General features: G+C 60.0%; 46 protein-coding genes and 4 pseudogenes. 25 read left to right on the forward strand and 25 right to left on the reverse strand.

Features of this window, described 5'->3' with window-relative positions; genetic code table 11:
- The 7 genes from NA637_RS09275 to NA637_RS09305 form a co-directional block, all read left to right on the forward strand.
- On the forward strand, positions 1-1,577 hold a 1,577-nt coding region (locus NA637_RS09275), incomplete at its 5' end, for a class I adenylate-forming enzyme family protein (protein ID WP_256071995.1).
- A gap of 69 nt (positions 1,578-1,646) precedes the next feature.
- Positions 1,647-2,846, forward strand: a complete 1,200-nt coding sequence (locus tag NA637_RS09280; protein WP_256071996.1) for an ABC transporter substrate-binding protein — start codon at positions 1,647-1,649, stop codon at positions 2,844-2,846.
- A 134-nt stretch (positions 2,847-2,980) separates the two neighbouring features.
- Positions 2,981-3,850 carry a branched-chain amino acid ABC transporter permease gene (locus NA637_RS09285; protein WP_256071997.1) on the forward strand — a complete coding sequence of 290 codons (870 nt, stop codon included), beginning with the start codon at positions 2,981-2,983 and terminating at the stop codon, positions 3,848-3,850.
- Positions 3,851-3,852: 2 nt separating this feature from the next.
- Positions 3,853-4,842, forward strand: a complete 990-nt coding sequence (locus NA637_RS09290; RefSeq protein WP_256071998.1) for a branched-chain amino acid ABC transporter permease — start codon at positions 3,853-3,855, stop codon at positions 4,840-4,842.
- Positions 4,781-5,602 (forward strand): ABC transporter ATP-binding protein, encoded by an 822-nt coding sequence (locus tag NA637_RS09295; RefSeq protein WP_256071999.1) that lies wholly within the window; start codon positions 4,781-4,783, stop codon positions 5,600-5,602. The genes NA637_RS09290 and NA637_RS09295 overlap by 62 nt, the downstream gene beginning before the upstream one ends.
- Positions 5,589-6,293, forward strand: a complete 705-nt coding sequence (locus NA637_RS09300) for an ABC transporter ATP-binding protein (RefSeq protein ID WP_256072000.1) — start codon at positions 5,589-5,591, stop codon at positions 6,291-6,293. Before NA637_RS09295 ends, NA637_RS09300 begins: the two co-directional genes overlap by 14 nt.
- Positions 6,294-6,429: 136 nt before the next feature.
- The gene (locus tag NA637_RS09305) at positions 6,430-7,368 is read left to right on the forward strand and encodes an NAD(P)H-dependent flavin oxidoreductase (protein ID WP_256072001.1); all 939 of its coding nucleotides are present in this window, start codon (positions 6,430-6,432) and stop codon (positions 7,366-7,368) included.
- A 56-nt stretch (positions 7,369-7,424) separates the two neighbouring features.
- Here NA637_RS09305 and NA637_RS09310 read toward each other — a convergent pair whose 3' ends face one another.
- The 8 genes from NA637_RS09310 to tig form a co-directional block, all read right to left on the reverse strand.
- On the reverse strand, positions 7,425-8,585 hold the full coding sequence (locus NA637_RS09310; RefSeq protein ID WP_256072002.1) for a C4-dicarboxylate TRAP transporter substrate-binding protein: 1,161 nt from the start codon (positions 8,583-8,585) through the stop codon (positions 7,425-7,427).
- A 502-nt stretch (positions 8,586-9,087) separates the two neighbouring features.
- A complete protein-coding gene (locus tag NA637_RS25675) occupies positions 9,088-9,345 on the reverse strand; it encodes a DUF6444 domain-containing protein (protein WP_423836714.1) in 258 nt (85 codons plus the stop codon).
- A gap of 126 nt (positions 9,346-9,471) precedes the next feature.
- The gene (locus tag NA637_RS09320; RefSeq protein ID WP_256072003.1) at positions 9,472-11,325 is read right to left on the reverse strand and encodes a SurA N-terminal domain-containing protein; all 1,854 of its coding nucleotides are present in this window, start codon (positions 11,323-11,325) and stop codon (positions 9,472-9,474) included.
- A gap of 206 nt (positions 11,326-11,531) precedes the next feature.
- Complete coding sequence (locus tag NA637_RS09325) at positions 11,532-11,804, reverse strand: HU family DNA-binding protein (RefSeq protein WP_256072004.1); 273 nt, start codon at positions 11,802-11,804, stop codon at positions 11,532-11,534.
- A gap of 132 nt (positions 11,805-11,936) precedes the next feature.
- Entirely contained in the window at positions 11,937-14,333 is a 2,397-nt protein-coding gene (gene lon / locus NA637_RS09330) for an endopeptidase La (protein ID WP_256072005.1), read from the reverse strand.
- Between the two features lie 134 nt (positions 14,334-14,467).
- Entirely contained in the window at positions 14,468-15,748 is a 1,281-nt protein-coding gene (clpX, locus tag NA637_RS09335; RefSeq protein ID WP_256072041.1) for an ATP-dependent Clp protease ATP-binding subunit ClpX, read from the reverse strand.
- Between the two features lie 117 nt (positions 15,749-15,865).
- On the reverse strand, positions 15,866-16,504 hold the full coding sequence (gene clpP / locus NA637_RS09340; RefSeq protein ID WP_256072007.1) for an ATP-dependent Clp endopeptidase proteolytic subunit ClpP: 639 nt from the start codon (positions 16,502-16,504) through the stop codon (positions 15,866-15,868).
- An 87-nt stretch (positions 16,505-16,591) separates the two neighbouring features.
- The gene (gene tig, locus NA637_RS09345) at positions 16,592-17,902 is read right to left on the reverse strand and encodes a trigger factor (RefSeq protein ID WP_256072008.1); all 1,311 of its coding nucleotides are present in this window, start codon (positions 17,900-17,902) and stop codon (positions 16,592-16,594) included.
- Positions 17,903-18,292: 390 nt separating this feature from the next.
- Between tig and NA637_RS09350 the strand changes: the two genes are divergently transcribed.
- The 3 genes and pseudogenes from NA637_RS09350 to NA637_RS25495 form a co-directional block, all read left to right on the forward strand.
- Positions 18,293-18,697, forward strand: a complete 405-nt coding sequence (locus NA637_RS09350) for a hypothetical protein (RefSeq protein WP_256072010.1) — start codon at positions 18,293-18,295, stop codon at positions 18,695-18,697.
- 18 nt (positions 18,698-18,715) lie between these two features.
- Positions 18,716-18,949 carry a hypothetical protein gene (locus NA637_RS09355; RefSeq protein WP_423836713.1) on the forward strand — a complete coding sequence of 78 codons (234 nt, stop codon included), beginning with the start codon at positions 18,716-18,718 and terminating at the stop codon, positions 18,947-18,949.
- Positions 18,950-19,035: 86 nt separating this feature from the next.
- A pseudogene (locus NA637_RS25495) lies at positions 19,036-19,354 on the forward strand (TRAP transporter large permease subunit); the annotation flags it as partial.
- A 104-nt stretch (positions 19,355-19,458) separates the two neighbouring features.
- Here NA637_RS25495 and NA637_RS09365 read toward each other — a convergent pair.
- From NA637_RS09365 to NA637_RS09390, 6 genes are all read right to left on the reverse strand, one after another.
- Entirely contained in the window at positions 19,459-20,634 is a 1,176-nt protein-coding gene (locus NA637_RS09365) for an NAD(P)-dependent oxidoreductase (protein WP_256072042.1), read from the reverse strand.
- A gap of 301 nt (positions 20,635-20,935) precedes the next feature.
- Complete coding sequence (gene tpx, locus NA637_RS09370) at positions 20,936-21,436, reverse strand: thiol peroxidase (protein WP_256072011.1); 501 nt, start codon at positions 21,434-21,436, stop codon at positions 20,936-20,938.
- Between the two features lie 48 nt (positions 21,437-21,484).
- The gene (locus NA637_RS09375) at positions 21,485-22,837 is read right to left on the reverse strand and encodes an alanine/glycine:cation symporter family protein (RefSeq protein WP_256072012.1); all 1,353 of its coding nucleotides are present in this window, start codon (positions 22,835-22,837) and stop codon (positions 21,485-21,487) included.
- Between the two features lie 402 nt (positions 22,838-23,239).
- On the reverse strand, positions 23,240-26,875 hold the full coding sequence (locus tag NA637_RS09380; protein WP_256072043.1) for a translocation/assembly module TamB domain-containing protein: 3,636 nt from the start codon (positions 26,873-26,875) through the stop codon (positions 23,240-23,242).
- Positions 26,876-26,928: 53 nt separating this feature from the next.
- On the reverse strand, positions 26,929-28,650 hold the full coding sequence (locus NA637_RS09385; RefSeq protein WP_423836715.1) for an autotransporter assembly complex protein TamA: 1,722 nt from the start codon (positions 28,648-28,650) through the stop codon (positions 26,929-26,931).
- A gap of 149 nt (positions 28,651-28,799) precedes the next feature.
- The gene (locus tag NA637_RS09390) at positions 28,800-29,438 is read right to left on the reverse strand and encodes a GNAT family N-acetyltransferase (protein ID WP_256072013.1); all 639 of its coding nucleotides are present in this window, start codon (positions 29,436-29,438) and stop codon (positions 28,800-28,802) included.
- Positions 29,439-29,583: 145 nt separating this feature from the next.
- Here NA637_RS09390 and xthA point away from each other — a divergent pair, with 145 nt between their 5' ends.
- The 11 genes from xthA (at position 29,584) to NA637_RS09445 (ending at position 43,751) form a co-directional block, all read left to right on the forward strand.
- Positions 29,584-30,396, forward strand: coding sequence for an exodeoxyribonuclease III (xthA, locus tag NA637_RS09395; protein WP_256072014.1), 813 nt, complete (start codon positions 29,584-29,586; stop codon positions 30,394-30,396).
- A gap of 148 nt (positions 30,397-30,544) precedes the next feature.
- On the forward strand, positions 30,545-31,915 hold the full coding sequence (locus tag NA637_RS09400; protein WP_256072015.1) for a substrate-binding domain-containing protein: 1,371 nt from the start codon (positions 30,545-30,547) through the stop codon (positions 31,913-31,915).
- Between the two features lie 153 nt (positions 31,916-32,068).
- Positions 32,069-34,504, forward strand: coding sequence for a helicase-related protein (locus tag NA637_RS09405; protein WP_256072016.1), 2,436 nt, complete (start codon positions 32,069-32,071; stop codon positions 34,502-34,504).
- Positions 34,505-34,703: 199 nt separating this feature from the next.
- Positions 34,704-35,735 carry an ion channel gene (locus tag NA637_RS09410; protein ID WP_256072017.1) on the forward strand — a complete coding sequence of 344 codons (1,032 nt, stop codon included), beginning with the start codon at positions 34,704-34,706 and terminating at the stop codon, positions 35,733-35,735.
- A 223-nt stretch (positions 35,736-35,958) separates the two neighbouring features.
- Entirely contained in the window at positions 35,959-36,384 is a 426-nt protein-coding gene (locus NA637_RS09415; protein ID WP_256072018.1) for a DUF1810 domain-containing protein, read from the forward strand.
- A gap of 96 nt (positions 36,385-36,480) precedes the next feature.
- Positions 36,481-38,136 carry an FMN-binding glutamate synthase family protein gene (locus NA637_RS09420; protein ID WP_256072019.1) on the forward strand — a complete coding sequence of 552 codons (1,656 nt, stop codon included), beginning with the start codon at positions 36,481-36,483 and terminating at the stop codon, positions 38,134-38,136.
- A gap of 259 nt (positions 38,137-38,395) precedes the next feature.
- Positions 38,396-39,907: a glycerol kinase GlpK gene (glpK, locus tag NA637_RS09425; protein ID WP_256072020.1), complete on the forward strand. Its 1,512-nt coding sequence runs from the start codon at positions 38,396-38,398 to the stop codon at positions 39,905-39,907.
- Between the two features lie 143 nt (positions 39,908-40,050).
- A complete protein-coding gene (locus tag NA637_RS09430; RefSeq protein WP_256072021.1) occupies positions 40,051-40,809 on the forward strand; it encodes a DeoR/GlpR family transcriptional regulator in 759 nt (252 codons plus the stop codon).
- A gap of 628 nt (positions 40,810-41,437) precedes the next feature.
- Positions 41,438-42,988, forward strand: a complete 1,551-nt coding sequence (gene glpD / locus NA637_RS09435; RefSeq protein WP_256072022.1) for a glycerol-3-phosphate dehydrogenase — start codon at positions 41,438-41,440, stop codon at positions 42,986-42,988.
- A gap of 69 nt (positions 42,989-43,057) precedes the next feature.
- A complete protein-coding gene (locus NA637_RS09440; protein WP_256072024.1) occupies positions 43,058-43,405 on the forward strand; it encodes a hypothetical protein in 348 nt (115 codons plus the stop codon).
- A 64-nt stretch (positions 43,406-43,469) separates the two neighbouring features.
- Positions 43,470-43,751 (forward strand): peptidylprolyl isomerase, encoded by a 282-nt coding sequence (locus NA637_RS09445; RefSeq protein ID WP_256072025.1) that lies wholly within the window; start codon positions 43,470-43,472, stop codon positions 43,749-43,751.
- Positions 43,752-43,860: 109 nt separating this feature from the next.
- Here NA637_RS09445 and NA637_RS09450 read toward each other — a convergent pair.
- Positions 43,861-44,166 (reverse strand): annotated as a pseudogene (locus NA637_RS09450) (methyl-accepting chemotaxis protein); the annotation flags it as partial.
- Between the two features lie 203 nt (positions 44,167-44,369).
- Here NA637_RS09450 and NA637_RS09455 point away from each other — a divergent pair.
- Positions 44,370-44,741 (forward strand): STAS/SEC14 domain-containing protein, encoded by a 372-nt coding sequence (locus NA637_RS09455; RefSeq protein WP_256072028.1) that lies wholly within the window; start codon positions 44,370-44,372, stop codon positions 44,739-44,741.
- A gap of 21 nt (positions 44,742-44,762) precedes the next feature.
- Here NA637_RS09455 and NA637_RS09460 read toward each other — a convergent pair whose 3' ends face one another.
- Positions 44,763-45,659 carry a CAP domain-containing protein gene (locus NA637_RS09460; RefSeq protein WP_256072029.1) on the reverse strand — a complete coding sequence of 299 codons (897 nt, stop codon included), beginning with the start codon at positions 45,657-45,659 and terminating at the stop codon, positions 44,763-44,765.
- Positions 45,660-45,806: 147 nt separating this feature from the next.
- Here NA637_RS09460 and NA637_RS25500 point away from each other — a divergent pair.
- From NA637_RS25500 to NA637_RS09470, 3 genes and pseudogenes are all read left to right on the forward strand, one after another.
- A pseudogene (locus tag NA637_RS25500) lies at positions 45,807-45,967 on the forward strand (sulfite exporter TauE/SafE family protein); the annotation flags it as partial.
- Positions 45,968-46,404: 437 nt separating this feature from the next.
- Positions 46,405-46,557, forward strand: a complete 153-nt coding sequence (locus NA637_RS09465; protein ID WP_256072030.1) for a hypothetical protein — start codon at positions 46,405-46,407, stop codon at positions 46,555-46,557.
- 158 nt (positions 46,558-46,715) lie between these two features.
- On the forward strand, positions 46,716-47,195 hold the full coding sequence (locus NA637_RS09470; RefSeq protein ID WP_256072032.1) for a DUF3597 domain-containing protein: 480 nt from the start codon (positions 46,716-46,718) through the stop codon (positions 47,193-47,195).
- A gap of 306 nt (positions 47,196-47,501) precedes the next feature.
- Here the strand turns inward: NA637_RS09470 and NA637_RS09475 are convergent, their stop codons facing one another.
- The 9 genes and pseudogenes from NA637_RS09475 to tsaB all read right to left on the reverse strand — a co-directional run bounded on the left by NA637_RS09475 (position 47,502) and on the right by tsaB (position 53,277).
- Complete coding sequence (locus tag NA637_RS09475; protein ID WP_256072033.1) at positions 47,502-48,314, reverse strand: inositol monophosphatase family protein; 813 nt, start codon at positions 48,312-48,314, stop codon at positions 47,502-47,504.
- Positions 48,315-48,465: 151 nt separating this feature from the next.
- Positions 48,466-48,717 carry a DUF2789 domain-containing protein gene (locus NA637_RS09480; protein WP_256072034.1) on the reverse strand — a complete coding sequence of 84 codons (252 nt, stop codon included), beginning with the start codon at positions 48,715-48,717 and terminating at the stop codon, positions 48,466-48,468.
- A 187-nt stretch (positions 48,718-48,904) separates the two neighbouring features.
- Positions 48,905-49,165 (reverse strand): hypothetical protein, encoded by a 261-nt coding sequence (locus NA637_RS09485; RefSeq protein WP_256072035.1) that lies wholly within the window; start codon positions 49,163-49,165, stop codon positions 48,905-48,907.
- Positions 49,166-49,442: 277 nt separating this feature from the next.
- A complete protein-coding gene (locus tag NA637_RS09490; RefSeq protein WP_256072036.1) occupies positions 49,443-49,862 on the reverse strand; it encodes an HPF/RaiA family ribosome-associated protein in 420 nt (139 codons plus the stop codon).
- Positions 49,863-49,977: 115 nt separating this feature from the next.
- Positions 49,978-50,799, reverse strand: coding sequence for a class I SAM-dependent methyltransferase (locus NA637_RS09495; RefSeq protein ID WP_256072037.1), 822 nt, complete (start codon positions 50,797-50,799; stop codon positions 49,978-49,980).
- A gap of 56 nt (positions 50,800-50,855) precedes the next feature.
- Positions 50,856-51,548: an extensin family protein gene (locus tag NA637_RS09500; RefSeq protein ID WP_256072038.1), complete on the reverse strand. Its 693-nt coding sequence runs from the start codon at positions 51,546-51,548 to the stop codon at positions 50,856-50,858.
- A gap of 241 nt (positions 51,549-51,789) precedes the next feature.
- Positions 51,790-52,014, reverse strand: a pseudogene (locus tag NA637_RS09505) (DUF72 domain-containing protein); the annotation flags it as partial.
- 161 nt (positions 52,015-52,175) lie between these two features.
- Entirely contained in the window at positions 52,176-52,538 is a 363-nt protein-coding gene (locus NA637_RS09510; RefSeq protein ID WP_256072039.1) for a hypothetical protein, read from the reverse strand.
- Between the two features lie 61 nt (positions 52,539-52,599).
- Positions 52,600-53,277 (reverse strand): tRNA (adenosine(37)-N6)-threonylcarbamoyltransferase complex dimerization subunit type 1 TsaB, encoded by a 678-nt coding sequence (tsaB, locus tag NA637_RS09515; RefSeq protein ID WP_256072040.1) that lies wholly within the window; start codon positions 53,275-53,277, stop codon positions 52,600-52,602.
- Positions 53,278-53,350 lie beyond the last annotated feature (73 nt).

Here is a 53,350-nt window from a genome sequence, read left to right on the forward strand (position 1 = left end):
ATGAGGGCCTGGTCATGTCACTTCTGGTCATGCATTACGGTCTCGAATTTTTCGCTCGCCGGTCCCCCGGAAAGCCGGCTGTCCAGTTCCAATCCCAGACACTAAGCTTCAACCAGCTCAACGCCCGGGCGAACCGGGTCGCTCACTTCCTTGCCTCTCTCGGCATCAGGAAGGGTGACCGGGTCGCAGCCTTTCTCGACAATTGCCTCGAATATCCGGAAATCATCTATGGCTGCGCCAAAGGCGGTTACGTGCTGGTGCCGATCAATTTCCGGCTCACGGGTCCGGAAGCCAGAGCACTGATCAGTCACTCCGGTTCGAAAATCGCATTTATTAGCCAGCGGATCCACGACGAGCTGGGCGACTACTCGAGCGAACTAGAGCAGTCCGTCGAACATGGACTGGTCCGCATCAGAGCTGGGGAGAAAGACGACGACAGCTACGATGCCCGAACCCGGGACCAGGACGAACAAAACCCACAGGTCACCGTCGCAGAGGCAGACCCGTTCTGTATTGGCTACACCTCTGGCACCACCGGAGTGCCCAAGGGTGCCAGAATCTCTCATCGTTCCCGAGCCCTGCTGGCGCTGGCCGCCGCAGTCGAATACGGGCTGACCGAAGACGATGTCAATCTCACCCCGGGTGCGATCTATCACGCCGCCCCTATCATCTTCATGCTGCTATCGATCAACATCGGCGGAACCAGTGTGATCATGGAAAACTTCGATCCTGAGGAAATGCTCCGTCTGATCGAAAGCTGTGGCGTCACCAACGCGTTCGTGGCCCCGACCATGTTGCAGTTTATTCACCAGCTGCCGGAGGACGTCCGCCGTCGATATCGACTGGACTCCATGAGAGCCCTGATTTCAGCGGGTGCGCCCCTGTCGACCCATGCCAAGGAAGCCACCAGTGAACTCTTTGGCGATGGAGTCCTCCACGAGTTCTACGGCTCCACGGAGGCGGGCTGGAACACCAACCTGCGCCCAGCGGATCTTCAGGCGAAACCCCGATCCTGCGGCAAGCCAGTGATGGGATGGGAAGTCAAACTGGTTGACGACCAGGGTAAGGACATCACAGCCCCGGACCAGGTCGGGGAGATCTATGTCCGTGGGGACTACATGTTCGATGGCTATCTGGATAATCCAGAGGCGACAAAGGCAGCCTTCCTGGGAGACTGGTTCTCAGCGGGAGACCTCGGGATGTTTGACGAGGACGGTTACCTGTACATCGTCGGTCGCAAGAAGGACATGATCATTACTGGCGGCGCCAACGTCTACCCCGAGGAAGTCGAAGACTGTCTCCACGGCTGCCCCGGCATCGCCGACGTGGCGATTATCGGTCTGGCGGACGAGACCTGGGGTGAAATTGTCACCGCTATTGTCCAGCCAGACAGCGCCACCGGCATCACGGCAGAAGAGGTCAAAATCTTCTGCGAGGGCCGTATCGCCGGCTACAAAAAACCCCGGGACGTCCGCTTTGTGGACGTCATTCCACGGAACCCTTCCGGCAAGATCCTCAAGAACAACCTGCGGGAACAGTTCGCGAGCCCCACCGGCGCCAGGGGCGCGTTCTCATGACGCCATCACAGCTAAAACAATAAGGAAAACACAATGAAACCCAACAGGAAAACAATTCATAGATTTGCGATGAGCGGCGTTATTCTCGCCGCTGCCCTCGGTATCGGTACTGCCAGCGCCCAAGTTGCCCAGGGCGTAACGGATAACGAAATCCGGGTTGGCCATCTGGGCCCACAAACCGGTCCGGTAGCTTCTTATGACAAGATTCGCATGGGTATCGAGTCCTATTTCAAGTACGTCAATGAGCAGGGAGGCGTACACGACCGCCAGCTCACGCTAATCGCCTATGACGACCAGTACCAGCCTGGGCGTACTGTGCAACTGACCAAGCGCCTGGTGGATGAGGATAAGGTCTTTGCCATGCTGGGCAACGTCTGCACGCCCTGTAACGTTGCCGCCCGCCCGCGAAACGAAAGGTCGGGCATTCCCATGGTCATGACCAGTTCCGGCTCGAGCCAGTTTGTCGATCCGCCCATTCCCAACTACATGGGCTCCAGTGTCGTCAACTACGAGTTCGAGGCCCGGGTGCTGACCGACTACGCGGTCAAGGAACTGGGTGCCAAACGCATCGCCATTGCGTACCAGAATGACGACTACGGCAGTCCGCTGGGGGAAGCTGCCGTCAAGGCCCTCAAGCAGTTCGATGACGTGGAGTTGGTCCAGCAAGTGAATTTTCAGTCGTCGGACTCGGACCTGAGCACCCAGGCCCAGCGACTCCGCCAGTCCAACCCTGACGCCATCATTACGTTTTCGGTACCGGCCCCGGCGGCACAACTCAAGAAGGCCCTCCACAATATCGGAGTTACCGAGCCTCCTTTCCTGGTGTCCTCGGTCGGCGGTGACTCCGAGACTTTGTTCGACCTTGCCGGAGAAGACGTATGGAACGGCACCATTTCCACTGCGGTTATCCCCAAGCCTGACCAGGGCACGGACGAGAGCATCGAGCTTTATGTGGAACGGTTCAGCAAAGACTTCCCCAAAGTACCGCTTTCCGACTGGGGCCAGACTGGCTGGGCCGCCGCCGAGGTGTTTGTCGAGGCACTGCGGAGAACCGAGACCCTGACCTGGGAAGACTTCCTGAATACCTTCTATACCTTCGATAACTGGGAAGGGTCCATGTACGCCGGCGTGACTTTCTCAGAGAGCAATCACTATGGTCTGACCTCGATGTTCATAACCCAAGCGAAGGACGGGGCCATCGTGCCTATCTCCGAGCCAATCACCTTTGATCCGGCATCCGGTGCGATCACCTACGCCTCCGATGACTGAACATATCTGCTGACCGATTCCCGGTCCGGACCAGCTCCATTGCTTCAGTGGGCTGAGCTGGCCCGGACCGGTAGCAGGCCAGCTCAGAACGGGAACACGTACAGCAGAAAAACGTATGTCATAGGAGTTCAATTGTGGAGCAAATCGTTATCAGCGGCCTGATATTCGGCTGCGTCTACGGCCTGGCCGCGCTGGGGCTGGTATTGATCTTCAGGACTACGGGCCTGGTCAACTTCGCCCACGGCGAGATGGCCATGGTGACCACCTTCGTTGCCTTTACGTTTCTGAACCACTTTGAACTTCCTTTCTTCGTCTCCTTTTTCCTTGCCATTGGCTTTGCCGCACTGTTTGGTGTAGTGGTCTATTTCCTGCTGATCCGATACATAAGCAATGCTCCGCATCTCAATCAGCTGGTGCTGACTCTGGGTATGTTTCTGGCGATCCACGGAGCGGCTGGCCTTATCTGGGGTCATACCCCGACCAGTTTTCCGCGAGCGCTCGAAGGCGGTCCCATTCAGCTCGGGTCGGTCTTTATCTCACCCAATGAGCTGTTCGTGCTGTTTGTCACCTTCATTCTGGCATTCGTTTTGTTCGTGCTATTTCGATTCACCCGGGTCGGTCTTGCCATGCGCGCCTCCTCCCAGGACCTCACTGCGGCACGTTTGATGGGAATCAACGTCAACTTCGTGTTCATGGTTACCTGGGCAGCCGGCAGCGTACTGGGGGGTATCGCCGGCTTGCTCACAGCCCCGTTCACGTTCCTGGGCGTCACCATGATGTTCAACGTGTTGATCATGGCCTTTGCGGCTGCGGTACTGGCGGGTTTCGTAAGCCTTCCGGGTGCGGTGATCGGTGGCCTGCTCATCGGTATTTTCGGCAACCTAGTCAGTTACTACTGGGCCCCTGAAATGGCACTCGTATGTACGTTTGTACTGATTGTCGCGGTGCTCTATATCCGCCCCCAGGGCATTTTCAGCGCACCCGAAGCCATCAAGAAGGTATAACCATGAAAAGCCCCTTTCTCAACAGGCGGTTAGCCATTCTTGGGTTCGCTCTGTTGCTCGTGGCCTACCCCTTCCTCGTCGGCCAGTCCTCCTACTTTATGGGGTTGGTGGCCATGACCGCGATCTACGCCATTGCCGCCATGTCCCTGAATCTGCTGACGGGTTACGGCGGGCAGATTTCGGTCGGTCAGGGCGGCTTTCTCATGCTGGGCACTTACACTACCGCAGTGCTGTCAGCAAAACTGGGAGTGCCGATCTGGGTGGCCATCCCCTCTGCCGGTGTGATGGCCGCTCTTGTCAGCCTCATCATTGGCTTGCCCGCCGTGCGCCTGAAGGGCCACTTCCTGGCGGTGGCCACCCTGGGGTTCGGCCTGTCGATACCGGAAATCGCCCTGAACTGGGAGTCCGTAACGGCGGGCTATTCGGGGCTGCCGCTGATGCGCCCGAAAGCGGTGTCCGGTGATCTGGCGTTCTTCTATGTCATCCTCGGTGTAACCATGGTGATCACCTGGTTACTGCTGAACATCGCACACAGCCGGCTGGGCCGCGCGTTTCTCGCCATCCGAGACAGTGAAGTCGCTGCTGCCGCTACCGGCATCAACGTCGCCGGCTACAAAACCCTTATGTTCATGATCAGCTCGTTCTTCACCGGGATCGCCGGCGGCCTGTATGCTTACTGGATTGAATACGTCAGTCCGGATGACTTCACCATCATGACTTCTTTTTTCCTGCTGGCCATGATCGTGGTGGGCGGGCTGGGCTCGATCTGGGGAGCCATTGTCGGCGCCATATTGTTCACCGTTATTCCCCACTTCGCCGACGCTTACATAGGTATCACCAACCTAGTCATCGGGGTGGCCGTCATCCTGATCATTCTGTTCCTTCCCGCCGGGCTGATTTCACTCGGGCAGCTGTTCCGGAAAAGACGGGATGACTTTCAAGAGGAGCCCGAACAGTGCAGTGCCAGCGAGGTTTCCGATGCTAAGATTTAACAATCTGACCGTTCGATTCGCCGGACTGACCGCTGTTTCAGGCCTCTCACTAGAGATCCCCAAGGGCGGGATCTACTCCATTATCGGCCCGAACGGCGCGGGCAAAACGACGGTGTTCAACTGCATCAGCCGGTTCTATACCCCTTCCGATGGCACCATCGAGTTTGAGGGAGCAGACCTGTCCCGCCTCAAGCCTCACCAGGTGATCGGACTTGGTATTTCCCGGAGCTTCCAGAACGTCGAGTTGTTCTCCGGAATGTCAGTCATGGACAACCTCCTGACCGGCCTGCACTCCACTCTTGGCCACAACATCATCAGTGTGTCCCTGAAGCTCCCCTCCATCAGGCGGACCGAGGCCGAAGCCCGCACAAGGGCCGGAGAGATTCTGGACATGTTCGGCATTGCCCGGTTCGTCAATGAAAAGGTGGCGAACCTGCCTTATGGCTACCAGAAGATGGTGGATATAGGCCGGGCAATCATGGCCAACCCCAAGCTGATCCTTCTGGACGAACCTGTGGCCGGCATGAACACGGCCGAAACCGATAAGCTATGCCAGCTGATACTGCGCCTCAAGAATGAAATGGGCATTACCGTGCTCCTCATTGAGCATGACATGTCGTTGGTCATGAAAGTGTCGGATCATATAACGGTGATGAACTTCGGCGAGAAAATCGCCGAAGGGGCGCCTGCCGATATCCAGCAGGACCCCGCCGTCATCGAAGCCTATCTCGGGGAGATCGAATCCGATGCTGAAGCTTGAGAATGTCCACCTGAACTACGGCCACGTCCATGCACTTCGGGGCATCTCCCTGGAAGTTCCTCAGGGCAAGGTGGTATCCCTGCTGGGGTCTAACGGAGCGGGGAAGTCCAGCAGCCTGAAAGTCATTTCCGGCCTGATGCCCCCCGGAAAGGGCGTTATGAAACTGAACGGCCAGGCGATACAGGGAAAGTCCTGCAGCGCCATGGTCAAAGCCGGCGTTATCCACTGCCCGGAGGGGCGCCGGGTGTTCCCGGATTTTACGGTGGAAGAGAATCTGCGGATCGGGGCCTATCGGCGCCCCAAGGGGAAGGATGTTGACAAGGATATGGACCGTGTCTTCGATTACTTTCCAAGGTTGAAAGAGCGGATGCAGCAGAAGGCCAACACCCTGAGCGGGGGGGAACAGCAGATGCTGGCCATTGGCCGCTCACTGATGGGCAAGCCCAGGCTTCTACTGTTGGATGAACCCTCCCTGGGAATCGCCCCCAAGCTGGTGAAGGAGATCTTCGAAATCCTGAAGGCCATCAACGAAAGCGGCACCTCAATCCTTCTGGTGGAGCAGAATGCTCATATGGCCATCAAGATCTCTGATTATTCCTATGTTCTGGAAAATGGCAGAATCGGGCTGGAAGGCAGCGCCGCGGATATCAAGGACAGCCCCCAACTGAAAGAACTGTACCTGGGTGGGTAAAAAAGCCTGCGAATCGTCAGATCCGACGAGTGGGCCATGGCGATGGAAACAATAGGATAGCCAGTCCCCATCTATCATTCTGTCAAATAGGGTTCAGAGCCAGACGGCCCTGCCCGGCCAACAAAGAGGTCCTCGCATGCCACTACCCGAATCATTCACGGACCGGCTCAAAATTCCGGCCATTGCCGCTCCCATGTTCCTCACATCCGGCCCGGACCTGGTGGTGGAAAGCTGCCTGAACGGGGTCATCGGCACCTTTCCGGCCCTCAACCAGCGCACTACCGACGGCTTTGTGGAATGGCTGGAGCAGATCGAATCGAGGCTGGCCGGCAGGAACGCCGCACCCTACGGCGTCAACCTGATTGTGCACCGCTCTAACCCTCGCCTGGATGCGGATCTGGAACAGGTGGTCAGGCACCAGGTGCCGCTGGTGATCACATCACTGGGGGCAGTGCCGGAAGTGGTGGAGGCCGTGCATTCCTATGGCGGCCTGGTGTTCCATGACGTCATCAACCGGCGCCATGCCGAGAAGGCTGCGGAGGCCGGGGTCGACGGGATCATCGCCGTCTCGGCCGGGGCCGGTGGCCACGCAGGCACGATCAGCCCCTTTGCCCTGGTTCAGGAAATCCGCCAGGTGTTCGACGGCACCATTATCCTGGCGGGCTCCATCAGCACCGGCGGACAGGTGGCAGCGGCGCGGTTGATGGGGGCAGACATGGCCTACCTGGGCACCCGTTTTATCGCCACCCGGGAATCCCTGGTCGAGGAGGACTATAAGGCCATGATCAGGAACAGCCGAGCCGCGGACATTATCTATACACCAAAAGTATCGGGCGTTAACGCCAACTTCCTGCGTCCGAGCCTGGAAGCTGCTGGCGTCAACCTGGAGGGAGACTCAGGCCATGGTGGCCTGGACATGGCCAACGAAGCCAAAGCCTGGAAAACCGTCTGGTCGGCGGGCCACGGAGTGGGCGCAGTCAATGATGAGCCTTCTGCTGAGGAACTGTGCAAGCGTCTGGTCAAAGAGTACCAGTCGGCAATGCAACAGGCCTGTGATGATGCATTCGGCAGGTAGGATCCAGGGAAAGGAAGCAGGAAAGAACAAGGCCGGCCCGGAGGCCGGCTAATCTTTCACAGGCCGTGGCTGTTCACGTCAACCTTGGAGAAAACCTCCTGCCAGTAGAGTTCCGCAAGCGCCTCGCCACTGTCGATGCTGTCCACCAGCGAGACCCATTTCTCCAGAATAGGGCGGAAATTCTCTATCATCTGGTCCGCGTTACCAAGATCGTATTTGTCGGCATAGGTCTTAGCCATGTTATCGATGTCCTGGCGAATGAACGCCCGGGTTTTTTCCTTCAAGGGTTCACTTGCCTCATGGATAGTGATGCGGTCCAGCTCATCCGCCGTCTTCATGTTCTTCTTCGCGGCTTCGGCATAGCCCCAGCTCAATTCCGCTGACAGCACTGTCGAGGCATGAAGTACGGCCTTGCGCTCATCCTCGGACAAGCTTGCCCAAGTGTCCCGGTTAACGGTGTTGGCAGTACCGGCAAACACTCCGCCCGGAGCTCCCGTGGTAATGTCTGACACCACCTCCATCAGCTTGACGATGGTGAGTTCTGGCGCTGAGTGGATAGTGCAGTCCACTACCCCCTGATTAAGGGCCTCGTAGGTCTCATGCTGGGGAACCGAAACCGGTGATGCGCCCATCTCCTGCGCCCAGCGGGACCATTGCGCACCACCGATGCGCAGGCGTTTGCCTTCCAGCTCTTCCAGATTCCGTACCGGCTTGTTGCATAGCAGCATGTAGGGCGGAGTACCGCCACCGCCGATGAATACCTGATTCTGGGCCTTCAGCTCATTGGTGCACTCCGGGCAATGATTGAACAGGTACTCTGACATGGCCCCGGCATAGGCCAGACCAGAGGTTTCCGCCGGCGCGCCACTCAGCTCCAGCAGCATCGACAATTCAGCGGCCAGGTTGATGCTGGGGAACTCCGCCGGAAAGTAAGGCGTTAACACCAAACCACTATCCGCCAGCCCATCTCGAACACCCGAAGGAGTCTCCGAAAAGCTCAGCAAGGATTGGGCATACACCTTCGCCGTGAGCTCACCGTCAGAATACTTCGCCAAGGCCTCGGCATAGGCCGTACCCGCTTCAGCGCCGATAGACTGGGCGGAGTAACCGGTAGCGTAACTGATGCTCCGGGCCTCCGCTATGCCAGACAACAGAGTACCGGCCATAGCCAGTGGCAGAACAAGACGGGTGAAACGGTTTGCCTGAAGATAACTCATACCATCTCCTGATACTGCATCTCTGCGGATGCGTTTGTTGTTGTGTGGGAATCCGGGTGAGACTCCGGCCTGATCATAGTCTGGGAGTCGCAACACCTCCGGGCCTCGTCCTTTTCGACGAAAATAGCTGTATGCGAAACAGTCAGAATCGTCATTTTGGACGATAGTTGACCTCCGGATCCTGTCCTAGCTTGGGTAGTGGCTCGCTATTGCCGACGAACCAACCTTATAAAGAACAACAAAAATCCATCACAACAACGTTTCCAGACCCAACACCAAGAACAACAACCGCAGGACGGCAACCGCTGCCTGCAAAGGAGACCATGCGAATGGAGAATTCCCGAACCTGCCTGTTCACAACAGCCCTGGCCGCGCCCCTATTGCGCAGGCGCATCCATAACCGCCTACGGCACTCAGATCAACTACGCCACGGGCTAACTCCCTTGGCTCCGTAGCAGGTGAGCGTTATGCAGAAGCCCCTGGAGGAATACTCCGATGGCGGTTACACGGCCAAGGTATACTTGCCCTCATGCCCGGGCTGCCCGCCCGGCTTGCGCTTACTTGAAGCACATGAACGACGCGGACGACTGGGATCCTGGGACGGTGGCTTGCTACTGTTGCGGCTACTGGTGGCCAGTCGATCGGCCATGAGCTTGACCAGCAGCATCAGCACATCGATGGCCGCACGCAGTGACGCAGAGACCGTACGGTCTTCCTTTAGCTGTTGCCGGACCCGCTCCAGGGCCTCATCGCCGTTGATATCGCTGAGATGTCACCGCATAGGTGTGCCGGATCAGACACACCATGCCAGACAAAATCGGCGGGTTGGCGACAGGCTATCCGCAGCCAACTGAATAGTTAAAGATTTTTTTGCGCCGAAATTTTCTCAAAAGGTCTCGATCTCGGCGTCCGCATGGAGCATCTGACGGTAGGCAGCGAAATCTTGCTGGCCACTCCGTGAAGCCAGGAAACGACGATAGTTCTGCTTGTCTTCTTGCGAGAGCTCCGCTTTGGGCTCGCTTACACCGCTCAGACGAACCACGACGAAATCTCCGTCGGGCAGGCGAACACTGCTGTAACTCGGCATGTCGCTTCCCTCCGGTTTCGGCATCCGAAACACTTGTTGAAGTACTGCCGGCTCAACCCCTTCCTGGCTGCGCGAGGCGGCCTCGACAGGCTGCCACTGCTGCTGGACCTGCCCGCCATCACGTAGCGTAGCGATAAGCTGCTCACCGGTTTCAATCGCTTGTTCTGCCGCCTTACTGCGCTGCAGTTGAGCGATGATGTCGTCCTTCACTGTATCGAAAGGCAGTACTTCAGGTTTCAGGTGTTCCTTCACTCGCACAGCAACGACGGTATCCGGATCCAGTTCAATCACACCGCTATTAGCACCGTCGATCAGAACCTCATCACTGAACGCAGCCTGGATGACCTGCCGATTTGATGCGACGCCAGCCCCACCTTCACGGCCGAACGCCTCGGTCGTTTGTACCAAAAGGCCCAATTCCTGTGCCGGCTGTACAAGATCGGAAGATTCGAATGCGGTGTCCTCGAGTTGCTTGCTGGCCTCGACGAAGCGCTGCTCAACCTGTTGAGCTTTGAGTTCCCGCACCAGTTCAGGTTTTAGGCTGTCCAGCGTCGGGATCTCTGGTGACTGAACATCCAGAAGCTTGATCAAGTGCCAGCCGAAATCGGAGCGAACCGGCGCAGAGACCTGGCCCTTGTCCAAAGCGTACAGCGCCTCCTCGAAAGCAGGGTCGTAAACGCCTGGACCAGCAAAGCCGAGATCCCCCCCTTCGCTCGCGGATCCCGGATCTTCGGAAACCTCCTTGGCCAACGCTGAGAAGTCCTCGCCTGAGGCCAGACGCTTAGCGACCTCGTCGATCTTCTCCCTGGCGCTTGCATCGCCAGCCTCATCGGTCTCGATCAGGATATGCGCCGCACGGCGTTGTTCTGCCAGGTTAGCGATACGCTGCTGATACAGATCCTGCACCTCCTCCTCCGACACCTCGACCTGGTCAAAGAAGGACTCCTTGTTCAGCTCGACATACTCGACAATAACCTGCTCCGGCGAGCGAAAGCGGTCCGTGTTTTGTTCGTAATATGCACGCGCCTCGTCACTGCTCACTTCAACTGCGTCGGTGTCAGCCGGTACGGTGATGGTTGCGAAATCACGCGTCTGCTGCTCAAGCCGAGCGAAAGCTTCGATCTGGTCATCCGTGACGAAACCGGAACCGGCAATGCCGGCGCGAAGTTGGCCAATCAACATTTCCTGCTTCAACAGCTCGCGGAACTGCAGTCGGGTATAACCCATTTGCTGAATGACCTGATCGAAACGCGCAGCGTTAAACGCGCCGTCCACGGCAAATTCAGGAGTTTGCAGAATCAGCTGATCGAGCGCCGTTTCGGAGAAGGCGAAATCTGCATCGCGGGCACCTTGCAGCAAAAGCGCACGGTCAATGAGCGCGCGTAGTGATGACTCGCGTACCAGCTTGTCGTCCAGCATCGATGGGTCGAAGTTGCCACCTAGCTGCTGAGCCAGTTGGCGACGTTGCATGTTCATGGCCTGGTTGAGCTCGTCCAGCGAGATCTCCTCACCGTTGACCTCAGCGGCATTTCGGCTATTGCTGGCAGCATTGAAAATGGCGTCAAAGCCAGTCAAAGCCAGCAACATCACGATGATGCCTATGATGGTTTTGGCAATCCAGCCTTGTGAATTGTCCCTGATATTCTGAAGCATGCGTCCCCCAGGAGTCAGCTGCGCAGTCGTCGCTGCAGCACGGGAATCCGAATAAAAAGAAAGGCGCATCCAGGGATGCGCCTTCTCGGAGCTTTTGGAGCAGTTGGGCCTGATCCCCCAAGCCCGAACGCAACAAGCAGTGCCTGTTCGATGACCGCCCCAAGCCAGGGCCAGTGCTAACTGGCAACTGGCCGGATCGAAAACGCTTAGTTGACAGCGTCTTTCAGAGCCTTACCTGCCTTGAATCCAGGAATCCTGGCTGCAGCGATGTCGATCGGCTTGCCAGTCTGGGGATTGCGGCCGGTGCGAGCAGCGCGCTCTTTGACAGCGAAAGTACCGAAACCAACCAGCACCACGGAATCACCAGCCTTCAGAGCGCCTGTAACGGATTCAATTACTGCATCCAGCGCGCGGCCAGCAACAGCTTTCGGGATATCAGCAGATGCGGCGATAGCATCGATCAGTTCCGACTTGTTCACTCTAAGTCCCCTTATTTCTGTTGAGTCGTATCTATAATTTTTAGGCGTAAGCAAAGCGGTGCCGAATAGCAACTACACAAAAGGCCGGCTTATATCGAGGCCACCGAAAATGTGTCAACCAAGCCTCTCGGACTAATGCGTGCTGATTCGCTCCTTGGAATCAGACTCGCGCTTGTCATCCGTTGCAACGATATCTGGAGCCGCATCGGGCAAGGGCTCCGGCGCGTATTGCAGCGCAATTTGGAGGACTTCGTCAATCCACTTGACCGGTTTAATCTGCAGGTCCTGCTTAATATTCTCAGGAATCTCTTTCAGATCACGCTGGTTTTCTTCAGGAATGATCACCGTCTTTATACCGCCGCGGTGTGCCGCGAGCAGTTTCTCTTTCAAACCGCCAATCGCAAGCACCTGCCCGCGCAGGGTGATCTCGCCGGTCATGGCAACTTCGGCCCTGACAGGAATCTGGGTCATTGCTGAAACCAGCGCCGTGCACATGCCTATGCCTGCACTGGGCCCATCCTTCGGCGTAGCGCCTTCCGGGACATGGATATGAATATCCTGTTTTTCGTGGAAATCGACAGGGATGCCGAGACTCTTCGCGCGACTACGCACCACGGTTAACGCTGCCGTGATGGACTCACCCATCACATCGCCCAGCGACCCAGTTTTGGTCAGCCGCCCCTTCCCGGGAACTACGGCTGCTTCGATGGTGAGCAACTCGCCACCAACCTGAGTCCATGCCAAGCCGGTGACCTGGCCGACCTGATCTTGCAGTTCGGCAAGCCCGTAGCGGAATTTGCGAACCCCCAAGAAGTGCTCCAGCGATTCAGCGGTAACACTGACTGCAAAGCGCTTCTGCGCGGCATGCTCCTTCACCACCTTGCGGCATACCTTGGCTATCTGACGCTCCAGTCCGCGAACGCCGGCCTCGCGAGTGTAGTAACGAATGATGTCGCGAATAGCTTCATCATCGAACAGCAGCTCAGTCTTTTTAAGGCCATTGGCCTGAACCTGCTTCGGGACCAGATAGCGGGTGGCAATATTGATCTTCTCGTCTTCCGTATAGCCGGGTAGACGAATAATCTCCATGCGATCGAGCAGTGGCGCCGGGATGTTCATGGAGTTGGCCGTGCAAAGGAACATCACGTCTGACAGGTCGTAGTCGACCTCGAGATAGTGATCGTTGAAGTTGTGGTTCTGCTCCGGGTCCAGCACCTCGAGCAGAGCAGACGCGGGGTCTCCGCGCATGTCGTTACCCATCTTGTCGATCTCGTCGAGCAGGAACAGCGGATTGCGCACACCGACCTTGCTCATCTTCTGGATCAACCGACCCGGCATGGAGCCGATATAGGTACGACGATGTCCACGGATCTCGGCTTCGTCCCGCACGCCACCCAGCGCCATGCGCACGAACTTGCGATTCGTCGAGCGCGCAATGGACTCGGCCAGCGAGGTCTTACCCACGCCTGGTGGACCGACCAGGCACAAAACCGGACCTTTCAGTTTTTTCACACGTTTCTGCACTGCGAGGTATTCGAGAATCCGATCCTTGACTTCTTCGAGGCCGTAGTGATCGGTATCAAGCACTTCCTCAGCCTTGGCGAGATCAAGGCGAACCTTGCTGGCCGCTTTCCACGGTACGTTGACCAGCCAATCGATGTAGGTCCTGACCACGGTGGCTTCAGCCGACATCGGTGACATCTGCTTGAGTTTGTTCAGCTCGGTGGTCGCCTTGGCATAGGCGTCCTTGCTCAGGCCGGCATTCTCGATGCGCTTCTTGAGATCATCGATTTCATTGTGGCCTTCGTCGATATCGCCCAGCTCTTTTTGAATGGCCTTCATCTGCTCATTCAAATAGTACTCACGCTGGCTGCGCTCCATCTGCTTCTTGACTCGGCCACGAATGCGTTTTTCCACCTGTAGCAGATCGATCTCAGCATCTAGTAAGGCCAGCACATGTTCGACTCGCGCCGGCAAATCGGTGATTTCGAGGATTGCCTGCTTCTGTTCGATCTTGAGCGCCATGTGCGCAGCCATGGTATCGACCAGACGCGCCGGCTCGTCGATGCTGGCAAGCGAGGAAAGCACCTCAGAGGGCACCTTTTTGCCCAACTGAACATATTGCTCGAACTGGCTCAAAAGGCTGCGGGTGAATACTTCCGCTTCACGCTCTTCGATCTCCGATTCGTCGATCAGTGAGACCTCCGCCCGGCAATGGTCTTCAACCTCGAAAAACCGGTCTATGACGCCACGCTGTTCGCCTTCGACAAGCACTTTTACTGTGCCATCCGGCAACTTCAGCAACTGCAGCACCGTTGCGACCGTACCCACACGATAGAGCCCCTCTTCGCTCGGGTCGTCATCGGCTGGGTTCTTCTGGGCCAGGAGCAATATCTGCTTATCGCCAGCCATTGCTGCTTCAAGGGCCTCAATGGATTTTTCCCGCCCAACGAACAGCGGAATCACCATGTGCGGGTAGACCACTACGTCGCGCAGCGGCAAAAGGGGCAATTCGATGGTTGTCTTCATAAATTCAGCTCTACGACGGCCATACGGCGGTAAACGGGAAATTCGTACCCTTGGCAATCAAGATGAGGGCGCGCAACGCAAAAAACAAGGAGACTGAAGAAGAGCAAAGGGGGCCCGGAGGCCCCCTTGTTCTGTCACGCGTCCGGCGCGGCCTTGGCGGGCGGCTCGCTGTTCTCGTAAATGAGCAGCGGCTTAGAAGTCCCTTCAATGACGCTCTCGTCGATGACTACCTTGCTGACATCCTTCTGAGAAGGAATCTCATACATGGTATCCAGCAATACGCCTTCGAGGATTGAACGCAGCCCTCGAGCACCTGTTTTACGCTCCAGCGCACGAGCCGCAACTGCTTTCAGTGCGTCGGCACGGAACTCCAGATCGACACCTTCAAGCTCGAAAAGCTTGCCGTACTGCTTGGTCAGCGCGTTCTTCGGCTCGGTGAGGATCTGAATCAGCGCCGCCTCGTCGAGTTCGTCGAGCGTAGCGATTACCGGCAGGCGACCGACGAACTCGGGGATCAAACCAAACTTCACCAGATCGTCCGGCTCAACCGAACGCAGCGACTCGCCAATTTTTTTGCCCGGCTCCGTACTGCGAACCTCTGCATTGAAGCCGATCCCGCCTTTGGTCGCTCGACCCTGAATAACCTTCTCGAGTCCGGCAAACGCACCGCCGCAAATAAACAGAATGTTTCGCGTGTCCACCTGCAGGAATTCCTGCTGCGGATGCTTACGTCCACCTTGCGGTGGTACGGAGGCAACCGTGCCTTCGATCAGCTTCAGCAACGCCTGCTGTACACCTTCGCCAGAGACGTCACGGGTGATCGAGGGATTGTCGGACTTGCGCGAGATCTTGTCGATCTCGTCGATATAGACGATGCCCATCTGGGCCTTCTCTACATCGTAATCACACTTTTGCAGCAGCTTCTGGATGATATTCTCAACGTCTTCGCCCACGTAGCCGGCTTCGGTCAGCGTAGTAGCGTCGGCGATAGTAAAGGGAACATTCAACAAACGGGCCAGTGTTTCCGCAAGCAACGTCTTACCAGAACCGGTCGGTCCGATGAGCAGTATGTTGCTCTTGCCCAGCTCGACTTCTTCCTTCTTGTCGCGCTGGTTGAGTCGCTTGTAATGGTTATACACAGCCACAGCCAGGATCTTCTTGGCTCGCTCCTGACCAATCACGTACTGGTCGAGGATGCCGCTGATCTCTTTGGGTGCAGGCAGCTTTTGCGATGTGCTCTCAGCCTGTGCCTCTTGCACCTCCTCACGGATGATGTCATTGCACAGGTCGACGCACTCGTCGCAGATAAAAACCGAGGGCCCAGCAATCAATTTGCGTACTTCATGCTGGCTTTTGCCGCAGAAAGAGCAATAGAGCAGCTTGCCGGAATCCTCGCCGTTGCGGGTGTCAGTCATTCGATCGATCCAATCGGGGAAGGCTTGTAATACAAGATAAAGGCAAATGCAGGCATTTTCAAGGGCGCGCAAAGCGCACATGACGGATGCCCGCTACTACGCCCTCCTAGACCAGCGTTAGACCGGCAACTGCCGCTTCTCATGAACTGCATCGACAACGCCATATTCCAGCGCTCGTGTAGCACTCATGAAGTAGTCACGATTGGTGTCGCGCTCGATCGTTTCCAAATCCTGGCCGGTATGGTGGGCCAGCAACTGGTTCAGCCTCTCGCGAATGTAAAGAATTTCGCGGGCATGAATATCGATATCCGACGCCTGACCCTGAAAACCACCCAATGGCTGGTGAATCATCACTCGGGCGTTTGGCAGGCAGAAACGCTTGCCTTTGGCCCCGCCAGCGAGAAGGAACGCACCCATGCTGCATGCTTGACCGATACAGGTAGTAGCGACATCAGCCTTGACAAACTGCATGGTGTCGTAGATAGCCATACCAGCAGTCACCGACCCACCAGGGGAGTTGATGTACAGGTGAATGTCCTTCTCAGGGTTTTCTGCCTCAAGGAAAAGCATCTGCGCGACAATCAGGTTGGCCATATAGTCTTCAACCTGGCCAACCATGAAAATCACCCGCTCCTTAAGGAGACGGGAATAGATGTCGTACGCCCGCTCGCCACGAGCGGACTGCTCGATGACCATCGGCACGAGGCCGCCTGCGGCCTGAATGTCTGGTGCTTGCATAAACGGATTGCCGGACATGTCCAACGATACTCCCTATGTTACGCCGCAAAGACATAAGCCAGCTCGAGGCTGGCTTATGAATGTGCATTAAACGATTGAAGGAAATCAGGCAGCTTGCGGGGCTTCCGCAGGCTTCACTGCTTCTTCGTAGGAGACCGATTTGTCGGTCACTTTAGCCTGCTGCAGGACAGTATCTACAACTTGCTCTTCGAGCACAACAGACCGGACTTCGTTCAACTGCTCGTCGTTCTTGTAGTACCAGGACACGACCTGTACCGGCTCCTGATAGGCGGAGGCCATTTCCTCGATCAGCTCGCGAACGCGCGCATCATTAGGCTTGAGCTCGTACTGCTTGACCACTTCGGCAACGATCAGACCCAGCACAACACGACGCTTGGCCTGTTCCTCGAACAACTCAGCAGGCAGCTGATCAGGCTTGACATTACCGCCGAACTGTTGAACAGCCTGAACGCGCAGACGGTTCACTTCGTTATCGATCAGGGCCTTTGGCACTTCGATCGGGTTGGCGCTAACCAGACCGTCCATAACCTGGTTCTTGACTTTGGTCTTGATGGCCTGGCGCAGCTCGCGCTCCATGTTCTTCTTAACTTCGGCACGGAAGCCTTCAAGACCACCGTCCTGCACGCCGAACTGGGCGAAGAACTCATCATTCAGCTCCGGCAGTTGCGGCGCTTCTACGCTGTTCACGGCAACAGTGAACTCAGCCGTTTTGCCTGCCAGGTCGAGGTCCTGATAGTCCTCAGGAAATGTCGGGTTGATTACCCGCTCTTCACCGGCCTTGGCGCCAACGAGTGCGGATTCGAAGCCGGGAATCATGCGTCCGGAACCCAAGACCAGCTGCGTACCCTGAGCGGACCCGCCAGCGAAGGCCTGGCCTTCGATTTTGCCAACAAAATCGATGTTCAGCTGATCGCCGTCTTCGGCAGCACGGTCAACCTTTTCGAAACGTGTATTCTGCTTGCGCAGGATCTCAAGCATGTTGTCGACATCGGAATCCGCCACTTCGGCCTGCAGGCGCTCGACTTCGATGGTATCCAGACCAGCCACCTTGAACTCTGGGAACACTTCGAATGTGGCTACGTACTCGAGATCCTTACCCTTTTCGAACACCTTGGGCTCGACCGCTGGCGCGCCGGCGGGGTTCAGCTTTTCGGCAACGACAGCTTCATAGAAGGTCGCTTGAATCAGGTCGCCTAATGCTTCCTGGCGGGCAGCCGCTTCGTAACGCTGGCGAATGACGCTCATCGGCACCTTGCCGGGACGGAAGCCTGGAATCTTTGCACGACTGGCGGTCTGTTGCAGACGCTTGTTGACTTCGGTCTCGATGCGCTCGACCGGCACGCCAATGGTCATGCGGCGCTCAAGAGCGGAGGTGCTTTCAACAGAAACTTGCATGGATTTTCCTCGTTGCACAGACATAAGCCGGCGTTCCGGCCCCGGAATGGGCAAGCATTCTAGTGGCTCGTACCAGAGAAGTCACCCTGCCTATCAGGCCGCAACCAAACACGGTCGCGAGTGGCTCAGTTGCCAAGGCATGTTTTTATTTGGCGCGTTCGCGATAGCTCTGCTTGGCGCTGGCAGATTCAGCGTTGAGAGGATTGCGGGGCGCTACAATCAATGCGCGTGTATCGATAGACGGCCTTTCCGCGGCAAGCATTGGACATTTATCGCCGAGAAGCATAACCCCCTGCAAACATTGATGCGCTTCGCTCTTATCAAAACTCACATGGTCCCCGATCGCTTCGTCGGCGCAGCTAAACATATGATCGCAGCTATTATCAGCCCATGACTGGTTCCGTGCCGATCCGTCAACCCTGCCCGCCTGCCGCCTGCACCTGCGGGCGCGAGCAGTTGCTGGAAGACCCAAGCAACGCCGACCTGCGCGTCCTGCGGCTGACCCGCCAGGAGGAGAATCGCCTGCTGGCGCGCCTGGAGAACATCGAAAACCTGGCTGACCTTGAGCACATGCAGCAACGAATCTACGAACAACTGGGGATTCGCCTGCATATCGCGCCGGGTATCAACGAAGTGCGCAGCATGCGCGGCATTCGCATCGATATGACCGAGCTGCCCGGCCTGTGTCGCAAGACCCGGCAATCTATTCCGGCTGCGATCCGTCGCGGCTTGAAAAAGCGCCCGGAAATCGCCTTCAGCCTGCTCAATGCCCACGACCTTCTGCGCGATGCCTGACCAGCGATCGCAACTCTGATGAAAGACGAGCTATCTGCAATGGCACTCGCCGGCAAGTGGGAAATCGAGCTGTCGCGCAACGCCGAAGCCAAGCGCCTGGAAAACATCCACGCTCGAGGCGTAGAAGTCACCGAACTGAGCGAGGCCGAGCAGCAAGCGTTCGTCGATGCGACTCGCAGTGTGCAAGAGAAGTGGACAGCTAAAATCGGCGCCGATCTTGTCGAAGCAGCCCGCACGGCCGTAGCAAAGTAGAAACCGTTCTACCCGGCGGCGCGATGCCGTCGGGGTTCGAGGAAACCCATGAACAATCGACAGGACGCGCGCCTTGAGCGCACACCGGCTACCCCAAGCCATTCTCAGCCACGCTGGTAGCCGCATCCGCCTCGACAGCGATACTGATCCCGCCTTCCATTGCGCTGATCCTGTATTCCATCGTGGTTCCCGGCGTCGACCTGAGGGCCTTGTTTGCAGCCGGACTTTTCCCGGGAATACTTGCAGGCCTTGTGTTGCTGCTGCCGGCCTGGCTGTTGGCGCGCCGCTACGGTTGGGAGAATCCAGAAGGTGCTGAACGTCCACCGCTGGGTGACAGTTTCCGCCAGGCATTGCCAGCGCTCTTTGCCCCCCGTACTGATTCTGGGCGGCCTTCGCAGCGGCCTGTTACCGAGATCGGCCGTTCTCAACGCTTGGAACAGGTGCTGCTCCGAAAGCTTGAACTAACAGGAAAAAGAGCCGACTGGCTTTCGCTCAGTACGAGTCAGCTGTCAGTTGCCCATCACCGCCAAAGCGGCGCGCCCATGGTCCACCGGCGGTTTTTGCGGAACGCGTGCCGCAGATGCGGCGCGCTGCTGCATGACGATGTCCAGAGCACGGCTGGGCAGGATGTCGATGTCATCGAAGGTGATGAGCTGACCCGGCTCGACCGCCCTCCTCAATGCAGTCTTGCGCAACAGGCCGATCGGAACATGATCCGGATGCTGATCGAGTTTCAGAGCCTCGCCGCGAAACTGGAATCCGCCGATGCCTCGCTCGATCAGCTCACCCGGGCGCATGGCTCGCTTGGCAATTGCGCCCACACCCAGCGTCGGTGTGATGGAGTTGTTCAGCAGCACATCACCACCACCGAGCACTCGGCGCACGGTTTTCCCGACTTCCAGCGAACAGAGATGGAACGGGCGCACCAGCGTGTAATAAGGCCCGGGGCCGAGCTTGAAATATTCGATGGCAGCGCGCTGGTCGTCATCATGGCGACAGACCAGGAAAACACCGCCCGCCGGATAGCCGGAAGGAATCAGGTAATCCACAAAGGGTTGCCCCAGCCGCTCGGCCATCATGCCTAGCAGGTTGCCCGACTCCGTCAGACTGGTCGAAGCCAGGCCTTCAAGCCCCTGCTTGGTGATCGTTGCGCCCAGGCCGTTGCCGACAATCGCCTGTTCGATCTGCACTTTGGTGCCGTCGGTGAACGAGGTGGTCTGGTCTACGCTTATGCCTTGGCGCTTTGCCCAGTACCGCATGTCTTCAACCGAGGGGTCGTGGTTCAGGTAGCCTTTCATGTTGCCGTAGACCAACGGTTTGAAGCCCATCATCAAGGCTTCTTCATGAAGTGCCGCCAATGACCCCGGCTGGTCGCCCTCGGCTTCGGTAATGAAGCCCTTGCCAGCCAAGTACGAACCCGTGGTGACCTGAAGCTCAGCGTTGATTGTCACAACCGGCAAGCCAGCCTCGAACGCGCGCTCGATGACCTCGGTGCCATGAAAGACATCACCGCTGCACTCGACGATCAGGTCAGCATCAGCGATCAGATGGTCGATCGAATTTGTCAGGCGTTCAGACAGCGGAAAATCAGTGAAGGAATTCAGTGGACGGCGAGTCAGAACTCGCGAGATTTCCAGATCACGATAGTGCTGCTTGATCAGCCGGATGAAGCAGTGCGCGATCATCCCTGTGCCGGATACACCGATCTTCTTCTTGATGTGCGAGCTAGGCATAAGCGAATCCATTCAATGGGCAACGAATGCTCTGACCGCAGCGACAGAAAAAGATTTTACGATGCAGCAAATCAGCCCCTGTCGCCGTTGCCTGGCACGGCTGCGTTTGGAAAACCACGTACTGAAGCTAAGCGTCAGCAGGCTATTCAGCCAATTGATTAATGGCAGAGAAGAGGCACGGCTCGGGGGTATTTTTGTCGTCAGATTTCAGAAGCAAAGGAAGCGGCGTTGCACCGCTTCCTATTGGCAGCGTTTATTTAAGCGCCGCAATCGCAGCGTCGTAGTCCGGCTCCGAACCGATCTCGGCAACCAGCTCGCTATGAAGTACCTGGTCCTGTTCATCCAGCACGACGACAGCGCGAGCCGACACACCGGCAAGCGGGCCGCTCGCGATCAGTACGCCGTAGTTCTCCAGGAACTCGCGCCCACGCATGGCGGATAGGTTGATGACATTATCCAGGCCTTCAGCGCCGCAGAAGCGCTTCTGCGCGAAGGGCAAATCGGCAGAGATACACAGCACCACTGTATTGGCCAGTTCGTTGGCCTGGGCATTGAACTTGCGCACCGAGGTGGCACAGGCCGGCGTATCGATGCTTGGGAAGATGTTCAAGACCTTTCGCTTACCCGCGAAGCTGGCAAGCGTCACGTCGGACAGATCTGCGCCTACCAGGCTGAACGGCGCAGCCTTCTGGCCCGCCTGCGGAAAGTTGCCGGCAACCTGGATCGGATTGCCTTTCAGGGTTACTGCAGTCATGCGAATTCCTCTCGGTCATGGGCCGCGGGCGTACCCACGGCCGGGGTTTTAGGCGGCGTGTGTGCGGGCAAAGTATTCCTTGGTCAGCTTGACCACCACCGGGCTCAGCAGCAGCAGCGCGACGAGATTAGGAATTGCCATCAGGCCATTCAGGGTGTCCGCCAACAGCCAGGCGAAATCGAGCTGAGCGATCGCACCGAACGGAACAGCCAGGACCCAGATGACCCGGAACGGCCAGATCGCCTTGGTACCGACCAGGAACTCCCAGCATTTCTCGCCGTAATAGCTCCAGCCCAGGATCGTGGTGAACGCGAACACCACCAATGCAATGGTTAACAGCGCCGCACCAACACCGGGCATTGCCGATTCGAAGGCTGCTGCAGACAGCGCCGCACCGCTTTCGCCGCCGGTCCAGACACCGGAGCAGATGATCGCCAGGCCGGTGATCGAGCAGATGATGATGGTGTCGATGAAGGTACCCATCATGCCGATCAGGCCCGAGCGTACCGAGCTTTTAGTGGTGCCGGCGGCCTGCGCGATACCGGCGGTGCCCAGCCCCGCTTCGTTGGAGAAGATGCCCCGCGCCACGCCGAAGCGAATCGCAGCCATCACAGCCGCACCGGCAAAGCCGCCGGTCGCAGCGATCGGCGAGAAGGCGTGCATGAAGATCAAGTCGAACGCAGCCGGCAGCTCAGCAGCATGCACCACCAGCACCACGATGCCGGCGATGACATAGGCCACGCACATGAACGGCACCAACGCGGCGGCTACCGCACCGATGCGCCTGATGCCGCCAAGAATGACCAGCCCAACGAACAGCATGGTGACCAGACCGGTGACCCACAGCGGCACCGAGAATGTGGCTTCCAGCGCCAGCGCCATGCTGTTGACCTGCACCATGTTGCCGATACCGAACCCAGCCAAGCCGCCAAAAATGGCAAAGGCGCCGCCCAGCCATAACCAGCGCTTGTGCAAGCCGTTCTTGATGGCGTACATCGGTCCGCCGACATGCTCGCCGCGGTCATCCTTTTCCCGGTAATGCACCGCCAGCACGACTTCGCAGTACTTGGTCGCCATCCCCACCAGCGCCGTGCACCACATCCAGAACAGCGCGCCAGGCCCGCCGAGAAAAATCGCCGTGGCGACACCGGCAATGTTGCCGGTGCCCACGGTTGCGGCCAGACACGTCATCAGTGCTTGAAACGGGCTGATTTCCCCTGTGTCGTCGTCACCTTTTGTACGTCCGCGCCAGATCAGTGCGAAACCAGTGCCTATACGCACCAGCGGCATGAACTTGAGCATGACCATAAGGAAAAGACCGGTACCGAGAATCAGCACCAGCATGGGCGGTCCCCAGACGAGACCGTTGACGCTATTGACCAGGTTTTGCAGGAATTCCATTCAAGGCACCCTTATTGATTATGTTAGACATCCTTGCCCGCGCGGGCCGAGTCGGGACGAACACTGAACGGCGCTTGGAGCACGCGGGTTCAACTGCTGCCCGAACGAGCCGGTAATACTCCGACTTCAATGTCCGGAGCGTTACCGACACCTTGCAAGACTCATGCTAGAGCCTCGCGTCAGCCGCCATGCAAGGAGCGACCGAGCGATCCTACCACCACACCTTCAGCCCTTGGCGCCACACCCTTTGTGTGGGATCTGCAGCGTATGCGGGACGAGTGAGCGACCGGTTAGTCAGCCTGTGAATCCATCCGCCCCAGCTTGCCGCATACGGAAGCCTGTGAGCGTAGCCTAGCGCGGCACCAATGCCAGCTGATCCGCGGCATTTTTTGGCGGTAATGCTCAGAAATCGCGCCTGTAAAAGACATCCAATGAACTGGCGAACCCGCTGGCCGCTTCGAGGAAAATCCGCTTGGTCAGCTGATAGCGCAACGCAACCGTATTGGCAGGCTCGAATACCCCAACGCCATAACGCAAGGTCAGCCGATCCGTTAGCTTGCCGCTCGCGACTACGCTGGTGTCTGCGCCGCTACCTTCGGTGTCCAGCTGAAAATCCTCGACACCCAGGCGTTGCGCGACGTTGCCGGTGATCGACGCGCTGCCGGCCAAGCCAAGTCCAAGGGCCGCTTGGGCCAGCAGGTTGCTGTCACCCGTCTCGGCGCCCAGGGGCCGGCCAAGTACCAGGTAGGACAATGCCTGCTCCTGACTCATGGCGGGTTCGGCAAATACATCGACGCGTGGCTGCTCTGCACTGCCGGTAATACGCAGGCCAGCAACGACATTCTCGTCCTCGATACGCCGAATGGCTTCGATATCCAGGTAGGGTTGCGACAGCACACCGGTGAACAACAACCGCGCGCGACGGATCGTCAGGCGCTGGCCGTAAGCGCGGTAACGGCCCTTGTTGAGGCTGAGCTCACCACGCGCATCGAAGTCGTCGCCTATGTGCAGGTAGCCGGCAAGATCCGCCGTGAGACCGAAGCCGGAAAAGCGCAGCCTGTCCTGCCCGACGTCAACGTCGACATCCATGCGGATGGCCAAGGGTGGCTTGCTCTCTTCCGTTTCGGCGCCGACGATGACCGCATCCTCAGACACCTTCACTGTCGAGGGCGGCAGCGCGCGAACGGTAATTTCGCCGCGTGGCACACGAAGCTTCCCGCTTAACGCCAACTGCTCATCAGCCAACTGAATGCGTAGATCGGGCGCGATTTCGAGCTCAGCATAGGGCTCGACGATCACAGGCAACTGACTGCCGCTGATTCGCAGATCGAGGTCCAGCGCCTGCGCCCAATCGATCGTTCCCGCAATCTGCCCCTGGCCCTGCTCGCCGCTGCGCCAGTCTCCGTCGACACGAACCCGCTCGCCGTCGATGATGGCCGTGACCTGCAGCTGCTCGAAGCTGACCGGCAGCTCGGCGCCCGCAATCTCGCCTTCCGTAAGCCTCAGCGCTCCGTTGATCTGCGGCTGTTGCAGCGTGCCCGAGATCTGGCCATTGCCGTTCAGTTGTCCGTCGAGTCGCTCGACCTGCGCAACAAAAGGCTTGATAACAGACAGATCGAAGTTGCTTAGCTGGAAATTGCCAGTGATCGGCTTGACCTCACCACTGGGGTCTACCTGCAGTCGGACATCCAGATTGCCAAGATCGCCTCCCTCGAATCGCAGCCTGCTATCCACCTGTTTCGGGGCTAGCTGGCTAGTCAACGACAGGGTCTGGTACGGGAAATCGAGCCACTGCTCACCATCGCGCATGCGCAACATGCCAGGGCCGGCGTCGACACGGATAGACCCGCTTGGACCCGCGCTCGGCAGATCCAGCGCTAGATCAGCATTGACTTCGCCCTGCCAGATCAGATTGTCCGGCAGGTATTCGGCAAGCGACTCGAGCGGAAAGTCGCGCAGGCGGTAGCGCAACTGTGGGTCAGGTTGCAGCCGCTGATCGTCGGCACACAGCGTGGCTTGCCCTGAGAGCCAGCAGTGCGCGCCGAACGTAATCCGGCCGTTCGCCAGGCGCTGCAGGGTCGCTGGGTCGCGCAATGCCCAGTGTTGCTCCTGAGCGTCCAGTTCGGCTTCCACCAACCGGCCCCGCCAATCGCCACCTTTGAGCCCACCGGTCAACGCCAACGACAATTCGAGCAATGGTCCTTGCAGCAGCAGGCTCGCCTGGTGGTCGGTTTGCGTGCCTTCGGCGCTCAGTTGCAACTGACCCACTTCGGTCGCTCCGGCCTGTAAGCCTGTTGCGTCCAGGCTGAGCTGGCCGCGCTCGCCCTCCGACAGACTGGCGGCAAGTTGCAAGCGCTGGATTCGATTGTCCTGGAACGCAACATCAGCGCCGCTCAGCGCCAGCTTTCCCTGAGGTGCGTCTGGGGTGCCCGCCAGGTCGAGGTTACCCGTCAGTCTGCCGCCCAGGTCAGGCCAAAGCTGGCCCAGACGCGAGAGATCGAGCGCCAGGTTCGCCTGGAGCGTGTCAGCCCAGCGGCCACTGCCCTGGATGCGGTTGTCGCCGAGACGCAAATCGACCGTCGGCAGGTTCCAGGCGGCGTTTTCGCCGCTCGCCTGCAGCTGAAGCCTGAGCGGCTGTTTGCGCAACGTGCCATTCAAGTCGAGAGCGGCCTCAGCCTGCAGATTTTGGTTTCGCAAGGCTCCGCTACTGCTCAACGTGCCGCCGACCTGCCCTGGCAGCTCCGCGACCCAATAAGACGGATCGAATTCGCTCAGCTTAAGCCGAGTCGTCCAATCGAGGCCGTCCGCGAACCCGACGCTGAGATTACCTTCGGCCCTGCCCTGTCCAGCCCGCAGTTCCAGCTGCGGCAGGTGCACCGCTTCGAGGTTGCCGCTGACAGGGCTCTGCAGCGTGAAATCACCGGCAGGGCCTGTCAGCGCTGCATTGAAATTCCCGAGGTAGTTACCGTCGTCATACTGGATCTGCGCATCGAGGGTTCGCAGCGCAACAGGCGGTTCCTCGATATCGGGATAGAGGCGGCGCCATGGGAAATTGCGCCAGGCCAACTGGGCTTCTGCATCCAGACCGTTCTGCCAGCTGACGGCACCGCTCAAGTCGACGCGCTCCTGCTCACCTGCATCCAGGCTAAAGGCTTCGACCTCTGCGTGCGCCTTGTCCACCAGGCCGCTCAGCGCAACCGCTACCACACCGCCCTCGCCTTGCAGGCTCCCGTTACCCTCCAGGCGATAGCCCCGTTCCATATTGCCTTTGACGGTCAGCGCCAGCGCCTCCAGACGCAAGGCATCTGGCAGCCCCGGTGCGGCCTTGAAATCCTCCAACGCCAACAGCAGATTTGCCGGCACGTCCGCTTCAAGCAGGCGCACCCAGCCGCTGAGTTTGGCGTCCAGGTAGCCCTGGCTTTGCACGTCGACCATCAGATGTTCGCGCAGCTCGCCATCAACCTCAAACCTCAAGGCCCAGGGCTGCGCGTTTGGCGAGCGGATCGCCGCGGTCCCCCCCAGAGCCAGCGGCCAGTCGGCTCTGGTCTGCAAGCGGCCCGCAAGTTCGAGCACAACGTCATCACGGCGAAGCTTCAAAGACCTGATGGCGAGCCCCTGCTTGTCCCAGTCTGCCCGCAGTTCGGCCCCCTGCAATTGTTGAACGCCGTTGAGATTGACCGCACCGATGTCGACGCGCTCGATGCGCAGCTCGAGCGGAAGATCAAGCTCAGGCAGTTTGAAGGGCTCGCTTGCTGTTTCTGCTTCGTCAGCAGGAGGAAACTGCAGATCGATATCGCCAGTGACCAGCTCTTCAATGCAAAGGGTCTTACGCAGCAAGCAACTGGGCGACCAGCTCATCTGCGGCGACGCCACTTCGACCCGGCGACCCTCTTGTTGCCAAACCAGACCGTCCGCCTGCCACCGGCTGCCTAGACGCCCGCTGAATGCTTCGACCTGCAGCCCAGGGACTTTGCCGAACACCCAACGGCTACCGGCTTCGGTACCGAGCAGCAGGCCAACCGCCAGCACGATGGCCATGAGCAGGGCCAACGGAAACAGCAGTACCCAGCTGACTATCTTCGCACTACGCCTCACAGCTCCGGCCCCATGGAAAAATGCAACCGAACACCACCTTCCCCATCCAGCGGATGAGCCAGATCCACGCGAATCGGCCCAACCGGCGAGACCCAGCGCACGCCGACACCGAGGCTGCTTTCGAGGCTCGGCAACTCTAACGAGTTGAACGAATTACCCTGGTCGGCAAAGGTCGCCAGGCGCCATTTATCGGTCAGTGAATACTGGTACTCGGCGCTGACCGCGAGTTGGTAACGCCCGCCGATTCGGTCGCCATCGGAGTTGGTCGGTGACAGGCTCTGGTAATCGTAACCCCGCACGCTTTGATCACCACCGGCGAAATAGCGCAGTGATGGCGGCACGCTGGTGTATTCGTCTGTCCAGTTGCCGCCCACTTCCACCCGCCCGAGAAAGCGATGCCGAACGCCCAGCGTGGTCAGGCCCTTGACCGTCGCGTTGGCATGGATCAGACCAGTGTCCGAGAACACGCCTTCTTTCGCCGCGCCCAGTTCGAACCTCAAGCGATAGCCATGACTGGGATCGAGGCGGTTGTCGCTGCGCAGAAAGCTGTAGGCCACACCAGGCATCAGCAAGGTGCTGAGCCCCGAATCATCGCCCAACTCGTACTGCTCATGGCGCCACTTCAACGCCCAAACGCGCCGCCAGCCGCTGGGCAGCCTGCGGTGCCACTCGGGGCCAACCGTCAGCAGTCGACTCAGGCTGTCTTTGTCACTCAGCTCTTCGTACTGATAGCCAGCCGCATAGCGCAGTTTGTCGGTCAAAGGTGGGTCCAGCGGCACGTCATAGAAGAAGCCGACGTTCTGCCGCGGCGCGGACAGTTCGGACTCGATGCCGTAGCTGTGGCCCTGCGGGTTGACCCAATGACGAGTGAAATCGAAGCGTATACGTGGCCCGACGTCGGTCGAGTAGCCCAAGCCGAGTCCGAGCGTGCGCGGCTCTCGCGTTGTCAACTGCACCGCGACGGGAATGCGCTGTTGATCGGCGCTGGCCGGATTGGCATCGACCCGCACACCTTCAAAATAACCGCTGGACTGCATCGCCTGGTTGAGCTCGGCAATCAGCTCCGAGTCATACGGCGTGCCCGGTTCGAACGGCACCATGCGCGCCAGCAGATCCGGGTCAAACGGCGAGTCACCTTCGAAACCAACGTCGCCAAGCAGATAGCGCGGCCCGCTGTTGAAGACCAACTCTACGTCGGCGGCATTCATCTCGGGGTTGATCGCCAGACGTTGGCGCTCGAAGCGTCCGTCGAAAAACCCATAACGCGAGGCCTGGTTGAGAATCCGTTGTTTGACCGCTTCGTACTGCCCGTGATTGAGCACAGCGCCTGGTTTCAAGGTGTTGCCCGGCAGCCGAAACGCCTGCAGTTCGGCGGCCGGTCCGTTGACCTGCACCTTGATATCTCGCAGACGAACCGGCTCGCCGGGCTTGATTCGCAGCGCCAACCGCGGATTTTCCCCATCGGTGACCCTGGTTTCGATTTCAGCGTGGTAATAGCCCAACGCCTGCAGGGCTTTATTCGCCTGCTCCTGGGCGATACGGCTGTAGCGCAGCAGTTCTTCTTCGTCGCGGTCACCAAGCGCGCCGATGTAGTTCTCGACGTTTTCCCGCAGCGCAGCGTTTGATGGTGTGAGCTTGACGTCGAGTTCAGCGGCGTACGCCGCTGATGCACAGCACAACATGAGGCCTGTCGGAACGACACGGCGAAGGAGACGGATAGGCATGGCCAAGGATGCCAGCACGCTGCACACCGGGCTTCGGCGAAGTGTCGATGCGTCTAGAACGGCATGTACAGCGTCAGGCAGGAGCATGGGAACACTTCTTTGGACAACATCAGTAGGACTGTCGCCCCTGCTCAAAATTCGCTCTATGCAGTAGATGATTCGACCTGTCGCGGCGCCGGATGGAAGAACACATGCTCAACGACCGGGCCGATCGCCACCTGGCCGATGTCTTCGTAACCCTGGCGTTCATAAAAATGAAGGTAACGTGGGTTGCCAGTGTCGATCACCAGGCCCTCCGATGTCGAGTCCGCAGCACACCAGTTATGCAGCGCTTCAAGCAGCTGTTCGCCATAGTGCTGCCCCTGGCACTTGGGATGGACCGCCATCAACGGCAATACATGGAAGGAGCCCGGCGGCAGACAACCCAGCACCGCGGCGTGGTAATCAAGGTAACGCCGCGTGCAGCGGAAGCCCGCTGTGAGCAGCATGCGCATTCGCCAGGCCCAGCTTTCGGTAATGTCCAGCCGGCGCTGCGGCGGCGCAATCAGCGCGGCAGCGATCAGCCGATCGTCGAGCAACAGCCCCAGCGCCGGTTGATCCTGCAGCAGGTGCTGATTGACCAGCTCCCGAACGGTTGCGCGGACACGCTGCTCGTAGCCGGGGCGATCAGCTTCGAACAGATAGGCGAAGGTCGGTTCGTGCCGGTAGGCGTTGTACAGAAGTGAGCGTATTTCCCTGGCGTACCCACTGTCGAGCATTCGTACTTCAGCAGTCATCGGCATGGCGGTTCTCTTGTTATGGCCTCGGTGCTTGTTTCACGTTAGCAGCCGTATCGAAGTCCTGCCGGCCGAGAACCGCATTGATGATTGCGACTCGTCGTAGCGCCGCCATACCGGTAGAATCGCGGTTTTGCTGGAGCCGCTACCGATGAAGCTTGTTTCTTTCAATATCAATGGATTAAGAGCCAGACCTCACCAGCTTTCTGCCATTATTGAGCAGCATCAGCCCGACGTGATCGGCCTGCAGGAAACCAAAGTGGCTGACGAGCAGTTTCCTCGAGCCGAAATCGAAGCCCTCGGTTATCACGTTCATTTTCATGGCCAAAAAGGGCACTACGGTGTCGCCCTGTTATCACGACAGGCTCCACTTGAGATCCACAAAGGCTTTCCCGGCGACGGCGAAGAATCGCAGAAACGTTTCATCTGGGGTCGCTTTGCCGATGCCAACGGCGAGCCGGTTACCGTCATGAACGGTTATTTCCCCCAAGGCGAAAGCCGCATTCATCCCACCAAGTTTCCCGCCAAGACCAAGTTCTACGCAGATCTTCAGGCGCTGCTCGAAGAACGCTTTACCCCCGAGCAATCCGTAGCCGTGATGGGCGACTTCAACATCTCGCCCGAAGACAGTGACGTCGGCATTGGAGAGCTGAACGCCAAACGCTGGCTACGCACCGGCAAATGCAGCTTTCTGCCGGAAGAGCGCGAATGGTTGGCTCGCCTGACCAACTGGGGATTGCAAGACAGCTTCCGTACGCTCAACCCCGAAGTCGTCGATCGCTTCAGCTGGTTCGATTACCGCAGCCGCGGATTCGAAGACGACCCACGCCGAGGGCTGCGCATCGACCTGATCCTGACCACTGCAGGCTTGCATGAGCGCGTCATGGATTGCGGTGTCGACTACGACATCCGCAGCATGGAAAAACCCTCGGACCATTGCCCGGTGTGGATTGCGCTGCGCTGATCATCATGTTGTCGATGCCGCAGGTCGGTCGAGCCCACACACCGTTTTGCGATCTGATCGACAACTTCGACCCGCCGCGGCCGACTGTCACATAATGGTAAGCAAAGCGTCTTAATCTCCCCGCTTCTTTGAAAGGGAGAGTCATCGCATGACAGGTCCAGCGTCCGTAAGCGGCAGGAGAAAACGGGCGCTGCGCCTGTGGGTCTTCGGACTACTTTGCGCCAGCCCGCTCGCGCTAGGCGAGCCACTGGCTGCCTCCGTCGCCAACAGTCCGGTACTGCATATTCAGGGGTCAAACACGGTCGGTGCGAAGCTCGCACCGATGCTGCTGGCCGGCCTCTTCGAGGCGCAGGGCCTGAGTTCGGTACGAATCAGCCCGACCGGCAAGGAGAACGAACAGCGCATCAGTGCCATCGACAGCTCCGGCCGAGCGGTTCATGCCCTTGTTGCAGCACACGGCACCGGCACCGGTTTCGCCGGGCTTAAAGACGGCTCCTCCGATCTCGCGGCTGCTTCGCGCCCCATCAAGGACAGCGAGTATGCCAGTCTCGCCGCCCTCGGCGACCTGCGCAGCGCAGCAGCCGAGCAGGTGATCGCGATCGACGGACTGGCTGTCATCGTCAACCCCGACAACCCGGTCTCCTCCCTCAGCGTTGAGCAGGTCGCCAACCTGTTTGCCGGTGAAATCCGCAACTGGAAAGCGCTCGGTGGCAAAGACATACCCGTGGAACTGCATGCGCGGGATGACCGGTCCGGCACCTTCGACACCTTCAAGGAGCTGGTGCTCGGCGCGCAGGGGAAAACATTGGCTGCCGATGCCGCCCGCTATGAATCCAATGACCAACTCTCACAGATCGTCAGTGGTCGCCCCGGCGCGATCGGTTTCGTCGGCCTAGCATCGGTGGGTAAAGCCCGCGCACTGGCAATAGCAGACGGCGATTCACAGCCCATGCTACCCAGCACAGCGCTGGTGGCGACCGAGGACTATCCATTGTCGCGGCGGTTGTTTTTCTATGCGAACCCGGCTCAGCAGTCAGAGTGGACCCGAACCTTTCTAGGCTTCGTGCACAGTGCTGCTGGCCAGGCCATCGTCGCCAAGTCGGGCTACATCGGGCAAGCCATCAACGCGATTACCCTCTCCCCATCGCCTGGCATGCCGCAGCCGTACCAGAACCTCGCCAGCCAGGCGCAGCGTCTGACGGTTAACTTCCGCTTCGATGAAGGCAGCGCGCGCTTGGACAACAAGGCGCAACGTGACGTCGAGCGGGTGATCAAGTACCTGCAGAGCACCAACAAAACGATGAGCATGGCGGTCCTGGTTGGCTTCGGGGACGCTCGGGGCGACCCGACGCGTATCGCTTTGCTCTCCAAACTTCGCGCCATGGCGGTACGCAGAGAACTCGCCAGGGGCGGGATACTCGTCAAAGAGATCAATGGCTTAGGCGACAAATTTCCAGTGGCCTCGAATACGCCTAGCGGGCGCATAAAGAACCGCCGTGTCGAGGTATGGGTGTACTGAGCGATGCCGTCGGCTCTGTTCACCGGCATGTGCCGAGACCCGCAGCTCCATACGTTCGTCTGCGAGGCGACGCATGGCCGCCTGCCGCGCCGCTCGTATTGCGCGGCCCGATTGTCCAAACTTGCAGGACACCTGATCAGAGAGGCGTCGATCATGCGCAAGGCCGAAGCCAAACACCGCCACACCCACAAGCTCGAACGATTGCAGCGCTTTTCGAACTGGGCCGCCGAGCGCCATCCCGATTTCGTGGCGAAGAAAAATCACCAGGAGAAATGGTTCAGCACCTACCTCGGCCATCAGCCACCCGAAATCGGCCGCGCAGCGCGGTTGTTCTGGCTTGGGCTGGACGAGTCCACGGTCGAGGCGAATCTTGAGCACGCCGAACCGACTGGCCTGATCGGCCGGCTGCTGAACCGGGACGTGAATGATTTCAGTTGTACCGTCGACATCTTCGGTATTGAGAAATCGCTGGATTGCGGCCCGGTGCAGAACCTGCTGGAACCCGAACTTGCGCTGCGCATCGACGATAGCCAGTCGACCGAGGACTTCGAACGCAACGTCCGCGCTGCGGTGCAGGCCCTGGTCCGGGATCGCCTGCACGTGCTGCAGAAGCCGTTCACCAGCCTCAGCGAAGAACAGCAAGCCCAATGCCTGGAGCGTCTGCCCGTGCGGCTTTCACGCCTCGACGATTTTGCGGCGCGCGCCGTCGACATGGTCAACGAGGTCAAGCACGAGCTGCGCTATGTGGTCGAACTGCGCCAGGGCGACGTCGCCCTGGACATGCAAAGGCGCATTCCGGGCGGCCAGGGCCATGTGCTCAGCGAGCATGAAGTCGCACAGCTCAAAGACGACGACCGTCAGGCCATGAACGCCAAGTTCGAGATGATGATCGAGGAAGCGCAGGATTTCGATCTGCAGCTGCTCGGCGAGAAGCGCCTGACTGAAATCTTCATGATGGAGCCGAAAAAGCTGCGCCGGACCATCCGTTTCGCCCGCGAGGACAATCGCGAAAGGATGGCCTTCGCCGTGTTGCTGGAGAACAACCCGCGCTTCGTCCACTACCACAAGCTCTACGCCGCACGGCGCATCACTCGCACTTGGACCGCGCTGCTCGGCCCGACCAACAGCGGCAAGACCTACCAGGCGATCCAGGCCATGACCGGCGTGACCCACGCCATCTACCTGTCGCCGCTGCGCCTGATGGCCCTGGAAAACCAGGAACGCATCGAATCCATGGGCGTGCCCTGCTCGTTGGTCACCGGCGAAGAGGAAATCATCCGCGAAGGTGCCACCCATTATTGCTGCACCGTCGAGGAATTCGCCCGCTTCCGTCACGAGTCCTGGGACGTGGTGGTGATCGACGAAGTGCAGATGATGGCCGACTCGCAACGCGGCTGGGCCTGGGTCGATGCGCTGGTCAGTGCCTACACCCAGGACCTGATCATGACCGGCCCGGAGCTGATCCAGCCGTCGCTGAAAACCCTCTGCGACCTCTGCGAAGACCGACTGGTAGTCAAACGCACCAAACGACTTTCACCCGTGGACGTGGCGCGCCGCTCGACCAGCCTCAAGCAGCTCGATGCCGGCTCGATGCTGGTCGCCTTCAGCCGCAAGACGGTGCTGGAGCTCAAGGCGATGCTGGAGATGACCGGCAAGAGCGTCTCGGTGGTCTACGGTGCGCTGTCACCGGAAGTTCGCCGCGAGCAGGCACGCCGCTTTCGCGAAGGCGAAGCGGACCTCATGGTCGCCACGGATGCCGTGGGTATGGGCCTCAACCTGACGGCGCACACGCTGTGCTTCTACACCGACGAGAAGTACGACGGCATCCAGAACCGCCAGCTGAAGGTGCAGGAGGTCAAGCAGATCGGCGGCCGCGCCGGGCGCTTCGGCCACCACGACAGCGGCCTCATCACCGCGCTGGACGGGCAAACGCTGCAGTCGATCAAACGCCTGTTCCACAGCGCGGATCTGCCGGTGGACCTGACGCAATTCCAGGTCCGACCTTCCATCGAGCACCTGCAAGCCATCGCCGAACTGATGAACGAGCCGAGCCTGTTGCGGGCCTGGCTGACGTTCAACCGCAACATCAACTACGGCGACGAATTCATATCGATCCTGCCCGACGAGCTGGCGGAATGGATCAAGCTGATCGACGACCCGACCATCGACCTGCCGTTGCGCTGGATCTTCGCCTGCACGCCGATTCGCGGCGGCCTGGACAGCCCGGCCGCCGTTTTCGCCCAGCAGTGGTTGAAAAAGGTCGCGCAGGACAAGGAGATCCCATTGCCGCGGCTGATCATCGATGCCGACCTGGCGACGCTGGAAAGCTCGCTGCACGTCATCGAAACCTACCTGCATCTGGCGCGCACGCTGCCGGCACACTTCCCGGCGCTGGAGCAGGCCGAAGAGCACCGCAGCCTGCTCAACGGTGCGATCACCCGCGAGCTGTCACGCCAGCGCAAGCCACGCAGCTCGGACCGCCGACGCATGTCAGGCGAAACGCGCAGCTGCAAGGGCTGCGGCAAGGCCATGCCGATGGCCGCACGCAAGTTTCGGCTGTGCCAGAGCTGTTTTCGTGAGCAGCGCTAGGACAGTTCGGGCGTTTGGCGGAATCGCCGCTCAGACGCCCACCACCACGCCATTCAGCTCTCAGGGCCAGCCCATGGCGGGCAGCGAGGCTGGCACGCTGCGGCTTCGGCCCTTAGGATGCGGCAGGTCTATAGCGTGACCGGGACCATTCAGAGCCTCGTCACGATGGCCATTACCGAAAGCCATGGAGTCAGGGCCGATGTCGATCATTATTCAGTTGCGCAGGCAACTGGCGGCGGTTACCAGCCGATTGGGCTGGGCCGCCCTTTTATTCGCGCTCGCGGTGCACGCCGGCGTGTCCTATCTCGGCCTGCGCCTGTTCGCCGAGGCGCCGCTCACCGAGCTGAAGACCTTCGTCTATTTCTATCTGACCACCGCACTGACGGTCGGCTACGGTGACTTCTCACCGCAGACCGCTGGCGGTCGCATCTTTGTTTCCACCTGGCTGATGATCGGCGGCATCGCGCTGCTGACCGCCGTCATCGGCAAAACCACCAATTCCATAATCGCAGTCTGGAGGAAAGGCATGAAAGGCAAAGGGACGTTCGCCCCCTGCACGGGCCATACCGTTGTGATCGGTTGGGAAGGCGAAATCAGCGAGCGTGTCGTCGAGCTGCTGCATGAAGACGAAACCTCCAATGACCACCTGATCGTCATCTGCGACACGGTGCTCGAAGAAAACCCGATGCCAGGCAAGACCGAGTTCATCCATGGCGAGAGCCTGTCGTCCCTGGCGCTACTGCAGCGCGCCGGGGTGAAGGGGGCCGAACGCATACTGGTGCGCACCGGCTCGGACGACCTCACGCTGGCGGTCGTGCTGACCATCAACCAGCTCAATCCGGTCGGCCACGTGGTTGCCCATTTCAGCAGCAGCGAGACCGCCCGACTGGCGCGCAGCTATGCGCCCAAACTGGAATGCACCTCCAGCATGGCCATCGAGATGCTGGTGCGCTCATCGCAGGACCCGGGCTCCTCGGTGATCATCAATGAGCTGCTGAGCGTCGGCCAGGGCGCGACCCAATACCGCCTGCTACTGCCCGAGAGTTACGAAAGCACGGTTGGCGCGCTGTACAAGCAATTGAAAGACCGGCACAACGCGACGCTGATCGGCTACCGCGCCAAAGATCAGCCCCAGCCGACCATCAATCCGTCCAACGACACTCCGGTACGAGGCGGCGAATTGTTCTATATCGCCAATACACGCCTCGCCGGCCTGGGTGACGCACGCTGAGCATGACGCTGCGCCGAGCGGACATGCGCCTGTAGGGCCGAACGTGTTCGGCCTTGCCAAAACGCATCGACACTACGAATGCCTATGAGCCCAATGAAGCCACGCGGGGCGTTGACTCACCTGGCCTGCCATCGGCGACACCCGGCTGTCGCTCCCTCCATCCCGGGAATCAACCCCGCCATCCCGGCTCTGATTGGGACAGTCTAAGCAATCGGGAGGCACCATGAGCGACCCACACGATCTGCAGCGATTCGTCGACGCCCAGCAATCGATCTACGATCGCGCGCTGGCGGAACTCAACGCCGGCCACAAGCAAAGCCACTGGATGTGGTTCATCTTTCCGCAGTTGGCAGGCCTCGGCCACAGCGACATGGCGCGTCGCTACGCCATCAAGGATGCGGACGAGGCGGCGGCCTATCTGGAACACCCTCTGCTCGGGCCTCGCCTGGAGCAATGCGCGCAAGCACTGCTCGCCCATGCCGAGCGTCCGGCACGGCAGATTCTGGGATCGCCCGACGACATGAAGCTGCGCTCGAGCATGACGCTGTTCGCTGCCGTTGCGCCTGAACGGTCGACCTTTCAGGCGGTGCTGGATGCGTTCTTCGCGGCCGATCCCGACCCGGCGACGCTATCGCGCCTGGTTCGTTAAGCGGCTCGGGTACAGATGTCCGATAGGCGGACCGAGGCCGGTACGATAGGCTTCTCGCTTTATGGCAGGCCCGCCGCCCCTCACACAGGTGCACAGATGAATCTCTCGCTGTTCAGCCGTTACGCTTTTTTCGTCCTGTGCGCTGCCTCTGCCGTGCTTTGCCTTCCGTTCCTGAGCCACCCCTGGGTGTGGCTGTTGTTCGTCGTCACCGCGCTGCTGACAGTTATCGGCATTCGTGATCTTCGCCAGTGCGAACATGCGGTGCGGCGCAATTATCCGATCCTTGGCAACATCCGTTACCTGGTCGAAGGCATCCGCCCGGAGATTCGTCAGTACCTGCTTGAAAGCGATCAGGAGCGCGTACCGTTTTCCCGCGCACAACGCTCGCTCGTCTATGCACGGGCGAAAAACCAGGTGGATGACAAACCCTTCGGCACCCTTATCGACGTATACGAACCGGGATACGAATGCATCGGCCATTCGATCCACACCGCAGCGGTCAGCGATCCCGAAACCTTCCGCGTGTCGATCGGCGGGCCGCAGTGTGAGCAGCCCTACTCCGCGTCGGTGTTCAACATTTCAGCGATGAGCTTCGGCTCGCTCAGTGGCAATGCGATCCAGGCGTTGAACCGAGGCGCCAAGCTCGGTGGCTTCTACCACGACACAGGCGAAGGCAGCATCAGCAGCTACCATCGCCAGCACGGCGGGGATCTGGTCTGGGAACTGGGCAGCGGTTATTTCGGTTGCCGAACCGAAAGCGGTGCATTCGATCCGGATCGCTTCGCCGTTCAGGCACGGGATCCGCAGGTCAAGATGATCGAGATCAAGCTGAGCCAAGGCGCCAAACCAGGGCACGGCGGCATCCTGCCGGGGCGCAAGGTCAACGCGGAAATCGCGTCCACCCGCGGCGTACCGGAGGGCATGGACTGCATTTCCCCCGCCAGCCATAGCGCCTTCAGCACACCCTTGGAACTGATGAATTTCATCGCCCGCCTGCGCGAACTGTCCGGCGGCAAGCCGGTCGGTTTCAAGCTGTGCATCGGCCATCCGTGGGAGTTCGTCGGCATCGTCAAGGCGATGCTGCAGAGCGGTATCTATCCGGATTTCATCGTGGTCGATGGCAAGGAAGGCGGGACCGGCGCGGCGCCCGTCGAGTTTACCGACCACATCGGCATGCCACTGCGCGAAAGCCTGCTGTTCGTGCATAACGTGCTGGTCGGCTGCAATCTGCGCGAGCACATCCGCATCGGTGCCAGCGGCAAGATCGTCAGCGCCTTCGACATCGCCAGCGTCCTGGCCATGGGCGCGGACTGGGTGAACTCGGCTCGTGGGTTCATGTTCGCGATCGGTTGCATTCAGTCGCAGCACTGCCACACCAATCGCTGCCCCACCGGCGTTGCCACCCAGGACCCGCTACGCCAACGCGCACTGGTGGTGCCGGACAAGGCCGATCGAGTGTTCAGCTTCCACCGCAACACCGTCCACGCGCTGGCCGAACTGCTTGCAGCTGCCGGCTTGTCACATCCTGCCGAACTGGGCCCGCACCACCTGATCCGGCGCGTCAGCTCAACGGAAATCAAGCTGTTCTCGCAGCTCTACTATTTCGTCCAGCCCGGTGCGCTGTTGGGGCCAAAGATCGACAGCGAGTTCTTCGCCAGGATCTGGAGCATGGCCCAGGCAGGCAGCTTCGAAGCCATGCCGCAGAAAACTGAGCGTGGGGCCGCGCAGGTCGAGGAACTACTGATCAGTTAATCCCTTCAACCAGCGGATCGCAGCCAGCCTCCCAGGTCGTTGCGATCCGACTGCGTCAATGGCCGGGCTTTTGCCGGCCTGCAGGCCCCGGCGGCTGCCGCGTTAAAACCTGGCTGACAGCCTCGGCTACAAGGCACTGATCTGCAAGCATCTGCCGGGCGTTGGTGGTGCTTGCGCTGTTCCGGAACCGGAACCGGAGGCTGACCGCTACTCCAAACACGATGTCACTGCCCAAGAAGCTCGTTAAGGAATCGACACCATGAGCACTCAGCACAACAAGCCATTCATCGTCGCCCTCGACCAGGGCACCACCAGCTCGCGGGCCATCGTGCTCGACCGCAACGCCAACGTGGTCAGCATCGCTCAGCGCGAGTTCGCACAGATCTACCCACAACCGAGCTGGGTCGAGCATGACCCCATGGAAATCTGGGCCACCCAGAGCGGCGTGTTCGTCGAGGCGCTGGCACAGGCCGGCATCACCAATGAGCAGGTTGCTGCCATCGGCATTACCAACCAGCGCGAAACCACCATTGTCTGGGACAAGAACACCGGCCGGCCGATCTACAACGCCATCGTCTGGCAGAGCCGCCAGAGCACGCCGATCTGCGATCAGCTCAAACGCGACGGCATGCAAGACCATATCCGCAAGACCACCGGCCTGGTCATCGACCCCTACTTCTCCGGCACCAAGATCAAGTGGATCCTCGATCATGTCGAGGGCAGCCGTGAGCGCGCCCGCCGCGGCGAGCTGCTGTTCGGCACCGTTGATTGCTGGCTGATCTGGAAAATGACCCAGGGCAAGGCCCATGTCACCGATTACACCAACGCTTCGCGCACCATGCTTTACGACATCCACAAACTGGACTGGGATCCGCTGATGCTGGAAGCGCTGGACATTCCGCGCGAGATGCTGCCGGACGTGCGCTCCTCCTCGGAAGTCTACGGCCACGCCTATCTCGGCTCCGGCCAGAGCACCGGCATTCCCATCGCCGGTATTGCGGGTGATCAGCAGGCCGCGCTGTTCGGCCAGATGTGCGTCGAGCCCGGCCAGGCGAAGAACACCTACGGAACCGGTTGCTTCCTGCTGATGAACACCGGCACCAAGGCAGTGCAATCCGAACATGGCCTGCTCACCACCATCGCCTGTGGGCCGCGCGGCGAAGTGAACTACGCGCTGGAAGGCGCCATTTTCAACGGCGGCTCCACCGTGCAGTGGCTGCGTGACGAGCTGAAGGTGATCAACGATTCGCTGGATTCCGAGTACTTCGCCACCAAGGTGCAAGACAGCAACGGCGTCTATCTGGTGCCGGCATTCACCGGGCTCGGTGCGCCGTACTGGGATCCGCGCGCCCGTGGCGCATTGTTCGGTCTGACGCGGGGTGTAAAGGTCGACCACATCATCCGCGCCGCGCTGGAATCCATCGCCTACCAGACCCGCGACGTGCTCGACGCCATGCAGCAGGACGCCGGCGAGCGCCTGCGTTCACTGCGCGTGGATGGCGGTGCGGTGGCGAACAACTTCCTCATGCAGTTCCAGGCCGACCTGCTCGGCACCCAAGTCGAACGCCCGGAAATGAAGGAAACCACCGCTCTCGGTGCTGCCTACCTGGCAGGCTTGGCGACCGGCTTCTGGAGCAGCCTGGACGAATTGCGCAGCAAGGCCACCATCGAGCGCGTGTTCGAACCGGCCTGCGACGATGAGAAGCGCGAAGCACTCTATAAAGGCTGGAAGAAGGCGGTTGGCCGCACACGCGACTGGGAAGAGGAATAAGCCTCGACGTCCAAACGCACCACACCTCGCGCCCGGCCCGGGTCTTAACCGCGCCGGGCGCGCTTATTCGCAAACGAACAATTCTTTAATCAAACCCCAGACTGCGGCATCCTTCACGGCATATCGATAACAAGGAAGCCTCCATGAGTCTGGCCCCACGACAGCAAAGCATTCTCGAACTGGTCCGCGAACGCGGCTACGTCAGCATCGAAGAGCTGGCGCAGCAGTTTGCAGTCACGCCCCAGACCATCCGCCGTGATATCAACCAGCTCGGCGAAGCCGGCCTGCTTCGCCGCTACCATGGCGGCGCCGCCCACGATTCCAGCGTACAGAACACCGCCTATACCCAACGCGCCCGGCAGATGCGCGACGAGAAGCGCCGCATCGCCGACGCCATGGCTGCACACATTCCCGATCAGGCGTCGCTGTTCATCAACATCGGCACCACCACCGAAGCCATCGCCCACGCCTTGCTCAACCACCGCGACCTGAAAGTCATCACCAACAACCTGCACGTGGCGAGCATCCTCAGCCCCAAGGAAGACTTCGACGTGCTGATCGCAGGCGGCAACGTGCGCAGCGATGGCGGCGTGGTCGGTCAGGCCACGGCGGATTTCATCGGTCAGTTCAAGGTGGACTTCGCATTGATCGGCATCAGCGGGATCGATGAAGACGGCACCCTGCTGGATTTCGACTATCAGGAAGTACGCGTCTCGCAGGCCATCATCAACAACGCCCGCCAGGTCTTCCTCGCCGCCGACTCGAGCAAATTCGGCCGCAACGCCATGACCCGCCTCGGCTCGCTTGAGCAGATCGACATGTTGTTTACCGAGGCCCAGCCACCTGAAGCCTTCCTGGAACTGCTGACCCGCCACGAGGTAAAGCTGGAAGTGACTGGCTGAAGCGTTCGTGTCGGTGTTCGTCAGCCCGAGGCAAGACCAACACCGACTCGCCCTCAGCTGCACCATGCACCTGATGGCGCACCTCGCGCCGACTCCTGATTTGACGGTGGCTAATACCTGACATTGCAGTGGCGGCACCGGTGGGCTGAAGCCCACCCTACTCGGCCGCAGCCTGCCCTCTAACTGCCGATACGTTCGTGTCGGTGTTCGTCAGCCCGAGGCAAGACCAACACCGACTCGCCCTCAGCTGCACCATGCGCCTGATGGCGCACCTCGCGCCGACTCCTGATTTGACGGTGGCTAATACCTGACCTTGCAGTGGCGGCACCGGTGGGCTGAAGCCCACCCTCCTCGGCCGCAGCCTGCCCTCTAACTGCCGATACGTTCGTGTCGGTGATCGTCAGCCCGCCGCAGCAGTAGGGTGGGCTTCAGCCCACCAATAGCATTGCCATAACCTCTCACGCCCACACTGACGGCGCGCATTCGCTGACCGGCATTATCTCAATGCCCAGCTAAGCACCAATTAGCAGTTCGTATCGGTTCGATTATGTTCTTTTAATATAAAAAACGAACCTAAAGCCTGGAGAGAGGGATTATCCTGCGCTAGGATGTTCATATTCGAACATCAATGTTCGTTCTTGAGGACAACCCCGTGACTGAGACCGTCTCCGAGCTGTACGACATTGCTGTGATTGGCGGTGGTATCAATGGTGTAGGTATCGCTGCGGATGCGGCCGGGCGTGGCCTGTCAGTGTTCCTTTGCGAGCGCGACGACCTGGCCAGCCACACGTCGTCGGCCAGCAGCAAACTGATCCATGGCGGCCTTCGCTATCTGGAGCACTACGAATTGCGCCTCGTGCGCGAGGCCCTGGCCGAGCGAGAAGTGCTCCTGGCGAAAGCGCCGCATATCGTCAAACCCATGCGTTTCGTCTTGCCACACCGTCCACACCTGCGCCCCGCCTGGATGATCCGTGCCGGCCTGTTCCTCTACGACAACCTCGGCAAGCGTGAAAAGCTGCCCGCTTCACGCGGCCTGCGCTTCGGCGATGACAGTCCTTTGAAGCCAGCGATCAAGCGCGGTTTCGAATATTCCGATTGCTGGGTCGACGATGCGCGACTGGTCGTGCTTAACGCCATGGCCGCGCGGGAAAAAGGCGCGCACATCCACACCCGTACCCAATGCCTGAGCGCCAAGCGCGCCGGCGGCATCTGGCATGTCGAACTGCGGCGTCAGGATGGCGGCCGTTTCTCCCTGCGCGCCAAGGCGCTGGTCAACGCGGCCGGGCCCTGGGTGGCGCAGTTCATCGGTGAGAACCTGCGACAGCGCTCGCCTTACCGCATCCGCCTGATTCAGGGCAGCCACATCATCGTGCCGAAACTGTACGAAGGTGAGCAGGCCTACATCATGCAGAACGAGGATCGGCGCATCGTCTTCGCCATCCCCTATCTCGACCGCTACACCATGATCGGGACCACCGACCGCGAATACCGCGGCGACCCGGCCACGGTCAGCATCAGTGAAGAAGAGATCGCCTATGTACTGGGCGTCGCCAATAGCCATTTCCGCAAGCAGCTGAAAGCCGATGACATCGTTCATACGTTTGCCGGTGTTCGGCCGTTGTGTGACGACGAGTCGGATAACCCATCGGCGGTGACGCGCGATTACACCTTGTCTCTGGCTGCCGAACAGAAGCAGGCGCCCTTGCTCTCGGTGTTCGGTGGCAAGCTGACCACCTACCGCAAACTCGCCGAATCGGCGATGGCTCAGCTCAAGCCATTTTTCCCGAAAATGGGCCCAAGCTGGACAGCCAAGGATACGTTGCCTGGTGGGGAAGGCATGACCACCGCCGAGGCGCTTGCTGATGAGCTGATGGCCGAGGTAATAGGCATCGATCAACCGCTGGCCAAACGCTGGGCGACCCTCTATGGCAATCGCGTTTGGCGCATGCTCGGCGATGCCCGCTCGATCGATGCACTGGGTGAAGACCTTGGCCAGCACCTGTATGCCCTGGAAGTCGACTACCTTCGTCTTGAAGAATGGGCGACGCAGCTCGACGATATCCTCTGGCGCCGGACCAAGCTCGGCCTGGCGTTCGATGACGCTGACAAATCGCGCCTGGTACGGTATCTGGCCGAGCGCTCCACAGCCGAAGCCACACGCAGCAGCAACGCTGCCTGAGTGTGTTGGCGGCAGGCTTCTGCCTCCCCTTTTTTTCATCGCTGACCTGTACCACTGTCAGCCTCGGCCATGTCCGCAGCGGAGAAGAGTTTCACCGAGTCGGGTTTTCGTCGCTTCTGCGCCGGCGAGACGGATATCAACGGCCCCATGGACAATGGCAACGGACCGGTTTACCCGACGCTCGCCACGGTCAGCGAAGGCCGCTATCAGCCACTGACGCACCCGCTGTTTTTATACCTGAACGAAGAGAGCCTGCAGCGCAAGCCGATCACCCACGCATTCGTCGAACACTATCTGCAGGGGTTGCCCAGCTGGATTCACTTCACCGGCTACAGGCCGCTCAGCGCCGAGCAATACCAACGCTGCCTGGCGACCCTGCAGAACTCACCGGAACAGCCCTCGCCCGAACCGAACTGAGCCGATGCTTGAATCGCTGAGCAAATCCGGTAGGCTCGCACTTTTCCCACTGGAGTAGATCCCCATGGCACGAGCCACCGCCCGCCACATCCTGGTTCCCACCGAAGAAAAGTGCAACGAGCTGAAGACTGCCATCGAAGGCGGTGCCGATTTCGCTCAGGTTGCCAAGGACAATTCCAGCTGCCCGTCCAGCCGTCAGGGCGGCGACCTGGGCTCGTTCGGCCCCGGGCAGATGGTCAAGGAATTCGACACCGTGGTCTTCAGCGCCCCGCTCAATGAAGTCCAGGGTCCAGTTAAAACCCAGTTCGGTTATCACCTGCTGGAAGTGACCAGCCGCCAGGACTGATCCTGCAGCCCCCGCGCATCTTGCGCGGGGGCAACCAGGCCGCTCAGCCATCTATAGCGCCGAGCGATCCTCTTCCAAGCAGCACCTCCCCGCTTCAACCTGAATTTGATCACGCCTCCAGACGGAAACGCCCGGTCAGTGCTTTGAGTCCGTTCATGCTCTGCATGATGGTGTTGCCCGACGCCGCGGTGTCGTGGGTGGCGCTGGCCGCCTCATCGGCTACCTGAGCGATACGGGTCAGCGACTGGTTCATGCCCTCGGCAACCTGTGACTGCTCCTCGGCCGCCGTCGCAATCTGGTTGGTCATGCCGCGAATGGTCTGCACCGCGCCGACAATCTGTCCCAAGGCATGTTGCGCCGCTTCGATCTGCGTAAGCGTTGTCGTGCTGCTCTGCCGTGAAGCGTCCATGGCTTTAGACAAACTTTTTGCAAAAGCCTGCCACACAAGGGTTTGAGCCGATTATAAGCGCTCATGATCGGCCAGTCGGTGCCTTGATCCAGATCACTATAGAGGCTGGTAAATGCGGTTTTTTGCTCAGCCGAACGCCGCATAACGACTATGGTCAGGTAATGGCAGGACTACTTGTCTGGCACCCATTTTTTCATTGAGGACTCGTCATGTTTCATGTAACCCGCATTGGTGACAATCGCATCGACGTGGATTTTTCCGGCAAACTCGACAGCAGCGAGATGCGCTTCGCACTCGACGAACTGATGCGAAAATCTGAAGGCATCAGCCACGGCCAGATGCTCTATCGCATCGGCGATTTCGATATTCCGACGCTCGGCGCGATGGGCGTCGAACTGGCGCGAATTCCTCAACTGTTCCGCTTTATCCGCCGCTTCGATCGCTGCGCGGTGGTGTCCGACAAGGACTGGCTGCGCAGGGCCAGCGAGATCGAGGGGGCGCTCTTCCCCGGCCTGGCCATCAAGGCCTTCGACGAGAACCAGCACACCGAAGCGAATAACTGGCTGGAGAGCCAGACCTGAACCCGCTCCCTCACCAGCAGCCTAGCGAGGCGTGCCGAACACCTGGGTCCAATAGCTGCCGGCGGCGCTGGACTTGTCGATCGCATAGGCCGCGCCCATCTCGGTGAAATCCGGGTTCATGATGTTGCTGCAGTGCCCAGGGCTGGCCAGCCAACCGGCCATGACCTGCTCCTCCGAGCCTTGCCCAGCCGCAATGTTTTCGCCAATCCGCTGCCAGCTGTACCCGGCACGGTCGGCTCGGTCACTGACCAGGCTGCCATCCGGCGCCCGATGGCTGAAGAAATCCTGTTTGGCCATATCCCGGCTGTGCGCCAGCGCAGCATCGGCCAGCTCGCCGTTCCAGCTCAGTGCGGGCGCAGCCTTGAACGAACGGCTGCCGCAGGTTCGCGGCTTGGACCGCGCTTCGTTGACCCGTTGCAGAATGTTCTTGCCCACCTGCTGCCAGTCGCCTAGATCAGGCGACAGCAGCGGCTGGGCCAGTAGCACCTGCCAGGTGTTGCCCTTGCGCGACACGCCGATCTCAGCGAACTCGTGGCTACGTAGCGGCGCACAATAACGCTGCTTCAGCGCTTGCATGGCCGTTGTCGCGTCCGCCGGGCCTGCAACGGACATGGCCTGCAGCTTGGCCGGTCGATAACCCGCGGCTTGCAGCGCTTTCTGCAACTGAGCGCCGCTGGCGGCCGGCTGCACATTCAGTGCCTCGTTCGGCGCCAGAGGCCCGACAGCCTGACCCTTGCCGTCCCCGCAGCTTTCTTCCGCCTCACGAAATTCGTTTATCAAGCCAATCAATGGGTGAGGTTCCTGAGCTTGCGCCTGGCACGCCAGGCTTGTCGCCAGTACCAGCAGAACGGCAACCGCCGCGCGGGACGGCTCCATGCATGCGGAGGCATGAAATGGAATCGCGTTCAATAGGCTCATGGAGCACCTGTCAGTCTGCGTTAAAGATGCTGACCACGATCCACTGCAAGCGATCCTCTCTCGCGCGCATTGCCGCGGCCAGCCACAGGCGAAGATGCGATGATGCACAACGAAGCCAACCCCTGCCCCGCATGCCCGATCACACTCATGACGCTTTCTGACTGCCTGCTGTTCGCCCTGCCGGCGGCCTGTCCAAAGGCGGCTTCGGTGGTGCCCTGGGCGGGATCGCCGTACCCTTGCCGGCCCTGGCAACCTCGCCGAAACAGGCCGCCGCGGTAATGCTGCTGGCTGGGCTGCAGCTGATCTGGAAAAGCCCCTGAAGCCTGCAGCGGCCGCGGCCGGCCGACCGGTTTTCTGAACGTTTCGCACGCGCGCCCAGTCGGATTCAGTGAACCCAATGCAAAGGAGTCATTCTCATGCTGAAGTTTCTGGGCAGCACAATCGGCATCATCTTTCTAATCGGCCTGTTAGTGGTGATCGGCTTGTTCGCGCTGATTTTCTAACGCCAACTGAAGACGATCGCATTGCAACCACAGTCCCTCGGTACCCACAACCGCCGGTTGCAAGTTTCATCAACAGGCCGCCGCCAACCCGGCGGCCTGTTTGTTTACGGTCACTGCAAATCGAACGCGGATGAACACCCTATCTCCTCGCCTTGTGACTGCTTTTCCCCGCCCTGCCACGAACGCTTGGCCTGCGGGCCCTGCTACTGTTCTGGGGGCTGGCTACTGCTATACGCGCGCTGATGAGGAAGATTGTGGGCCGCCTGGCCAACGACCTGACCGTCGAAAATCTGGTCCGGCAGGTATGCGATTACGCGGTATGGGTGCTCGGCATCATCGTCGCCGCGAGTGCCTTTGGCCTGGAACCGAGCACCCCGCCACCGGGCTTGGCCTGACTGGTCCGGCGCTGGGTTTTCCCCTCAAGATACGACGCAGCGGGCCGCGACCTCTGGTCGGTAAGGCCCGGAGCGGCGCGCTTCCCGACCTGCGGCAGCGAATCCTCGACGTGTCATGGCGGTCCAAAAATCACCACGTAATGACCAGAGGAATTGAAATGGGCCTGTTCGACACGATCAAAGAAAAACTCGGCATGGGCGGCGTGAGCAACGAGGCGCACAAGCCGGTCGATCCGAACAACACGCCGAACCGGCATGCGCCGGATACCGTGGTTGATTCGCAGCGGCCTACCGCTGCACACAACGCCACCACGACACCACCCGGAACTGCGCCCAGTCCCGAAGGGGTGGCCCACTCGACGGGCCAATCAACCAGTGCCGTGGATGTTCCAGCAAAGCTCGACGCAATGGCTGCCAACCATCCTGAGCCGTTGAACTGGCGCACCTCGATCGTCGATCTGCTCAAGCTGTTGGGGCTGGACAGCAGCTTGGAATCGCGCAAGGAACTCGCCACCGAATTGGGCTGCCCATCAGACAAGATGGGCGATTCGGCCCAGATGAACAGCTGGCTGCATCGCACCGTGATGCACAAGCTCGCCGAACATGGCGGCACCGTTCCACCTGAACTACGTACCTGATAAAGGTCCGGTCCGCGCCGGGTGCTGGTCACTCGGCGGGCACCGATCGCCAGCAAGCCGGGCTCCTACAAGACGCCCGCAAACGCCGGTCAGCGCGCTTGCTCGCGAACAGCCCCAGGCACCTCGTAGCACCGATAGCGCAAACCCGGATCGCCAGCAAGCTGGCTCCTACAAGAACGCCGCGCACGCCCGCAGGAGCGAGCTTGCTCGCGATGAACCTTCAGGCACCTCGTAGCACCGATAGCCCGCGCGCCCCCGGTTTCGCCAACAACCAAGCTGCCAATGCGAGATCAGTCAACGGCACGCTCAATCGTCCAGCGATGGTCCGATCATCTCCGCCAACTGTGGATACACGCCCGGACAGGCGACAAGATAGGGATTGCCAAGCAGCAGGCCGTCGTTACGGAAGAAGTCGTTGACCCGACCGCCCGCCTCCTTCACCAGCACCAGCCCTGCCATGCAGTCCCAGCTTTTCAGCTCGGTCTCGTAGTAACCGAGCAGCCGCCCCGCTGCCACGTAGGCGGTCATCAGCGCGCCGGAGCCATTGCGGAAAAACATGCCGCCTTCGGCCAGCAGCTTTTCCATGAACGGAATGAAGTGCTCTTTCCCGCGAGGATGAAAGGTGCCAGTTGCGGTCATGCCTTGGCCGACGTGGGTCGCCGCGCTGACTTGCAATGGAGTGTCGTTGACGAAGGCGCCCTTGCCCAGGCAACCATGAAACAGTTCATTGTGGTTGGGGTCGGCAATCGCACCGAGGTGCGGCTCACCGTCAATCAGCAGGCCGACCGACACACACCAGTTATGCAGGCCGTTGACGAAGCAGGCGGTGCCATCGATCGGGTCGATGACCCAGACGCAGCGGGCGTCAAGATCGGCCGAACCGCTTTCTTCCCCCAGGAAACCATCCTCGGGAAAGAGCTGGGTCAGCCGCTCGCGGATAAAGGCTTCGATCTGCTTGTCGGCAATGCTGACCACATCCTGCAGGTCGTCGCCTTTGTGTTCGATGGTCAGTGCCTCGCGCTTGCGGTAGAAATCCATGCCCAACTGGGCGGCCTCGAGGGCAAGGGCTTTGGCGCTGGCATAGCGCGCATCGATATCGCGGAATCGCTGGGAAGTCATGTCCGTCCTGTGAAGCGGCTGCGCGGTAGTCGCGCGGAAAGGCAGATTCTAGTCAATCGATCGCGATGGGCATACAGAGCGCCTTGGCTCACTGGCGCGCCAAGGCGCTGTCCACCTGACCTGACCGGCCAGGCGGAGCCGCCGTTCTGACTCAGGGTAATTCTTCGCCCTGCTCGTGCAGGCGCACATTGAGCTCATCGACCACCGGTGCCCATTCGGCATCGGCCATCAACTGCTCCTTGAGAAAAGAGCCCTGAGCTTCGCTCCAGAAAGGCGCCTCGGAGACTTTCATATGGTTGGGAATCGGGCGGTGGCTGGCGATGAACGCGTCGATGCTGGCCGGGTCCGACGGCAGGCCGAGCTGTTCGAAAAGTGTGCCGAGGTCTTGGTTAGGTAATTCCATGAGCGGGCTCCATCAGGCCATGCAGAACATTCGACCGCCTCGCTGGCGATCCCTCCTAGATAGAGACGATGGAGCACCGCACAGTTCAACCCGAAGCAGGCAAGCAGCCAATGCCAGCGCTTTGTGCGTCTTGTGAGAGAGTCAAAAAACCCGCCGCAGCCAATGGGCTGCGACAGGTTGGAAAGGTTCAGGCAGCCCTTTCGAACAGCTGCCGTCCCTGATCGAGGCACTGATCGACCAGCCACTTGCCATGGGCGATGGATGCCCGCTGTGCCTGTTCGAGTTCTGCCATGAAGGCGTGCCCAACCGGAAGCGCCATGCGCCGGGTGGTCTGCCCCTGGGGATTGCTGATACGGCACCCACCGGCCCAAGGGGTCGGTGTGCCGGGATGTTCCATTACCTCCGCGGTAATGACGTGATCACGGTATTTACATTGCATCATGGTCATGGTGTCACCTCTCGCCTGCTGGTGGCACGGGTTAGCCGCTGGAGCTCGCCCACGTGCCTGATGGCCCCCCCTTTTCCTCGTCCAATTGCCGCACATTCCCGAGCGCGCCACGGCCCGGCATCCAACTGCAACTGTGCATTGGGTATAGCACAGGCACGAACGCTCAGAGGCCCGGTCATCGGATCGACGGTATCGTCTGAGAACGGTTGATGGCGAGGGGGAGCGAGGGGCAGGCTTCGCGGGGCGATGCCTGCCGGTTGCGAGAGGACGCCAGGTATCAGGAGCTGCGCAGCTGCTCGTCGGCAAGGAAGTCTTCTTCCAGCAGGGCGTCGCGGCCTTCCACTTCCAGGGTCTCGCCTTCCAGGGGAGTCGGCGCCGAGGCGCGCTTGTTGCGCAGCTTGCCGAACTGGTGACTCAGCGCATTGTTAAGCTTGTCGATGGCGCCATCGACCGCCAGCTCAAGCGAGGCCGCCTTGTGCGTAACGGAAACGGGCTGCTGGCCCTTCGGCCGTGCCTCGATCTGACAGCGCTTGTCCTGAGCGCCAGCCTTCACGCCGTTCTCGTCGTTCAGGTGGACCACGACACGGGTGACTTCATCGTCGAATCGATCCAGCTTGTCGGCAACACTGCCACTGACCCACTCGACGAGACGGGCGCTGCCTTCGATGTGGTTATCGCTATGAACTTGGATCTGCATATGCTCTTCCTTCTACGCGATCGGGTAACCACCGTTCAGCCACAAACGGCCTGATCTAGGAATGCCACTGTTGCGCAGAATAAGCAAGACCAAGAAAGTCGCGTTTCGCTTGTGATCACCGGTCTGATGCGGCCGGATCGTTACGAGACGTAAATCGGCTGCCGGATGCCAGTTTCTTCTTCGGGTAGATATCGTAACGACTGGACTTGCCCTCCAGACTGTAGCCCGGATTGCGCCCGTCGATGGCCGGCGCCTTGCGTGGCCGCTTCACCACCACCCGGTGACTGGCCAGCGCCAGTGCCTGTTCGAGCAAGACGCCCGCATCCAGATCATCACCAACAAAAGGCCGGAACAGGCGCATTTCCTTTTTCACCAGTGCGCTTTTTTCCCGGTGCGGAAACATCGGATCAAGATAGACGACCTGCGGCGGTTCGCCCTGCCAGTGATCCATCAATTCGATGGCGTTGCCCTGCTGCAAACGCATGTGTTCGACGATGGGACGCACCTCGGCATCATCGCGACCACGCCTCAGGCCGTCATCCAACAGTGCGGCAATCAGCGGCTGCCGCTCGAATAGCACCATTTCGCAGCCCAGTGTCGCCAGCACGAACGCATCGCGCCCCAGGCCAGCCGTCGCATCCAAGACGCTGGGACGGATGCCGGACTGGATGCCAACTGCCTTGGCGATCATCTGCCCACTGCCCCCGCCGAACTGCCGACGATGCGCAGCACCGCCTTCGACGAAATCCACCCGCACCGGCCCTGGCGCGTTCGGCCCGAGCAACTGCAGTTGCAGACCGTCCTCCCCAAGCTGGAGCGCGAACTCCGCGTCGTCCGCTTGCATCGGCAAGCCCAGTCGCATCGCCCAGGCGTCAGCCTGTTCGGCGAATCGAGGAGCGAGGGCTTCGACGCGAACCAACGGAGATGAGGCGGCCATGGAGAAACTCTGGTCGGAAAAACGCCGCATTTTGCCAGAGGTGACGCCGGGCTGCCTCAGCGGCACATGCCGAAACCGCCCATGTCCACATGAAAATGATCGTGATGGGCCGCGTTGTACTCAGGGCTCAGGGTGATCTTGAACGCATCACAGGCGGCTGCCTTGACCTCGCGGAGAAAGCGCGCCTTATCGTCGTCGCCGTTCCAGTCGCGCGCAACGGTGATGCGCGTGCCATCTTCCAGGCGGAACCCGGCCAGATCCAGCGCATTGGCCGCGGCGTGCTGACTGCGCCTGTTGCTTCGCGCAATGTTGCGGCAGGCAAAACTGCCGAAGTGATCGATTCGAGCGACCGGCTGACCGAGTATCCGCTGTGCGGCCGGCTGCAGACCATGCCGTTCGAACATCGCATAAGCCGCGGCCAGAGGACAGGTGGCCAGAAACGCGCCGTTGAAGCGTACTGCCGAACCGCTGACGCGAACGGCGTTCTCAATCGGGCAGCCAGGCTGCGGCGTGCTGTCGGGCACGGCCACATAGTCCAAGTCGGACGTCTTCAAAGCCTGTTCACACAGCGCACGATCATGCTGCAAGCGCTGCAGTTTGAACGGGGTCAGCAGGTTCGGCGCCTCGCGGATGTCCAGCGGTGCCCAGGGGTTCCACTTCGCCGGGACATCGACGTGCCCACGCCACACCGCGTAGGCGAACCCAGCCAGTGCGAGGAGCAGCAGCACAAAGAAACGGCCAAATGTCATAGCCGTTTCGGCAACGTCGGGACGCGAAGGTTGCAGCGCTGGCGCTTGCGACCCGTGCTGTCAGCCTTCCCCAGCCACGCCGAGCAGGGAGAGCTGCGCCTGGTCGGTTTGCATGGGCGGCGCGGCCAGCGGAGGCAAGCCGGGTAGCCGCCCGCTGAGCTGCTCATGGAAGCGCATGGCCAGCTCGGGCGCCAGGCGGTTGTCTGGGGTATGCAGGTAGACGTGGACGCTTCCCTGCGCCAGGCAGCTTGGCGCAGAAGCGGAAACCCTCTGGCATCAGCGCTGCCCACCGCTCGATCTTCTGCACCGAAGGCCAGGCACAAAGCGATGTATTGCCCTCGACCGTGTTGAACACGAAGCAATAGCGCGCAAGGTATTCACTGGCGGGCAAGCCCGGCGGGTAGAGCGAGCCACGCCAGGCGGCATCGTTCCAGGAGGGGCAGCCGAGAAAGCAGGGAAGATTCAGGCGCGGTTCACTAGCAGGCCGTTGAAAAACGTGGGCGAGGCAGCCAGTGCAAGGCAAAAACAGGCGAAAAAGCGGAGTTTACGAGTTGTAAATGAGCATTTTGAGCCTGTTTTTAACGCAGCAATGGCAACGCAGGTAATTTTTCAACAGCCTGCTAGGCCTCAGGCATAGAGATCCAGGCCGAGCACCTCGTGAGCGTCGAGGTCAGCCGTGAAGCTGGCGGTGGTGCCATAGCTCTGCAGCGCCTGGGTGGCGCGGCTGGTAAGCGGTCGCTCCATCATGGCCTCGAAGCGCGCAGGCATAAAATCACGAGAGATAACCGAAGCGTAGTCAGTCGACTCGCTTTTACTGCGTCGTGCGAGGTGTTCGTAGGTGGCATCGGCTTGGCTAGCCGGTGTGACGATGGGCTCGCGTGCCGGCTCCGCAGCCCTTTCGCTTTTGCGATGATAAGGGACCGGCGCACTGCCAGGGTGGGCAGGACGTTCGATGGGATAGGCAGAGGGGGCGAGACCGTTAAGGCGCATTATTCACCTATTCAAGTTCGCCGACTGTAGCGAGCCGACCCGCAATTGGCAATGCCGCTTGTCACCGAGCGGCCTTGGGAGTGGCAACATTGTCACGCAGGTAGATCGGCTGGGCCTGATCGGCCTCCACCGCTTCCCCACGCTGCCAGGCAAAGCCGGCCAGCGTAAGCAGATCCAAAGCATGCGGCAGCAGGGTAGCGTCGCTCGCCGAGGGACGAACGGCGAGACGCGTGCCGTAACCCCAGCCTGTACCCGCACCAAACCATTGCCCTTCGCTTCCGCGGGGAAGGCCGACCTGTTCCGGTGGCAACACCGCTTCGCTGCCGGCCAGCTGCATTTCACCCTGCTGCACCCGATAGCAACCCCAGTAGACCTCGTCCATGCGGGCGTCGATCGCCACCGCCACCTGCTCCGCACCCTGTTCGCGGTAAGCGCGCTGGGCGATGGTTGCCAGGGTCGAGACTGGCAGCACCGGCCGCTCCAGGGCGAACGCCAGGCCCTGCACCACACCAACGGCGATACGCACCCCGGTAAAAGCGCCGGGGCCACGACCGAATGCCAGGCCATCGACTGCCGATAGCGCGATGCCCGCCTCGCTCAGGAGCGCCTGGATCATGGGTAGCAGACGCTGGGCATGCAGCCGCGGAATCACCTCGTAATGGCTCAGCACCTGACCGTCATGCAGCAGCGCGACGGAGCAGGCTTCGGTGGCGGTATCCAGGGCAAGCAGCGTGGTCATCGGCAGTTCCGGTCAGTCGAAAAAAAGGGCGGCGATTGTAGCGCAACTGCCGCTGGAGGCTGGAGGCTGGAGG

It is taken from the genome of Stutzerimonas stutzeri (genome assembly GCF_024448935.1).
In the GTDB taxonomy this organism is placed as follows: domain Bacteria; phylum Pseudomonadota; class Gammaproteobacteria; order Pseudomonadales; family Pseudomonadaceae; genus Stutzerimonas; species Stutzerimonas stutzeri_AO.

Excerpts from the sequence above, each read along its gene's own strand:
- NA637_RS09280 (WP_256071996.1), top strand. The coding sequence starts at position 1,647 with ATGAGCGGCGTTATTCTCGCCGCTGCCCTCGGTATCGGTACTGCCAGC.
- NA637_RS09290 (WP_256071998.1), top strand. The coding sequence starts at position 3,853 with ATGAAAAGCCCCTTTCTCAACAGGCGGTTAGCCATTCTTGGGTTCGCT.
- NA637_RS09295 (WP_256071999.1), top strand. The coding sequence starts at position 4,781 with ATGACTTTCAAGAGGAGCCCGAACAGTGCAGTGCCAGCGAGGTTTCCG.
- NA637_RS09300 (WP_256072000.1), top strand. The coding sequence starts at position 5,589 with ATGCTGAAGCTTGAGAATGTCCACCTGAACTACGGCCACGTCCATGCA.
- NA637_RS09305 (WP_256072001.1), top strand. The coding sequence starts at position 6,430 with ATGCCACTACCCGAATCATTCACGGACCGGCTCAAAATTCCGGCCATT.
- NA637_RS09310 (WP_256072002.1), bottom strand. The coding sequence starts at position 8,585 with ATGAGTTATCTTCAGGCAAACCGTTTCACCCGTCTTGTTCTGCCACTG.
- NA637_RS09320 (WP_256072003.1), bottom strand. The coding sequence starts at position 11,325 with ATGCTTCAGAATATCAGGGACAATTCACAAGGCTGGATTGCCAAAACC.
- lon (WP_256072005.1), bottom strand. The coding sequence starts at position 14,333 with ATGAAGACAACCATCGAATTGCCCCTTTTGCCGCTGCGCGACGTAGTG.
- clpX (WP_256072041.1), bottom strand. The coding sequence starts at position 15,748 with ATGACTGACACCCGCAACGGCGAGGATTCCGGCAAGCTGCTCTATTGC.
- clpP (WP_256072007.1), bottom strand. The coding sequence starts at position 16,504 with ATGTCCGGCAATCCGTTTATGCAAGCACCAGACATTCAGGCCGCAGGC.
- tig (WP_256072008.1), bottom strand. The coding sequence starts at position 17,902 with ATGCAAGTTTCTGTTGAAAGCACCTCCGCTCTTGAGCGCCGCATGACC.
- NA637_RS09350 (WP_256072010.1), top strand. The coding sequence starts at position 18,293 with ATGACTGGTTCCGTGCCGATCCGTCAACCCTGCCCGCCTGCCGCCTGC.
- NA637_RS09355 (WP_423836713.1), top strand. The coding sequence starts at position 18,716 with ATGAAAGACGAGCTATCTGCAATGGCACTCGCCGGCAAGTGGGAAATC.
- NA637_RS09365 (WP_256072042.1), bottom strand. The coding sequence starts at position 20,634 with ATGATCGCGCACTGCTTCATCCGGCTGATCAAGCAGCACTATCGTGAT.
- tpx (WP_256072011.1), bottom strand. The coding sequence starts at position 21,436 with ATGACTGCAGTAACCCTGAAAGGCAATCCGATCCAGGTTGCCGGCAAC.
- NA637_RS09375 (WP_256072012.1), bottom strand. The coding sequence starts at position 22,837 with ATGGAATTCCTGCAAAACCTGGTCAATAGCGTCAACGGTCTCGTCTGG.
- NA637_RS09380 (WP_256072043.1), bottom strand. The coding sequence starts at position 26,875 with ATGGCCATCGTGCTGGCGGTTGGCCTGCTGCTCGGTACCGAAGCCGGT.
- NA637_RS09390 (WP_256072013.1), bottom strand. The coding sequence starts at position 29,438 with ATGCCGATGACTGCTGAAGTACGAATGCTCGACAGTGGGTACGCCAGG.
- xthA (WP_256072014.1), top strand. The coding sequence starts at position 29,584 with ATGAAGCTTGTTTCTTTCAATATCAATGGATTAAGAGCCAGACCTCAC.
- NA637_RS09400 (WP_256072015.1), top strand. The coding sequence starts at position 30,545 with ATGACAGGTCCAGCGTCCGTAAGCGGCAGGAGAAAACGGGCGCTGCGC.
- NA637_RS09405 (WP_256072016.1), top strand. The coding sequence starts at position 32,069 with ATGCGCAAGGCCGAAGCCAAACACCGCCACACCCACAAGCTCGAACGA.
- NA637_RS09410 (WP_256072017.1), top strand. The coding sequence starts at position 34,704 with ATGTCGATCATTATTCAGTTGCGCAGGCAACTGGCGGCGGTTACCAGC.
- NA637_RS09415 (WP_256072018.1), top strand. The coding sequence starts at position 35,959 with ATGAGCGACCCACACGATCTGCAGCGATTCGTCGACGCCCAGCAATCG.
- NA637_RS09420 (WP_256072019.1), top strand. The coding sequence starts at position 36,481 with ATGAATCTCTCGCTGTTCAGCCGTTACGCTTTTTTCGTCCTGTGCGCT.
- glpK (WP_256072020.1), top strand. The coding sequence starts at position 38,396 with ATGAGCACTCAGCACAACAAGCCATTCATCGTCGCCCTCGACCAGGGC.
- NA637_RS09430 (WP_256072021.1), top strand. The coding sequence starts at position 40,051 with ATGAGTCTGGCCCCACGACAGCAAAGCATTCTCGAACTGGTCCGCGAA.
- glpD (WP_256072022.1), top strand. The coding sequence starts at position 41,438 with ATGTTCGTTCTTGAGGACAACCCCGTGACTGAGACCGTCTCCGAGCTG.
- NA637_RS09440 (WP_256072024.1), top strand. The coding sequence starts at position 43,058 with ATGTCCGCAGCGGAGAAGAGTTTCACCGAGTCGGGTTTTCGTCGCTTC.
- NA637_RS09445 (WP_256072025.1), top strand. The coding sequence starts at position 43,470 with ATGGCACGAGCCACCGCCCGCCACATCCTGGTTCCCACCGAAGAAAAG.
- NA637_RS09455 (WP_256072028.1), top strand. The coding sequence starts at position 44,370 with ATGTTTCATGTAACCCGCATTGGTGACAATCGCATCGACGTGGATTTT.
- NA637_RS09460 (WP_256072029.1), bottom strand. The coding sequence starts at position 45,659 with ATGAGCCTATTGAACGCGATTCCATTTCATGCCTCCGCATGCATGGAG.
- NA637_RS09465 (WP_256072030.1), top strand. The coding sequence starts at position 46,405 with ATGAGGAAGATTGTGGGCCGCCTGGCCAACGACCTGACCGTCGAAAAT.
- NA637_RS09470 (WP_256072032.1), top strand. The coding sequence starts at position 46,716 with ATGGGCCTGTTCGACACGATCAAAGAAAAACTCGGCATGGGCGGCGTG.
- NA637_RS09475 (WP_256072033.1), bottom strand. The coding sequence starts at position 48,314 with ATGACTTCCCAGCGATTCCGCGATATCGATGCGCGCTATGCCAGCGCC.
- NA637_RS09480 (WP_256072034.1), bottom strand. The coding sequence starts at position 48,717 with ATGGAATTACCTAACCAAGACCTCGGCACACTTTTCGAACAGCTCGGC.
- NA637_RS09485 (WP_256072035.1), bottom strand. The coding sequence starts at position 49,165 with ATGACCATGATGCAATGTAAATACCGTGATCACGTCATTACCGCGGAG.
- NA637_RS09490 (WP_256072036.1), bottom strand. The coding sequence starts at position 49,862 with ATGCAGATCCAAGTTCATAGCGATAACCACATCGAAGGCAGCGCCCGT.
- NA637_RS09495 (WP_256072037.1), bottom strand. The coding sequence starts at position 50,799 with ATGGCCGCCTCATCTCCGTTGGTTCGCGTCGAAGCCCTCGCTCCTCGA.
- NA637_RS09500 (WP_256072038.1), bottom strand. The coding sequence starts at position 51,548 with ATGACATTTGGCCGTTTCTTTGTGCTGCTGCTCCTCGCACTGGCTGGG.
- NA637_RS09510 (WP_256072039.1), bottom strand. The coding sequence starts at position 52,538 with ATGCGCCTTAACGGTCTCGCCCCCTCTGCCTATCCCATCGAACGTCCT.
- tsaB (WP_256072040.1), bottom strand. The coding sequence starts at position 53,277 with ATGACCACGCTGCTTGCCCTGGATACCGCCACCGAAGCCTGCTCCGTC.